Genomic DNA, 47,265 nt, shown 5'->3' with positions numbered 1-47,265 from the left:
TTCAGGGGCGCGGGGAACTGCGCGAACAACCCCGACGCACCCCCAGCCGCCACGACAGGGCACAGCCCTATGGCGCGGGGGCGAAATCCAACAGCACCTTGCACGACCGACTCCGATCAGCGGCCAGGGCAAAAGCAGACTCGGCATCCGCCACAGGCACCACCGCACTGACGAGCCCGTCGAACGCCGCTTCCCCCGCAAGCAACTCAAGCGCCTGCTCGAACTCCCCGTCGAAGCGAAACGCCCCCCGCAGCTCGATCTCCCGGCTCACCACAAGGTTCCCCGCAAACGCACTGTGCCCCGCCGGCAGCATCCCCAACTGCACGACGACCCCACCCCGCCGCACCCGCCGCAGACACGCGTCCAGCCCCGCGGCCACCCCGGACGCCTCGATCGCGACGTCCACCTCGGCGGGCCACGCCGGGTCGTCGGGATCATCGGCCCGTACGAGAGTCCCGGCCCCGGCGACCCGCGCGTACTCCAGCGCCTCGGGCAGCAGATCCGTGACGGTCACCCGCGAAGCCCCCGCCGCCTTCGCCGCGGCGACCACGAGACAGCCGATGGGCCCGGCACCGGTCACCAGGACGTGCCGCCCCGCCACCTCCCCGGCCCGTCGCACCGCGTGCAGTGCGACGGACAGCGGTTCGGCGAGAGCGGCCCGGCGCAGTCCCAGACCGTCCGGCAAGGCCCGCACCTGCTCGCAGGGCACGACGACCTGCGCCGCGAATCCCCCCTGCACATGCGGAAAACGCGCCGCACTGCCCAGGTACCGCGTGTCCCGGCAGACGTTCCGCCGCCCGTCCGAGCACTCCGGGCACACCCCGCACGGGGTCGCCGGATGCACGGCGACCGCGGCACCCGGTACGGGCCCCGACGCGCCGGCACCGTACTCGACCACCGTGCCGACGACCTCGTGCCCGAGCACCATCGGCTCCCGGAGCCGGAAGTCGCCGACCCCGCCGTGCCGCCAGTAGTGCAGATCGGACCCGCACACCCCGCCGTAGCGGACGGCGACCAGCGCCTGCCCCGGCCCGGGCACCGGAACCGGCAACTCCGCGACCCGGAGGTCACCTTGGCCGTGGATCACACAACCCAGCATCACAGCCTCCCGGTTGGTCACAGCACGCTCGTCATGCCGCCGTCGACATACAGCACCTGCCCGCTGACGAAGTCGGCCGCGGGGGAGGCGAGGAACAGCACGCCGCCCACCAGGTCCTGGGTGCGGCCCCAGCGGCCGGCCGGGGTGCGCCGCCGCACCCAGGCACTGAACTCCTCGTCCTCGACCAGCGGCCGCGTCAGCTCGGTCTCGATGTAGCCCGGGCCGAGCCCGTTGACCTGCACACCGCTCGGACCCCAGTCCGCGCACATGCCCTTGGTGAGCATCTTCAGCGCACCCTTGGTGGCGGCGTACGGCGCGATCCCGGGCCGTGCCACCTCGCTCTGCAGGGAGCAGATGTTGATGATCTTGCCGTGGCCGCGTTCCGTCATCCGCCGCGCCGCCTCCCGGCCGACCAGGAAGGCACTGGTCAGGTTGGTGTCCAGGATCCGGTGCCAGTCGGAGTCGGTGAACTCCAGCAGCGGGGCGCGCAGTTGCATGCCCGCGTTGTTGACGAGGATGTCGAGCGGGCCCACCCGCTCCTCGACGTCCGCGATCCCGTCCGCCACGGACGATCCGTCGGTCACGTCGAACGCCGCCGTGTGCACCCGGCCGCCGGGCAGCCCGGCGGCGGCCTCGGCGAGCCGGTCCTTGTCGCGTCCGTTCAGGACGACCGTGCAGCCGGCCTCCGCCAGACCACGGGCGAGCGCCAGTCCGATGCCCCGGCTGGAGCCGGTCACCAGCGCCGTACGGCCGCTGATGTCGAAGAGGGGGTGAGCCGTCATGGCCGCGGCACTCCTAGATCACGAGGGACAACAACAGGACGATGCCGCCGGCGACCACCGAGATGATCGTCTCCATGACGGACCAGGTCTTGATGTTCTGACCGACACTCAGCCCGAAGTACTCCTTCACCATCCAGAACCCGGCGTCGTTGACGTGGCTGAAGAACAGCGAGCCGGCGCCGATGGCGAGGACCAGCAGGGCCGCGTGCGTGGTCGACATGTCGGCGGCGAGCGGGGCGACCAGACCGGCGGCCGAGACCGTCGCCACCGTCGCCGAACCGGTCGCCAGCCGGATCACCACCGCGATCAGCCAGGCCAGCAGCAGCGCGGGAATCGACCAGTCCTTGGAGATGTCCAGGACCATCTGGCCCACCCCCGTGTCGATCAGGGTCTGCTTGAAGCCGCCGCCCGCGCCGACGATCAGCAGGATGCCCGCGATCGGCGCGAGGCTCTTCTCGACGAGCGGCGAGATCCGCTCCTTGGAGAACCCGGCGGGCCGCAGCAGCGTGAAGATGCCGACCAGCACCGAGGCGAGCAGGGCGATCATCGGGGCGCCGATGACGTCGAAGACACGCTGGACCAGGTTCTCCGGGTCGTCCACGACGATGTCGACCAGCGCCTTGGCGAGCATCAGGATCACCGGCAGCAGGATCGTGAACAGCGTGGCGCCGAAGCCGGGGCGCTTGTCCAGGTCCTCGGCGGCGCGCTGCGGAATCATGCGGTCCGGGGCGGGGACGTCCACCCAGCGGGCCGCGTACCGCGAGAACAGCGGACCGGCGATGATCACCGTGGGTATGGCGACGAGGACACCGAGCGCCAGCGTCACCCCTAGGTCGGCCTTGACCGCGTCGATCGCCACCAGCGGACCCGGGTGCGGCGGCACCAGGCCGTGCATCACGGACAGGCCCGCGAGCGCCGGGATGCCGATCCGCATCACCGAGTAGTTGCCGCGCTTGGCGACCATCAGCACCACCGGGATCAGCAGCACGATGCCGACCTCGAAGAACAGCGGCAGTCCGATCACGGAGGCGATGAGCACCATCGCCCACGGCATCGACCGCCCGCCGGCCTTCGCGAGGATGGTGTCGACGATCTGGTCGGCGCCCCCGGAGTCGGCGAGCATCTTGCCGAGGACGGCACCGAGGGCGATCAGCACGCCGACGCCCGCGACCGTGGTGCCGAGGCCGGTGCTGAAGCTGGTGAGGACCTTGTCCAGCGGCGCCCCGGCGATCGCGCCGAGCGCCAGCGACCCGATGGTCAGCGCCAGGAAGGCGTGCAGCTTGGACTTGGTGATGAGCAGGACGATGACGGCGATGCCCGCCAGGACGGCGATGCCCAGCTGAGCGTGGCCGGCCGAGGTGATCGGCTCGGGTGCGTCCGCTGCCAGCATCTCGACGCTGAGTCTGGTCACGGGGAGGGTTCCCTTGCGTTGGAGGGGACTGGGGGAGAGGGCCGTCAGGGGCTACTGGACGGGCTCGGGGAGGTCTTCCAGGGCGAGCGCCGCCCGCTCGGTGATCTCCTCCGGGCTGCCCGAGACGTCCACGTCGACCCCGGCCTCGTCCGCCTGGAGCGGCTGGAGCGTGGCGAACTGGGAGTCGAGCAGCGCCGTGGGCATGAAGTGCCCCTGCCGGTGCGACATCCGGTCCTCGATGAGCGCGCGGTCACCCGTGAGGTGCACGAAGACCACGCCGGGCGCGGCGGCCCGCAACCGGTCGCGGTACGACCGCTTCAGCGCCGAGCAGCTGACCACCCCGCCGAGCCCGGCCCGCCCGTGCGCCCACGCGCCGATGGCGTCCAGCCAGGGCCGGCGGTCCTCGTCGGTGAGCGGCGTTCCGGCCGACATCTTGGCGATGTTGGCCTGCGGGTGGAAGTCGTCGCCCTCGGCGTACGGAACGCCGAGCCGGGCCGCGAGCAGGGGACCGATGGTGGTCTTGCCGGTGCCGGCGACGCCCATGACCACGACGACGTGGGGGGTGTTCATCGCTGCCTCACTGTCTGCTGTCTCCGTCGACACGTGATGTCGACGCAACTGAAACCCATTAGGTACGACGAATTCAAGAGGCCGTGACAAATAAGTCTGACTTTATGGCTCCGTGATCTACCACGTACGCTGAGTGCATGAGCACACCGGGCCGGGGGCTGCACGGCCATGTACTGGACACCCTCGGCCCCGAGATCACAGCGGGTGAGTACCCGCCGGGCAGTGTCCTGCGCACGGACGAGCTCGCCCAGCGTTTCGACGTGTCACGCTCCGTGATGCGCGAAGCGGTCCGCGTCCTGGAGTCCATGCACCTGGTCGAGTCCCGCCGCCGCGTGGGTGTGACCGTGCGCCCGAAGTCCGAGTGGAACGTCTACGACCCGCAGGTCATCCGCTGGCGCCTGGCCGGCAAGGACCGCGCTCCCCAGCTGCGCTCCCTCACGGTGCTGCGCTCGGCGATCGAACCGGTCGCCGCGGGCCTCGCCGCCCGGCACGCCACGTCGGAGCAGTGCGCCGAACTCACCCAGTGCGCCCTCGGCATGGTCGCCAATTCACGTGGTCACAAGCTGGAGGAGTACCTCGTCCACGACATGGCCTTCCACCGCGTCATCCTGGACGCCTCCGGCAACGAGATGTTCGCCCGCCTCGGCGATGTCGTCGCCGAGGTCCTGGCCGGCCGTACCCACCACGACGTGATGTTCGAGGACCCCGACCCCGCCGCCGTCACCCTGCACGTCCAGGTCGCCGAGGCGGTCCGCGCCGGCGACGCGGCCCGCGCGGAGGAGCTGACCCGCGAGATCACGGTGGGCGCCCTCCAGGAACTGGACATCCTGGCGCCGTAGCGGTCCCGCTACTGCACGAAATCCCCGTCGACGTACACCCAGGCCCCGTCGACGCGCTCGAAACGGCTCCGCTCGTGCAGCGCCCCGCCCCGGTACGAGGCCCGGAACTCCACGGCGCCGCCGGAGTGGAAGGCCGAGCCGTCACTCGTGCCCAGGATCTCCAGCCCGGTCCACCGCATCCGCGGATCCAGTTCCAGCGTGCCGGGCCGCGTCCGCGGATGCCATGTCCGCAGCAGATACCCGGCGTCCCCCTTCACGAAGGCGCTGTACCGGGACCGCATCAGTGCCTCGGCGGTCGGCGCGGCGGCGGCACCGGAGTGGTAGCGGCCGCAGCACGCCTCGTAGGCCTGGGGCAGCCCGCACGGGCAGGAACGGCTGGTCATGGTCACCCTTCCGCGACAACGCCTGAGGGCCGTGACCTCGCGGTCACGGCCCTCAGCTTCGTGTGTCCGAGGGGGGACTTGAACCCCCACGCCCGATAAAGGGCACTAGCACCTCAAGCTAGCGCGTCTGCCATTCCGCCACCCGGACAAGGTGTCTGTCGCGCGGGTTCTCCCCGCGGCGACGACGTAAACATTACCAGGCTCTCGGGGGTGGCCGATCACACCCCGCCCGCACCCGGCCGGGCGTGAACGGCGTGTGACGGGCCGGGAGCGGTCTTGGGGTGCGGGCCGGGGCGAGGGAGGATGAGGGGGACCCACCAGCAGTGACAGCGGGAGGAAGCACGTGAGCGAGACGGACACGGCCAGGAGCGTCACCGGCGAGGACGAGGTCGTGGACCTCTGCCGCGAGCTGATCCAGATCGACACCAGCAACTACGGCGACCACTCGGGTCCGGGCGAGCGCAAGGCGGCGGAGTACGTCGCCGAGAAGCTCGCCGAGGTGGGGCTCGAACCGCAGATCTTCGAGTCGCACCCGGGCCGCGCCTCCACGGTGGCCCGGATCGAGGGCGAGGACCCGTCCCGGCCCGCGCTCCTCATCCACGGGCACACCGACGTCGTACCGGCCAACGCGGACGACTGGACCCACCACCCCTTCTCCGGCGAGATCGCCGACGGCTGCGTGTGGGGCCGCGGTGCCGTCGACATGAAGGACATGGACGCGATGACCCTCGCGGTCGTCCGGGACCGACTGCGCAGCGGGCGCAAGCCCCCGCGCGACATCGTGCTCGCGTTCCTCGCGGACGAGGAGGCGGGCGGCACCTACGGCGCCAAGCACCTCGTGCGCAAGCACCCCGAGCTGTTCGAGGGCGTCACCGAGGCGATCAGTGAGGTGGGCGGGTTCTCGTTCACCGTGAGCGAGGAGCGCCGGCTGTACCTGATCCAGACGGCCGAGAAGGGCATGCACTGGATGAAGCTCACCGTGGCCGGCACGGCCGGGCACGGGTCGATGATCCACCGGGACAACGCGATCACCGAGCTGTCGGAGGCCGTCGCGCGGCTGGGGCGGCACAAGTTCCCGGTGCGGGTGACCAAGACCACCCGCGCCTTCCTCGACGAGCTCGGTGACGCGCTCGGCACCGAACTCGACCCCGAGGACATGGAGTCGACCCTGGCGAAACTCGGGGGCATCGCCAAGCTCATCGGCGCGACCCTGAGCAACACGGCCAATCCCACCCAGCTCGGTGCCGGCTACAAGGTCAACGTCATCCCGGGCGAGGCGACGGCGCACGTCGACGGACGGTTCCTGCCCGGATACGAGGAGGAGTTCCTCGCCGACCTCGACCGGATCCTCGGCCCGAAGGTTCGGCGTGAGGACGTCCACGCCGACAAGGCAGTCGAGACCACCTTCGACGGGGCGCTCGTGGGGGCGATGCAGTCCGCGCTGCTGGCCGAGGACCCGACCGCCAAGGCGATCCCCTACATGCTCTCCGGCGGGACGGACGCGAAGTCCTTCGACGACCTCGGCATCCGCGGCTTCGGCTTCGTGCCGCTGAAGCTGCCGCCGGAGCTGGACTTCGCCGGCATGTTCCACGGCGTGGACGAGCGGGTGCCGGTGGAGGGCCTGAAGTTCGGCGCGCGGGTGCTCGACCGGTTCATCGACGCGTCCTGAAACAGTCATCCGAAACGGCCACATGAAACAGCCACACGAAACAGCGCTATTCGGTCGGGTGTGCGAGATCGACTGGGAAGGGTGAATGCGACCATAAGCTCGTAGCCTCATTACTCCCTCCTCGTTACAGGTAATGCGATCGCAAGATGGGTCGCTTTGCCAACTAGGAGGAATAATGATCAAGAAGGTCGTCGCTGCTGCGGCTGCCACCGGTGGGCTGGTTCTCGCGGGCGCGGGCCTGGCCGTCGCCGACTCGGGTGCCCAGGGTGCCGCTGTGCACTCCCCGGGTGTCGTGTCCGGCAACGTCGTTCAGGTGCCCGTTCACGTCCCGGTGAACGTCTGCGGCAACACGGTCTCCGTGATCGGGCTGCTGAACCCCGCCTTCGGCAACACCTGCGTCAACAAGTGACGCTCCCCCCTCTTTGAGGGGAGTTCAAAAGCCATCGGTCCCGGAGCGCATGCCATGCGCTCCGGGACCGAACGCTTCTTTCGAGGAATTCGAGAAGAATTCGAGACAGGGTCGAAGGCAGGTATTCAGCAATGCGACAGGCTACCCGCAAGGGTCTGATGACCGTGGCGGCCGCGACCGGCGTGATCGCCGCCGCGGGCGGCTCCGCGCACGCCGCCGCGGGCGCACAGGGTTCCAGCTCGGGCTCGCCCGGCGTGCTGTCCGGGAACACGGTGCAGGCGCCGGTGCACGCGCCGGTCAATGTGTGCGGGAACACGGTCAACGTGATCGGCGTCCTCAACCCGTCGGTGGGCAACTCGTGCGCCAACCAGGGCGGTGGATCGTCGTCGGGGGGACACGGCGATTCGGGTGGCCACGGCGGCTCGCACGCCGGCGGCCATGCCAGTGACTCGCCCGGCGTCGGCTCGGGCAACCACGTCCAGGCGCCGATCCACGTGCCGGTGAACGTCTGCGGCAACAGCGTCGACGTCATCGGCGTCGGCAACTCCAGCACGGGCAACGACTGCGCGAACGGCGGCTCCGGCGGACACCACACCCCGCCCGGCGGCGGCCACGAGAACCCGGGCCAGCCGGGCGACCCCGGTCACCCGGGCGACCCCGGAAACCCGGGCGACCCCGGAAACCCGGGCAACCCGGGCGACCCAGGGAACCCGGGCAAGCCCGGTGACCCGGGCGATCCCGGAAAGCCCGGCGAGCCCGGTGACCCCGGCACCCCCGGAAAGCCGGGCGACCCCGGCACCCCGCCCGGCGCGGACGGCGAGACGCCGGGCGGCTCCTCGCGCGGCAACGAGCCGGGCGGCCAGTTCGTCACCCAGCCCAAGGGCGACTCCCAGCTCGCCAGCACCGGCAGCGACCTGCCGCTCGGCCTCGCTCTGCCGGCCGGGGCGGGCGCGCTGCTCGCGGGCTCGATCCTCTACCGCAAGGCGCGCACCTCGGCCTGACAGCCCCGGAAACGCCTGACACCTGCGGAAAACGGAGCGGGCCCCGCCGATGCGGGGCCCGCTCCCGTGTGTGCCTTCTCCCCGTGCCCGTCTCAGCTCACCACGTGGCCCGCACCTGACGGATGATCCGCCGGCGCAACCGCACCTTGCGGCTGCCGTCGCGCAGCAGGCTCAGACGGTGCAACTCCCAGTGTCCGTACTCGGCATGGTCCGTCAGCAGACGCGCCGTTTCCTTGCGGGAGACCCCGCGAGGCACGTACACGTCGACAAATTCGTATTCCGGCATCGCATCTATTGTGCGGGCTGGGGCCTGGTACGGATAGCGTCTGCACTATGTCTGATGCTGCGCAGCCCACCGCTGCCGAGGTACGCGCCGCCGCCGAGGCGGTCAAGACCGCGCTCGACCGCCACCTGGCCGCGGTCGAACGCAGGTCGGGGGAGGACGACCCGGCCGTCTACGAGGCGTTCAACCAGCTGGCCGCGGCCGCAGAGGTGTACGACGAACTGCTCTACGACCGTTACGACGAGGTCACACCCTTCGAGATCCCCGGTACGGAGGACGCGCTGCCCCCGTACACCGGGCCCGAGGAACCGAACGCGCTGAGCGTACTGATCCGCCGCGACTACGCGGTCGCGGAGCCGCAGCGGCTGCTCGCGCATGCGCAGCGGATCGAGGCCGCGGAGGGCGAGGACGGCCCGGCCGCCTCCGGGACGATCCACGGTGCGCTCGGCCTCCTCTTCGGCGAGTTCGAACCCGACGAGATCGCCTCCCGGCACAAGGAGTTCGGACTGGAGGAGGGCGACTCCACGCTCTGGGTGACGGCGGCGGAGGAACCGGCCGACCCCGGCGAGTGGCTGGAGGCACCGTTCGAGCAGGTCGATCCGCAGAGTGTCGTCTGCCGCTTCGACGTCAGCGCCGTGTTCGACGACGAGATCGACGACGTCGACGACGATGACGACGAGGCGGAGGAGCTGGAGGACGACCTCGACACCGACCTGGACGAGGACGAGGACCTGGAGCCGCTCGACGCGGACCGCCGCTGAGCGCACACATCAGCCACCCGACGGCGGTGGTCACGGATCCTGCCCGTGACCACCGCCGTCGTCAGCTGCTGATCTGCGGGGCGAGCAGCACCGGAAGCCGGGTCGTCCGGGGCTTCGCCGGCACCTCCGCCACGGCCCTCGGCAACGCCTGTTCCACCCCGTGCACGACGGACAGATGGCGGTCGGCCCGCCCGAACGCCGTGTACACCCACGGCCGGCTGAGGGCCTGAGCGGCATCGCCGGGCAGCACCACGACCACCGCGGGCCACCGGCTCCCCACCGCCTGGTGAGCGGTGAGCGCCCAGCCGTGCCGCACGGACTGCTCCACCCGCTCCTTCGGTACGACCAGGTCCTCGCCCTCGCACGACAGGTGCAGCCCCTCGGCATCCGCCGTGACCACGCGGCCCGGCAGCGCACGGCCCGGCACGGGCGAGTAGACGATCCGGTCACCGGGATCGAAGCCGCCGAAGCGGCCCGGGCCCGGATTGAGCCGCTCCTTCAACGCCGCGTTGAGCACCCGCGTGCCGACGGCACCGCCGTGCCCCGGTGTGATCACCTGCGTCTGTTCGGCCGGTACGCCGATCGCCCGCGGCACCGAGTCCACGACGAGCTGCACCGTCCGGTGCACGGCCTCGCCCGCGTCCCGCACCGGCACGATCACGACCTCCTTGCCGGGGGCCTCGACCTGGTTCAGCTCGCCGATGCCGATACCGGAGACCAGCTCGCCCAGCGGCCCGGGATCCGGCTGCCGCGAGGCGACCTGCGGGCAGATCCGCGCCGCGAGCAGATCCGCGAACACCCGTCCCGGACCCACGGACCACAGCACCGCCGGATCCCCGGCGAGCACCAGCCGCGCCCCGTCCGGCAGCGACTCCGTCAGCAGCGCGGCCGTCTCGACATCCAGCTGCGGCGCGTCGAGCACGACGAGCAGATCGAGGTCCAGCGTCCCGTCGGCATCCCGGCCCGGTCCTTCGGCACCGGAGAGCAGACCGGCCACGGTGGCCACGGGGGAGGGGGCACCGGGGGGCCGGCGCAGCAGGGCCGCGAAGCGGGTGCGGCCGATCGGGCCGTGGGTGGCGGCCCAGGCGCGCAGGCCGAGGGTGTGCGCGGCGGCCAGCAGTGCCGCGGGCTCGGTCAGGGAGGACTCGCCGCCGGTGTGCAGGACCAGGCCGTGCGTGGCGACCGCGCGGAGCAGCTCAGCCGTCGAACCCCGGGCCGCGGCGGCGACCCGCTCCCAGTCCTCGGCCGAACCGTCCTGCTTGGGCACCGAGTTCACCAGCCGGGCCAGACCGTCGGCCAGGCTCTCCTCCGCGAGCGCGTAGCGTTCGAGCCCGACCAGGACCCGGACCGGACGCTCCTCGTCCTCCTCCGCGCCCTCCTCCTCGGTCCGGGCCGGCGCGCCGCCGGTCTCCTCCAGGGCGTCTTGGAAGACCAGCGCCTCACCCTCCGCGATCGCGTCCTGCACGGCACCGTCCGGGTCCGGCACGCCCCGTTGGGCCAGGGCCGCGAGGAGCGCCGGCATCTCCAGGGCGGTGTGCCCGGCCAGCGCGGCCTGCTCCAGGAGCCAGCCGGTGACGGCCCGGCCCCTTCGCCCGTCGTCCGGGCCGCACTCGGCGCCGAGCAGGGCGCGGGCGAACCCGTCGGCCTGCTCGGGCCGCACGCCGGCGACCCGCAGCAACTGCCAGGGATCAGCCCGCAGCAGCTCGTCCGCGCCCTCGCCGAGTGCCGCCGCCACCTGCGGGGCGAGGACCTCGGGGGCACCGCCCTCGCCGAGCACCTGCCGTACGGCCCGCACCGTCGCAGGCTGGGGAGCCGCGGGCGCGGCGACGGCCTCGGCCGCCACCGATTGCGGCCGTCGTACGGGCTCCGGGGCGGAGCGGCGGGGGGCGGGCTCGGGCTCTGCGAACACCGTGGCGACCGGCTTCTCGCCGCTCTCCACGGCCCGGACGGCCGCGAGCAGATCGGCGGCCTTGCCGCTCAGCTTGGTGCCGGCCTCGATCGGCGCCTTCTTCCCGGCCTTCCGCTGCTCGATACGCTCCCGCTCCGCGCGCTGGGCCCGCAGCTCGGCCTCGGCCTCGGACACGTCACCGGCATCAGCTGTGTCCCCGTCGGTTCCCCCGGCTTCGGACACCTCACCGGAACCGGCTGCTGCCCCCTCGGTCCCCTCGACCCCCTCGGTCTCCGCACCACCGGTCGGCGTCCCCGGCTCGGCGTCCTCCGTGGTCTCCGGCTCCGTGCTCACAGCGTGCTCCAGTCGTGATCGGGATAGCGGTGCACAGGCGCCGACACGTCGTCGAGCGCCCGGCAGATCTCGTCAGGAAGACTAAGGGTCTCCACTGACAATGCCGCCGTGAGCTGCTGCGCGTTGCGCGCGCCGACGATGGGCGCGGCCACCCCCGGGCGGTCGCGGACCCAGGCCAGGGCCACCTGGAGCGGCGTCACCGCGAGACCGTCGGCCGCGGTCGTGACGGCGTCCACGATGCGTCCCGCCGTGTCGTCCAGATACGGCGCGACGAACGGCGCGAGGTGCTCCGAGGCACCGCGCGAGTCCGGCGGCGTCGTGTCGCCCCGGTACTTGCCCGTCAGCACCCCGCGCCCCAGGGGCGAGGAGGGCAGCAGCCCGATGCCCAGGTCCAGCGCGGCCGGCAGCACCTCGCGCTCGACGCCCCGCTGGAGCAGCGAGTACTCCAGCTGCGTGGCCGCCAGCCGGGTCCGCGTGCCGGGGGCCGCCAGTTGCCAGGTCGCGGCCTTGGCCAGCTGCCAGCCGCAGAAGTTGGAGACGGCGGCGTAGCGGGCCCGGCCGCTGGCGACCGCGAGATCGAGGGCCTGGAGGGTCTCCTCCAGCGGGGTGTCCGGGTCGAAGGCGTGCACGTGCCACAGGTCGACGTAGTCGGTGCCGAGCCGGGAGAGCGAGGCGTCCAGCGCGGAGAGCAGGTGGCCGCGGGAGGTGTCGAAGCGGCGGTCGGGATCCGGCACGCTGCCGGCCTTGGTCGAGATGACCAGGTCCCGGCGGGCCACCAGGCCGTCCATGAGCCGGCCGAGCAGGTACTCGGCCTCTCCGTCGCCGTAGACGTCCGCGGTGTCGACGAGGGTCCCGCCCGCTTCCCAGAACGTCTTCATCAGGTCCGCGGCGTCGTGCTCGTCGGTGTCCCGTCCCCAGGTCAGGGTGCCGAGCCCGATCCGGGACACACGCAGGCCGGTGCGGCCGAGATGCCTCTGCTCCATGAACGCCGAGATTACTGGCCAGAACCTTCCCTGTGGTGGGCTGTGGACAGCCGATTTCCCGGTCCTGGCCACGAGTTGTCCGCACCACTGCCCGCCGCTGGGCCCGCGCCGAGCCGCGCGCTAAGGTCTCCCCACGTGCACGTTACTGATCGGTAAGGGGATGCGGCATGCAGCTCGGTATCAACCTCGGCTACTGGGGTGCCGGAATGGACGCGGACAATCTGGCCGTCGCCCAGGAGGCCGACCGGCTCGGATACGCCGTCTGCTGGGCCGCCGAGGCCTACGGGTCCGACGCCGCCACCGTACTGACCTGGGTCGCCGCCCAGACCGAACGGATCGACGTCGGCTCGGCCATCTTCCAGATCCCGGCCCGCCAGCCCGCGATGACCGCCATGACGGCGGCCACCCTCGACTCCCTCTCCGGCGGTCGCTTCCGCCTCGGCCTCGGCGTCTCCGGCCCGCAGGTCTCCGAAGGCTGGTACGGCGTCAAGTTCGACAAGCCGCTGGCACGCACGCGTGAATACGTCGAGATCGTCCGCAAGGCCATGACGCGCGAGCGCCTGTCCTACGAGGGCGAGCACTGGACGCTGCCCCTGCCCGGCGGCCCGGGCAAGCCCATCAAGCTCACCGTGCACCCGCAGCGCGAGCACATCCCGCTGTACATCGCCGCGATCGGCCCCAAGAACCTGGAGCAGACCGGCGAGATCGCCGACGGCGCCCTGCTGATCTTCCCCTCCGCCGACCACCTGGAGGAGACGACGATCAAGTACCTGCGCGCCGGCCGCGAGAAGGCCGGCGAGACGCTCGACGGCTTCGACGTCTGCCCGACCCTCCCGCTCGCCGTCGGCGACGACAAGGACGTCGCCGCGCTCGCCGACACCTTCCGCCCCTACACGGCGCTGTACGTCGGGGGCATGGGCAGCCCCAAGCAGAACTTCTACAACCAGCTCGCCCAGCGCATGGGCTACGAGAAGGAGGCCGCCGAGATCCAGGGCAAGTACCTGTCCGGCGACAAGCAGGGCGCCGCGGCCGCCGTTCCGCACGAGCTGATCGACAAGACCACGCTGCTGGGGTCCGTCGACCGGATCGCGGACCGGATGAAGGCCTACGCGGCGGCCGGCGTCACCACCCTGAGCCTCGCCCCGGCGGGCTTCACCCTCGACGAGCGGCTCGCGTCCCTCCGCGCCGGCACCGAGGCCCTGGAGCGCGCCGGGCTCGCCTGACACGGCGGAACGCGTCGGAGTTGTCTGCGGCCGTGGTGGGGGCTCGGGGGTCTTCCCCGCCACGGCCGTCACGCAGAACAACGCCCCGCGCCTCCCGCGGTTACGCCGGGATCTCCCCGCCGCGGGCGGGCCGGCCCGTAGTCGTGCCGGTCTCCCGTGTCCTCCGTTCGGCGGAGTTGTCCGACGTACCTGTTGCAGCGCCTGCGGTCCCGCACTTGACTCGTTCTTTGCGACGAACCTGCGGAATCACGCAGCACGCGCACGTGCGCGGGAGAGGTGCTCACGATGCTTTCGGCCAAGAGTGTGTTCCAGGAGATCCTCGCCAACGACGAGTCCTTCGCCCTGTTCTGCTCCATCGCCGCGAGCGGCGAGTCCCAGGGCGGCTGGGAGAACGCCCGTATCGCCGCGCTCGTCCCCGACAGCGAGCGAGGACTCGCGCCCAAGATCACCCGGCACGGCGCCGACGAGGACAAGCACGGCCGGATCTTCAACGCCCTGATGAAGAAGCGCGGCCTCGACCCCGTCCCGGTCCCGCCCGAGACCGACTACACCATGCTCCTGGAGAAGAACGGCATCGGCCTCGCGCACGAGCAGCTGAGGCGCGACGAGCCGCTCACGGTCCAGGACATCGTCACCTACCTCTCGCACAGCAGGGTCACCGAACAGCGCGCCTCCGAGCAGATGGAACTGCTCCGCAAGCACTTCGCCGACGACCCGGACATCGGCCGCGCGGTCAGGCAGATCTCCAACGACGAGGACAACCACCTCGCCTACTGCCACGAGGAACTGCTGCGTTTCGCCTACGCGGGCCACGGCCGGGCCATCCAGCGGACCCTGCGCGCGTGCGCGCTCGCCGAGATCCGGATCTACCGGGACGTCAGCCTCGCCGTCATGGCGAACATGGGCCGCATCCTCGGCTGGTCCAGGGCGAAGTCGGCGGTGCTCGCGGCGGGCATCCACGCGATGTACGCGTACGAACGGCTGGGCGGCTGGCGCCGGATGGTGTCGCTGAAGATGCCCGAGCGCCGCGACGCCCTCGGCGGGCCCGCCTCCGCGGCACCCGAGTTCGCCTGAGCCCGCCCGCTCCACCACCGGCCCCGGCCCGCTCTACAACCAGCCCCGGCGCTTGAACAGCCGGAACACCAGCACCTCGAGAACGGCCATCACCGCGATCAGCGCCGGATAGGACCACTCCCAGTGCAGCTCGGGCATGTGCTCGAAGTTCATGCCGTAGATCCCCGCGACCATCGTGGGGATCGCGGCCATGGCCGCCCACGCGGAGATCTTCCGCATGTCGTCGTTCTGCCGGACGCTCATCTGCGCCAGATGCGCGGAGAGGATGTCCGACACCAGCCGGTCCAGGTTCTCCACGGACTCGTTCACGCGCGTCAGGTGATCGCTGACGTCGCGGAGGAACGGCCGGGCCCGGTCGTCCACGAACGGCACCGTCACGCCGGACGGCGCCGTGCCCGCCAGCCGGCTCATCGGCAGGGCCAGCGGCCCGGTCGCCCGGCGGAACTCCAGGACCTGCCGTTTGAAGTTGTAGATCCGGGACGCGGTGTGCCGCGAGCCCCCGTCGTCCGGGGAGAAGACCTCCGCTTCCAGCCCCTCCAGGTCGGCCTGCAACTCGGTCGCGACGTCCAGGTAGTGGTCGACGGCGGCGTCGGCGACCGCGTACAGCACGGAGGTGGGGCCGTTGCCCAGCAGCTCCGGCTCCTGCTCCAGCCGGTGCCGTACGGCCTTCAGGGGGGCGCCCTCGCCGTGCCGGACGGTCACGACGAACGAGTCGCCCAGGAAGATCATGATCTCGCCGGTGGAGACGGTGTCGCTCTGCGGCTCGTACGCCACGGGCTTGAGCACCACGAAGAGCGAGTCGTCGTACACCTCCAGCTTGGGCCGCTGGTGGGCCTTGAGGGCGTCCTCGACGGCCAGTGGATGCAGCCCGAACTCCTGCGTCACGAGATCGAATTCGCGCTCCGTCGGCTCATGCAGCCCGATCCACACGAAACCCCCCGCCGCACGGGCCTCACCCAGGGCGTCGGAGAAGTCCTCCGGCCCTTCCGACCGGTGTCCCTCGCGGTAGATGGCACAGTCGACGATCACGAAGCGAGTCTCCCGTCATTCGAACGACACCGTACGCGCGCGTGCGCCTACGCTGGACCGCATGCCCACGTTGATCCTGGTCCGGCACGGACGTTCCACCGCCAACACCGAGGGACTGCTCGCCGGCTGGACGCCGGGTGTCGCGCTCGACGAACGCGGCGCCGCGCAGGCCGCCGCGCTGCCCGGGCGGCTCGCCGAACTGCCCCTCGCCGAGATCGTCACCAGCCCGCTCCAGCGCTGCCAGGAGACGATCCGGCCCCTGCTCCGGGCCCGGCCGGACCTCAGCCCGCACACCGACGAGCGCATCGGCGAGTGCCACTACGGCGACTGGTCGGGGCGCAAGCTCGACGAGCTCAAGGACGAGCCCCTGATGGAGGTCGTGCAGGCGCACCCGTCCGCTGCGGCGTTCCCCGGCGGGGAGTCGATGCGGGCCATGCAGACCCGTGCCGCCGAGGCCGTACGCGAGTGGAACGCGCGCGTGGAGCGCGACCACGGAGCCGACGCCGTCTACCTCATGTGCTCGCACGGCGACATCATCAAGTCGCTCGTCGCGGACGCGCTCGGACTTCATCTGGACCTCTTCCAGCGGATTTCCGTTGAACCGTGTTCCATCACCGCGATCCGCTACACCCGACTGCGCCCGTTTCTCGTCCGCCTCGGCGACACCGGCGACTTCACGTCCCTGGTGCCGCGTGAGGAACCGCCGGGCGACGAGGCCCCCGTCGGGGGTGGTGCGGGCGCACCGTGATCGTCGGCCGCAGTAGGGTGAAGCGGTCGCAGCAGTGCCGTAGTCACACGGTTCCCACGATTCCAATGGAGACAGGACGTGTCCCGTCAGGTGTTCCTCTACGACCATCCGGAGCGTTTCGTGGCCGGTACGGTCGGACTGCCCGGGCGCCGTTCGTTCTTCCTCCAGGCCTCCGCCGGCTCCCGGGTGACCAGCGTGGCCCTGGAGAAGACCCAGGTCGCCGCGCTCGCCGAGCGCATGGACGAACTGCTCGACGAGGTCGTACGCCGTAGCGGAGGCAGCGCCTCCGTCCCTGCCGTCGCACCGTCGGACATCACCGACACCGCCCCGCTGGACACTCCCATCGAGGAGGAGTTCCGCGTCGGCACGATGGCGCTCGCCTGGGACGGCGACGAGCAGCTGATGATCGTCGAGGCGCAGGCGCTCGTGGAGCTCGACGCCGACTCCGAGGAGGACCTCGCCGAGGCCGAGGAGCGGCTGCTCCAGGACGAGGAGAACGGGCCCCCGATGCTGCGGGTCCGGCTCACCGGCGCGCAGGCGAGGGCCTTCGCCAAACGCGCCCTCGACATCGTCAACGCCGGGCGGCCGCCGTGCCCGCTGTGCAGCCTCCCGCTCGACCCGGAAGGACACGTATGTCCGCGCCAGAACGGATACCGCCGCGGAGCGTGACACCTCCTCCGGACGCCGCCGACCTGCTCGCCCGGGGCGAACTCACCGTGCGCGGACGCATCCGTGAGGCGTCCAACGCGGCCCTGTACTGCACGGTGTCCCACGACGGCCGGGACGCGGCGTGCATCTACAAGCCGGTCGCCGGGGAGCGGCCCCTGTGGGACTTCCCCGACGGGACGCTGGCCCAGCGCGAGGTCGCCGCGTACGAGGTCTCCGAGGCGACCGGCTGGGGCCTCGTCCCGCCCACCGTGCTGCGGGACGGCCCCTACGGCGAGGGCATGTGCCAGCTGTGGGTGGAGGCGGCGCCGGAGGCGGAGCTGCTCGCCCTGGTCGACGGGGAGGAACCGGAGCCGGGCTGGAAGGCCATCGGCTTCGCCGAGGTCGGCGAGGGCCGCACCGCGCTCCTCGTGCACGCCGACGACGAGCGGCTGCGGCGGCTCGCGGTGCTGGACGCCGTGCTCAACAACGCCGACCGCAAGGGCGGGCACCTGCTGCCGACCGGCGAGGGGCGGCTGTACGGGATCGACCACGGGGTCACCTTCAACGTCGAGAACAAGTTGCGGACCCTGCTGTGGGGGTGGGCGGGGGAGCCCCTCACCCGGGAGGCCGTCGACGTCCTCGAGGGCCTCAGGAAGGCCCTGGCGGACGGCGGTCCCCTCACCGCCCGGCTGCAGCCGCTGATCACCGGCGCGGAGATCGACGCCACACGCGCGCGGGTCGGCGCCCTGCTCGCCTCGGGGAAGCATCCCGAGCCGAGCGGGGAATGGCCGGCGATCCCCTGGCCACCCGTGTAGCAGCACATACGCCGAGCTCCCGCAAGAGTGCCTTCTCGGTCGTCCGGCCCGCTCCCATTCGTATATGGAACTTCAGTCCGGTTAGGCTCATGGCATGCATGCCTGGCCCGCTTCCGAGGTCCCCGCCCTGCCTGGTCAGGGCCGCGACCTGAGGATCCACGACACCGCGACCGGCGGCCTCGTCACCCTCGACCCCGGTCCCGTCGCCCGTATCTATGTCTGTGGCATCACCCCGTACGACGCCACGCACATAGGACACGCGGCGACCTACAACGCGTTCGACCTCGTGCAGCGCGTGTGGCTCGACACCAAGCGGCAGGTTCACTACGTCCAGAACGTCACCGACGTCGACGACCCGCTCCTGGAACGCGCCCAGCGCGACGGCCTCGACTGGGCCGCGCTCGCCGAGCGGGAGACGGCCCTCTTCCGCGAGGACATGACGGCGCTGCGGATGCTGCCGCCGCGACAGTACATAGGTGCCGTCGAGGCGATACCCGGGATCGTCCCGCTCGTCGAGCGGCTGCGCGACATGGGCGCGGCCTACGAACTCGACGGCGACGTCTACTTCTCCGTCGAAGCCGACCCGCACTTCGGCAAGGTGTCCGGGCTGGACGCCGCGGCGATGCGGCTGCTGTCCGCCGAGCGCGGCGGTGACCCGGAGCGGCCGGGCAAGAAGAACCCGCTCGACCCGATGCTGTGGATGGCGGCCCGGGAGGGCGAGCCGAGCTGGGACGGCGGATCGCTCGGACGCGGACGGCCCGGCTGGCACATCGAGTGCGTGGCCATCGCCCTCGACCACCTCGGCATGGGCTTCGACATCCAGGGCGGAGGCTCCGACCTGGCCTTCCCGCACCACGAGATGGGCGCCTCGCACGCCCAGGCCCTCACCGGCGAGTTCCCCATGGCCAAGGCGTACGTACACGCCGGCATGGTCGCCCTCGACGGCGAGAAGATGTCCAAGTCCAAGGGCAACCTGGTCTTCGTCTCCACGCTCCGGCGCGACGGCGTCGACCCGGCCGCCATCCGGCTGGCGCTGCTCGCCCACCACTACCGCGCCGACTGGGAGTGGACCGACCAGGTCCTCCGGGACGCCGTCGCACGGCTCGGCCGCTGGCGGGCCGCCGTCTCCCGGCCCGACGGGCCGCCGGCTCAGGCGCTCGTGGAGGAGATCCGCGAGGCCCTCGCGAACGACCTGGACGCCCCGGCCGCGCTCACCGCGGTCGACCGCTGGGCCGCGCTCCAGGAGCAGAGCGGCGGCACCGACGAGGGCGCCCCCGGGGTGGTCTCCCGGGCGGTGGACGCGCTGCTGGGCGTGGCGCTGTAGCCCCACGGCACGCGAAGGGGCGCCTCCCGGCCGGGAGGCGCCCCTTCTGCTGTCCTTCTGCCGTGCTCGGCCCCGCTCAGTCCTCCGACGACTCCTCGTCGTCCGTACCCGGCTTGGGCGGCTTCGGCGGGCGCGTACGGCCGCCGGGGTTGTCCCGCAGGTACGACGTGCTGTCGCTGCCGTCCGCCGTGGCGTGCCCGCCGGAGGCGGTCGGTCCGCCGCCGTCCCGGCGCCGCAGATAGCGCTCGAACTCGCGGGCGATCGCCTCGCCGGACGCCTCCGGCAGCTCGGCGGTGTCCCGGGCCTCCTCCAGCGACTGGACGTACTCGGCGACCTCGCTGTCCTCGGCGGCCAGCTGGTCCACGCCGACCTGCCAGGCGCGCGCGTCCTCGGGCAGCTCGCCCAGCGGGATGCGCACGTCGATCAGGTCCTCCAGCCGGTTCAGGAGAGCCAGCGTGGCCTTCGGGTTCGGCGGCTGCGACACGTAGTGCGGCACCGCCGCCCACAGCGAGACGGCCGGCACGCCCGCGTGCGTGCAGGCCTCCTGGAGGACGCCGACGATGCCCGTGGGCCCCTCGTACTTGGTCTCCTCCAGGTCCATGCGGCGGGCCAGGTCCGGGTCGGACGTCGTCCCGCTGATCGGCACCGGGCGGGTGTGCGGGGTGTCACCGAGCAGGGCGCCCAGGACGACCACCAGTTCCACGCCGAGTTCGTGTGCGAAGCCGAGCAGTTCGTTGCAGAACGAACGCCACCGCATGGACGGTTCGATACCCCGGACGAGGACGAGATCGCGTGGCTTGTCCCCGCCGACCCGGACCACCGACAGCCGCGTGGTCGGCCACGTGATCTTGCGGACGCCCGCTTCCATGAACACCGTGGGGCGGTTGACCTGGAAGTCGTAGTAGTCCTCGGCGTCCAGCGCCGCGAAGACCTCGCCCTTCCATTCCCTGTCCAGATGCGCGACCGCGGTGGAGGCGGCGTCGCCGGCATCGTTCCAGCCCTCGAACGCGGCCACCATGACCGGGTCGATCAGCTCGGGAACCCCCTCGAGCTCGATCACCCAGCGCCTCCTTCCGACGTGCCCTCGCGTACCCCCCAACCTTACGGCGTGCCAAGGGGGCGCCCGCAGCCCCCTCGCAGGGGGAGTGACCCCATCACTGCCCCGCGAACCACCCCTGAACACCCCGGATTCGTCCGAGCTGTCCGTGAGACCCTGGTCACAGCGTGGAGCGCAGCCACTGCTCCACGCTCGCGATGTGCACCGTCGCCCAGGAGCGCGCCGCCTCGGCGTCCCGGTCCCGCAGGGCCGCGAGGATCGCCCGGTGCTCGCGCAGGGTGCGGCCGACCGCGTCCTCCTGGGTCAGGCCGCGCCAGATCCGGGCCCGGGTGGTGGGACCCGACAGCCCGTCGAGCAGGGAGCACAGCACGGAGTTGCCCGAGCTCTGCACGATGCCCCGGTGGAACTCCAGGTCGCAGGCGACGAGGTCCTCGACGGACGGGTCGTCGCCGAGCTTGTCCAGCTGGGCCGTGAGCGCGTCGAGCTGCTGTTCGCTGATCCGCAGGGCCGCCATGGCCGTCGCGGCCGGCTCCAGGATGCGGCGGACGGCCAGGAACTCCAGGACCGTGTCGTCGCGGTGGAAGTCCACGACGAAGCTCAGCGCCTCCAGCAGGAGTTGCGGGTCGAGGCTGGTGACGTAGGTGCCGTCGCCCTGCCGGACGTCCAGGATCCGGATGAGGGAGAGGGCGCGTACGGCCTCCCGCAGGGAGTTGCGGGACAGGCCGAGGTCGGCCGCGAGTTCGCTCTCCTTGGGCAGCCGGTCGCCCGGCCGCAGCGCGCCGGAGACGATCATGCCCTTGATCTTCTCGATCGCCTCGTCGGTGACTGCCATGGCCGGCCTCCCTGTCGCTCAAGACCTCCGACGTATCAGGTCATTATGGGGGGTCGGGAACGCGGAAGGGGCGGCTCCGTCGGCGTGGAACCGCCCCTCCCGGCCAGGGGATCCCCCCGGTGGTGCCTACTTCTTGTCGAGCAGGTCCTGGACCTTGGCGCGGACGTCGTCCGTGGCCAGGCCGCGGATCGTCAGCGTCGTGCGGCGGCGCAGCACGTCGTCCTGCGTCTCGGCCCACTCGTGGTCCCGGGCCCAGACGACCTGCGCCCAGATCTCCGGGGCGTCCGGGTGGACGCGTTCGGCGAGCTCGGGGCTCTCGTTGGCCAGGCGGGCGATGTCGAACGCGAGCGAGCCGTAGTGCGTGGCCAGGTGCCTGGCGGTGTCGGCCGCCATGCGCGGGCCGGGCGCCGGGCGGTCGGTCAGCAGCCGGTGGGCGACCGCGCGCGGGTTGGCGATGCCGGGCAGCGGCAGCTTCTTCGGCAGGGAGCTGATGGGCTCGAAGTCGTCGCCCAGCGGGTGGCCCGGCAGCGACTCCAGCTTCTTCATGATGGTCCGGCCGATGTGGCGGAACGTGGTCCACTTGCCGCCCGCGACGGACAGCATGCCGCCCTTGCCCTCGGTCACCACCGTCTCGCGCTTGGCCTTCGCGGTGTCGCCGGGGCCGCCCGGCAGCACCCGCAGGCCGGCGAAGGAGTACGTGATGAGGTCCCGGCTGAGCTGCTGGTCGCGGACCGAGAAGGCGGCCTCGTCGAGGATCTGGGTTATGTCCTGCTCGGTGACCGAGACGTCCGCCGGGTCGCCCTCGAAGACCTCGTCGGTGGTGCCGAGCAGCAGCATGTCCTCCCAGGGGAGGGCGAAGGTGATGCGGTACTTGTCGATCGGGGTGGCGAGCGCGGCCTTCCAGGGGGAGGTGCGCTTCAAAACCAGGTGCGCGCCCTTCGACAGGCGGATGGACGGGGCCGCGTTCGGGTTCTCCATCTTGCGCAGGTGGTCGACCCACGGGCCGGTCGCGTTCAGCACCAGCCGGGCGTTGACGCCGAACTCGTCGCCGGACAGCCGGTCCTTGAGCTCGGCGCCGGTGACCCGGCCCTGGGTGAAGCGCAGGCCCGTCACCTCGGCGTGGTTGAGGACGACCGCGCCCGCCTCGACAGCGCCGCGGACCGTCATCAGCGCCATGCGCGCGTCGTTCATCTGGTCGTCGCCGTACACGGCCACGGCCTTGAGGTTCTCGGTGCGCAGCTCGGGCACGTCCTGTGCGGCCTTGGCCGGCGAGAGCAGGTGCCCGACGCCGTCACCGAAGGCCGACAGCGCGGAGTAGGCGAAGACGCCCGCCCCGAGCTTCGCCGCGCCGTGCGGCCCGCCCTTGTACACGGGGAGGTAGAACGTGAGCGGGTTCGCCAGGTGGGGAGCCACCTGCCGGGAGACCGCACGGCGCTCGAAGTGGTTCTCCGCCACCAGCTTCACCGCGCCGGTCTGCAGGTAGCGCAGACCGCCGTGGAGCAGCTTGGAGGAGGCGGAGGAGGTGGCACCGGCGAAGTCGCCGGCGTCGACCAGAGCCACCCTGAGGCCGGACTGCGCGGCGTGCCAGGCGGTGGAGATGCCCAGGATGCCGCCGCCGATCACGAGAAGGTCGTACGACGCCTTGGCGAGCTGCTCCCTGGTCTCGGCTCGGCTCGGGTTCGAGCCGGAGGACGGGTGCGTCCCCAGGGCAGGCACGGACTTCAGGGTGGACTGAGTGGTCATGCTGTTTCTTACTCCTCGTCCTCGAGCCAGCCCATGGTCCGCTCGACGGCCTTGAGCCAGTTCTTGTACTCACGGGCGCGGGTCTCCGCGTCCATGCGGGGGGTCCACTCGGCGGCCCGGCGCCAGTTGGCGCGCAGGTCGTCGGTGCTGTTCCAGAAGCCGACGGCGAGGCCGGCGGCGTAGGCGGCGCCGAGGCAGGTGGTCTCGGCGACCATCGGGCGCACCACGGGGGCGTCCACGAAGTCGGCGAGGGTCTGCATCAGCAGGTTGTTGGAGGTCATGCCGCCGTCGACCTTCAGGGCGGCCAGCTCCACGCCGGAGTCCTTGGTCATGGCGTCGGCGATCTCCCGCGTCTGCCAGGCGGTCGCCTCCAGGACGGCACGCGCCAGGTGCGCCTTGGTGACGTACCGGGTCAGGCCGGCGATCACCCCGCGGGCGTCGGAGCGCCAGTACGGGGCGAACAGGCCGGAGAAGGCCGGCACGAAGTAGGCACCGCCGTTGTCCTCCACCGACAGCGCGAGCGTCTCGATCTCGGCGGCCGTGGAGATCAGGCCCATCTGGTCGCGCATCCACTGCACCAGCGAACCGGTGACGGCGATCGAGCCCTCCAGGGCGTAGACCGTGTCCTGGTCGCCGATCTTGTAGCCGACGGTGGTCAGCAGGCCGCTGTACGAGTTGATGATCTTGTCACCGGTGTTCATCACCATGAAGGTGCCGGTGCCGTACGTCGACTTGGTCTCGCCCTCGGAGAAACAGGTCTGGCCGAACAGGGCCGCCTGCTGGTCGCCGAGTGCGGAGGCGACCGGGATGCCGCCGAGCAGGTCGCCCAGCTTGCCGCCCGTGATCTCGCCGTAGACCTCGGCGGAGGAGCGGATCTCGGGCAGGACCTGCTTCGGCACGCCGATGGACTCGCAGATCTTGTCGTCCCACTGCATGGTGTGCAGGTTCATCAGCATCGTGCGGGAGGCGTTGGTGACGTCCGTGACGTGCTTGCCGCCGTCGACACCGCCGGTCAGGTTCCAGATGACCCAGGTGTCCATGGTGCCGAAGAGGATGTCGCCCGCCTCGGCGCGCTCCTTCAGCCCGTCGACGTTGTCGAGCAGCCAGCGGGCCTTCGGGCCGGCGAAGTAGGAGGCGAGGGGGAGGCCCGTCTCGCGGCGGAAGCGGTCCTGGCCGACGTTGCGGCCGAGCTCGCGGCAGAGGGCGTCGGTGCGGGTGTCCTGCCAGACGATGGCGTTGTGGACCGGCTCACCGGTGTTCTTGTCCCACAGCACGGTCGTCTCGCGCTGGTTGGTGATGCCGATGGCCTTGATGTCGTCGCGGGTGATGCCGGCCTTCTCGATGGCCCCGGCGACGACCTCCTGGACGTTGGTCCAGATCTCGGTGGCGTTGTGCTCGACCCAGCCCGGCTTCGGGAAGATCTGCTCGTGCTCCTTCTGGTCGACCGACACGATCCGGCCGTCGCGGTCGAAGACGATGCAGCGGGAAGAGGTGGTGCCCTGGTCGATGGCGGCGATGAAGGGGCCGGCGGTGTGCGCGTCGGTCACTGTGTGCTCCTGGTAATTCCGGGTTTAAGGGGCTTTACGTACGGCGCGTGCTGGAAGTTTCGCGAAGGCGCGGGGGATCGCTCCTAGGCGAATGCGACGTTGTAGATGCCTGCCGCGATGGCGCCGCCGATCAGCGGACCGACCACCGGGACCCAGGCGTAGCCCCAGTCGGAGCCGCCCTTGTTGGGCAGGGGCAGCAGGGCGTGCACGATACGCGGACCGAGGTCACGGGCCGGGTTGATCGCGTAACCCGTCGGGCCGCCGAGGGAGAGGCCGATGGACACCACCACGAGCGCGGTGATCAGCGCGCCCAGCGTGCCCAGGCCGTTGCCCTTGTCGTTCAGGCCCTGGGTGAGCACGGCCAGCACCAGCACGATGGTGCCGATGATCTCCGTGGCGAGGTTCTGCCAGGCGACCCGGACCTCGGGCCCGGTGGAGAAGATGCCCAGCACGGGGCCGGCGCCCTTCTCCTGGGCCTCGACGGCCTTGGCCGTGGTGTCCTGCGCGCCCGGACCGCCGACGATCTCCCGGTCGGTGAGGTGGGCCTGGAACTGGCCGTAGTAGGCGATCCAGACCAGGGCGGCACCGATCATGGCGCCGAGGAGCTGTCCGGCCCAGTAGACCGGGACGTTCTTCCAGTCGCCGTCCTTGATCGCGATCGCCAGGGTCACGGCCGGGTTCAGATGGGCGCCGGACAGCGGCGCCGACGTGTAGACCGCCGTGAGCACCGCGAAGCCCCACCCGAAGGTGATGGCGAGCCAGCCGGCGTTGCGGGCCTTGGAAGCCTTCAGCGTGACGGCGGCGCAGACTCCGCCGCCGAGGAGGATGAGTATGGCGGTACCGATGGTCTCGCCGATGAAGATGTCGGAGCTGGACACCCGCGACTCCTTTGTCCTTCGTCCAGGGGTGAAGTTCTATACCGGCCTGGCGTTGTCACACTCTAGCGCGTATTGCCGGTAGCTGTTCGACAATGTCGACCGATGGACGGGAGTCTTGCTTCGGCGTTACGAGCACGTCAAGGGCTGTGTTGTCGAAAACACGATCGTTACTGATCGTCGCGGTCGCGCGGCCCTCCAGCGGGGGCCGCCGGCGGCCGGTGGGCACGGGCGTGCCGACGACCGGAACGCCCTGCGGCGCCCCGGTCCTCCCGTGTCCTCTCAGAACCGCCCGGCGCCCAGGTCCCGCGACACCGCGCGGGCGCAGTCCCGGACCGCCGCGATCAGCTCGGGGCGCAGCGCGCCCTCCTCGTCGGGCCGGCACAGCCGCTCCACGGCGCCCGTGATGCCGACCGCGCCGACCGGCATGCGCCGCCGGTCGTGGATGGGCGCGGCGAGGGAGGCCACGCCCTCCCAGGTCTCCTCGACGTCCGCCGCGTAACCGCGCGCGCGGGTGAGGTCGAGGAGGTGCTCGAAGTCCTCCGGCTCGCACACGGTCCGGTCGGTGAACGCCTTGCGGTCGGCCTCCAGGGCCTCGCTGTGCGCCACCGGGTCGTAGGCCGAGAGCACCTTGCCCAGCGCCGTCGAGTGCAGCGGCTGCATGGCGCCGATCTCCAGGACCTGCCGGCTGTCGTCGGGCCGGAAGACGTGGTGCACGATCAGCACGCCCTGCTGGTGCAGGACGCCCAGGTACACGCTCTCGCCGCTGGACCGGGCCAGGTCGTCGGTCCACACCAGGGCGCGCGCCCGCAGCTCGTGCACATCGAGGTAGGTGGTGCCCAGGCGCAGCAGCTCCGCGCCGAGCTGGTAGCGCCCGGAGGTGTCGTCCTGCTCCACGAAGCCCTCCTGCTGGAGGGTGCGCAGGATGCCGTGGGCGGTGCCCTTGGCCAGGCCCAGCGACGAGGCGATGTCCGACAGGCCGAGCCGCCGCTCGCCGCCCGCGAGCAGCCGCAGCATCGCGGCCGCCCGTTCGAGCGACTGGATGTTCCGTGCCATCGCCGTACTGCCTCCGTCCCCTTCGACCGCCGACAGGCGTCACCGCAGCCCTCGTTCGGCAATGTCGAACACTACCGGTCGATGCCGACCTCTCGCTAATGGCGGGTCACCATTTGTTGCGCCGGCGGGTCGCCCTGTGCCGCACGGGCGCCGCGCCGAGGTGCGTCACAGCCGGCTCCTCAGTGGCTCATAGGTGACACACGACCGTCCCGGACGCCATGCGCGTCCGTCCCGTGGACGCCCTGCCCATCCCGGCCCGCTCCCGGTTAGGCTGGCGCCGTGCGCCCATCCCCGGATGCCCTCCGTGTGTCCGGGAAGCCGCATAGCCGACAGCCGTCGCACCCGAGGGAGCCCTTTACATGGCCTCGTTGCCACCGACCCCTTCCGACAGCCGGACCCGTGTGTCCGCCCTCCGAGAGGCCCTGGCCAGCCGTGTGGTCGTGGCCGACGGGGCCATGGGCACCATGCTCCAGGCGCAGGACCCGACGCTCGAGGACTTCGAGAATCTCGAAGGCTGTAACGAGATCCTCAACCTGACCCGGCCGGACATCGTCCGTTCCGTCCACGAGGCGTACTTCGCGGTCGGCGTCGACTGCGTCGAGACCAACACCTTCGGCGCCAACCACACGGCCGCGGCGGAGTACGAGATCTCCGACCGGGTGCACGAGCTGTCCGAGGCGGGTGCCCGGATCGCCCGCGAGGTGGCCGACGAGTACGCCGCCCGGGACGGCCGGCCGCGCTGGGTGCTCGGCTCGGTCGGCCCGGGGACCAAGCTGCCCACGCTCGGCCACGTCACCTACGGCACCATCCGCGACGGCTACCAGGCCAACGCCGAGGGCCTGCTCGCCGGCGGCGCGGACGCGCTGCTGGTGGAGACCACCCAGGACCTGCTCCAGACGAAGGCCTCCGTCCTCGGCGCCCGCCGTGCCATGGAGGCCACCGGCGTCGAGGTGCCCCTGCTGTGCTCGATGGCCTTCGAGACCACGGGCACCATGCTGCTCGGCTCCGAGATCGGCGCGGCGCTGACCGCGCTGGAGCCCCTCGGCATCGACATGATCGGCCTGAACTGCTCCACCGGCCCGGCGGAGATGAGCGAGCACCTGCGCTATCTGACGCGACACTCGCGCATCCCGCTGCTGTGCATGCCGAACGCCGGCCTGCCGATCCTCACCAAGGACGGCGCCCACTTCCCGCTCGACCCCGAGGGCCTGGCCGACGCCCAGCAGAACTTCGTCCGGGACTACGGCCTGTCGCTGGTCGGCGGATGCTGCGGCACCACGCCGGAGCACCTGCGGCAGTTGGTGGAGCGCGTCCGGGACGTCACCCCGAGCGAGCGCAGCCCGCAGCCCGAGCCGGGCGCCGCCTCGCTCTACCAGAGCGTGCCGTTCCGGCAGGACACCTCCTACCTGGCCATCGGTGAGCGCACCAACGCCAACGGCTCGAAGAAGTTCCGCGAGGCCATGCTGGAGGGCCGCTGGGACGACTGCGTGGAGATGGCCCGCGAGCAGATCCGCGAGGGCGCGCACATGCTCGACCTGTGCGTGGACTACGTCGGCCGCGACGGCGTCGCCGACATGGAGGAGCTGGCCGGCCGCTTCGCCACCGCCTCCACGCTGCCGATCGTGCTGGACTCCACCGAGGTCGACGTGATCCGGGCCGGTCTGGAGAAGCTCGGCGGCCGGGCGGTGATCAACTCGGTGAACTACGAGGACGGCGCCGGCCCCGAGTCCCGCTTCGCCAAGGTCACCCAGCTCGCCAAGGAGCACGGCGCCGCCCTCATCGCGCTGACCATCGACGAGGAGGGCCAGGCCCGCACCGCCGAGAAGAAGGTCGAGATCGCCGAACGGCTCATCGACGACCTGACCGGCAACTGGGGCATCCACGAGGAGGACATCCTCGTCGACTGCCTGACCTTCACCATCTGCACCGGTCAGGAGGAGTCCCGCAAGGACGGCATCGCCACCATCGAGGGCATCCGCGAGCTGAAGCGGCGCCACCCGAAGGTGCAGACCACGCTCGGCCTGTCCAACATCTCCTTCGGCCTCAACCCGGCCGCCCGTATCCTGCTCAACTCCGTCTTCCTGGACGAGTGCGTCAAGGCGGGCCTGGACTCGGCGATCGTGCACGCGTCGAAGATCCTTCCGATCGCCCGCTTCAGCGAGGAGGAGGTCCAGACGGCTCTGGACCTCATCTACGACCGCCGCGCCGAGGGCTACGACCCGCTGCAGAAGCTGATGCAGCTGTTCGAGGGCGCCACCGCCAAGTCCCTCAAGGCCGGCAAGGCCGAGGAACTGGCCGCCCTGCCGCTGGACGAGCGCCTCAAGCGGCGCATCATCGACGGCGAGCGCAACGGACTCGAAGCGGACCTGGACGAGGCCCTGCGGGAGCGGCCCGCGCTCGACATCGTCAACGAGACCCTGCTGGAGGGCATGAAGGTCGTCGGCGAGCTGTTCGGCTCCGGGCAGATGCAGCTGCCGTTCGTCCTGCAGTCCGCCGAGGTGATGAAGACGGCCGTCGCCCACCTCGAACCGCACATGGAGAAGACCGACGAGGCCGGCAAGGGCACCATCGTGCTCGCCACCGTGCGCGGCGACGTGCATGACATCGGCAAGAACCTCGTCGACATCATCCTGACCAACAACGGCTACAACGTCGTCAACCTGGGCATCAAGCAGCCGGTCTCCGCGATCCTGGACGCCGCCGAGGAGCACAAGGCCGACGTCATCGGCATGTCCGGCCTCCTGGTCAAGTCCACCGTGATCATGAAGGAGAACCTGGAGGAGCTGAACACCCGCGGCCTCGCCGCCCGCTTCCCGGTCATCCTCGGCGGGGCCGCCCTCACCCGCGCCTACGTCGAGCAGGACCTGCACGAGATCTACGAGGGCGAGGTCCGCTACGCCCGCGACGCCTTCGAGGGCCTGCGCCTGATGGACGCCCTGATCGGCGTCAAGCGGGGCGTGCCGGGCGCGAAGCTGCCCGAGCTGAGGCAGCGCCGCGTGCGGGCCACCGCCCCGGCCGCCGTCGAGGAGCGCCCCGAGGAGGGGCACGTCCGCTCCGACGTCGCCACCGACAACCCCGTCCCCGAGCCGCCTTTCCGCGGCACCCGCGTGATCAAGGGCATCCAGCTCAAGGAGTACGCGAGCTGGCTCGACGAGGGCGCCCTGTTCAAGGGCCAGTGGGGCCTCAAGCAGGCCCGCACCGGCGAGGGCCCCTCCTACGAGGAACTCGTCGAGAGCGAGGGCCGGCCCCGGCTGCGCGGGCTGCTGGACAAGCTCCAGACGGAGAACCTGCTGGAGGCGGCCGTGGTCTACGGCTACTTCCCGTGCGTCTCCAAGGACGACGACCTGATCATCCTGGACGAGCAGGGCAACGAGCGCACCCGCTTCACCTTCCCGCGCCAGCGCCGCGGCCGGCGCCTGTGCCTGGCCGACTTCTTCCGCCCGGAGGAGTCCGGCGAGACGGACGTCGTGGGCCTCCAGGTCGTCACCGTCGGCTCGCGCATCGGCGAGGAGACCGCGCGGCTCTTCGAGGCCAACGCCTACCGCGACTACCTCGAACTGCACGGCCTGTCCGTGCAGCTGGCCGAGGCGCTCGCCGAGTACTGGCACGCGCGCGTGCGCTCCGAACTCGGCTTCGCGGGCGAGGACCCGGACGAGATGCAGGGCATGTTCGAGCTGAAGTACCGGGGCGCCCGCTTCTCCCTCGGCTACGGCGCCTGCCCCAACCTGGAGGACCGCGCGAAGATCGCCGACCTGCTCCAGCCGGAGCGCATCGGCGTCCACCTGTCCGAGGAGTTCCAGCTGCACCCCGAGCAGTCCACGGACGCCATCGTGATCCACCACCCGGAGGCCAAGTACTTCAACGCCCGCTGAGCCCCTCCCGGGCGCCCGGGCCAAAAGAAGCGTTTCGTCCGCGCACGACGTAGACTGGTCGGTCCACCGCAGGCCGGTTCCCTTCCGGGAACCGGCCTGAACGTCCCTCAAGGAGGTACGTGGATGACCAGTACGGTCCCCGCGCTCGGCACCCTTACGGCCGAAGGTTCAGCTCTGCAAGCCGTGCTGCTCGACATGGACGGCACCCTGGTGGACACGGAGGGCTTCTGGTGGGACGTCGAGGTCGAGGTCTTCGCCTCCCTCGGCCACATGCTCGACGAGTCCTGGCGCCATGTCGTGGTCGGCGGCCCCATGACCCGCAGCGCGGGGTTCCTGATCGAGGCCACCGGCGCGGACATCACCCTCGACGAGCTCACCGTGCTCCTCAACGACGGCTTCGAGGACCGCATCGGCCGTGCCCTGCCGCTGATGCCCGGAGCCGGCCGGCTGCTGGCCGAGCTGTACGAGTACGAGATCCCCACGGCCCTGGTCTCCGCCTCGCACCGGCGCATCATCGACCGGGTGCTGACCTCCCTGGGCGCCCACCACTTCAGCCTCACGGTGGCCGGTGACGAGGTGCCGCGCACCAAGCCCCATCCCGACCCGTACCTGGCGGCCGCCGCCGGACTCGGCGTCGACCCCGCCCGGTGCGCCGTCATCGAGGACACCGCGACCGGAGTCGCCGCCGCCGAGGCCGCGGGCTGCCGGGTCGTGGCGGTGCCCTCCGTGGCCCCCATCGCACCGGCCTTGAGGCGCACGGTCGTCACGTCTCTCGAAGAGGTCGACCTGACATTTCTGCACGGCCTGATGACGGAAATGCGCTAGGTGTTCACCCAGCGTGCAGCGGTGTTAGGGCGGTAATTCCGAAGGTGAATTCGAAGTCCTCCGGATGACCGAATTCCCCTACCTTCGCACCCGTTTACGGGTGTGACGTTCCCCACGCGGTCCGGGGTCGACAGCAGGGCAGACGTGTGCTGTGCACCCCCTCCGGGGAGCCGTCGGCGTGCCTTTGTGTCCCGATTGGTGGGACGCTGCACCAAAGCTTCCACCATCGGGTTTTCGGTCTGTCCACGCCCGGTTCCGCAGCGTGATGGGCCCTCAACTCCGGTGGCTGCGAACCCTCCTGCCGGCCGCGACTAATCTCATTGCGAGAACATCGCCCCACCCCCGTGATCCGCTGCGCCACCCCTGCATGCCGGGTACACGGAGTCGACAGCTCTGGAGAAACTCGAGCATGAACCGCAAGACTTTGGTGCTGCCGGCCGTGATCGGCCTGCTCGCGCCGGTGCTCGCCGCCTGCGGCGGGTCCGACAGCGGGAGCGACAACGGCGACGCGATCGTCGTCGGCACCACGGACCGGTTCACCGCCTCGAAGGACGCCCCCGCGCCCCTCGACCCGGCGTACGCCTACGACGTCGGCACCTGGAACATCCTGCGCCAGACCGTGCAGACCCTGATGATCCAGCCGCGCGGTGAGGGCGAGCCGGTACCCGAGGCCGCCGAACGGTGCGGCTTCACCGACACCGGCAACGAGCGCTACGCCTGCACCCTGCGCGACGGCCTGAAGTTCGCGAACGGCGACCCCGTCACCGCGGCCGACGTCAAGTACTCCATCGACCGCGCCCGTTCCCTCAAGGCCGACAGCGGCGTGTTCGCGCTGCTGTCCACCATCGACACCGTCGAGACGCAGGGCGACCGCGAGGTCGTCTTCCACCTCAAGACCGCCGACGCGACCTTCCCGTACAAGCTGTCGACCCCGGTCGCCGGCATCGTCGACCCCGACGACTACCCGAAGAACAAGCTGCGCGACGGCTTCGACATCCAGGGCTCCGGCCCGTACACCATGAAAGCCGACGTCGAGAACGGCCAGCTGGTCAAGGCCGAGTTCACCCGGAACTCCCGCTACAAGGGGAGCCTGAAGGTGAACAACGGCAAGGTCGAGATGGTCTCCTTCAAGGACGCCGACTCCATGGGCGAGGCCCTGAACAAGGGCGACATCGACCTGATGACCCGTGCCATGTCGCCGGAGCAGATCCGCAAGCTCTCCGGTGACGCGGACACCGACATCGACCTCGTCGAGATGCCCGGCCTGGAGATCCGGTACCTGGGCTTCAACACCGACGCCCCGACCGTGAAGTCCAAGGCCGTACGCCAGGCGATGGCCCAGGTCGTCAACCGCAGCGAACTGGTCTCCAAGGTCTACGGCTCCCAGGCCGAGCCGCTGTACTCGCTCGTCCCCGCCAGCATCACCGGCCACTCCAACTCGTTCTTCAACAGGTACGGCGACCCGAACGTCACCAAGGCCCGCGCCCTGCTGAACCAGGCGAACGTCACCACCCCGGTGAAGCTCACGCTGCACTACACGACCGACCACTACGGTCCGGCCACCAAGCAGGAGTTCGAGGTCCTCCGCGACCAGCTGAACTCCAGCGGCCTGTTCGACGTCAGCATCAAGGGCACGCCGTGGGACGCCTTCCGCCCGGCCGAGAAGAAGGGCGAGTACGACGTCTACGGCATGGGCTGGTTCCCGGACTTCCCGGACGCCGACAACTTCCTCGCGCCGTTCCTGGACAAGGACAACACCCTCGGCTCGCCGTACGACAACAGGCGGATCCGCAACACCCTGATCCCGGAGTCCCGCCGGGAGGCGGACCGGCTGTCCGCCTCCACCAGCCTGACGGACATTCAGGACATCGTCGCCTCCGACGTGCCGGTGCTGCCGCTGTGGCAGGGCAAGCAGTACGTCGCCGCGCGCGACGACATCACGGGTACCGCGTACGCCCTCAACTCCTCGTCGACGCTCCAGCTGTGGGAGCTCGGCCGGGGCGTGAGTGGCTGACGGACCCAATGGAACCCCGGGGGCCGGTGACCGCGGCCCCCGGGGAACCGTGCCCCGGAGCCAGGGACATGCTCCGGGCGTTCTCGAGAACCGACGACAGGGCACACACGTGAACATTCGCAACCAGTGGCCGGTCCTGCCCATCGTGGCGGGGCTCGCCTCCGGCCTGCTGACCGGCTGTGGCACGGAGACCGGAGACTCCGCGGGGGACGGCTCCAACGTCGTGGTGGGGATGTCCGACGACGTCCTGGCCACGGACCCGGCCTCCGGCTACGACCCCGGCTCCTGGCTGTTGTTCAACAACGTCTTCCAGTCGCTGCTCAGCTTCCCCAAGGGCGCCACGGAACCCCAGCCGGAGGCCGCCGAGAGCTGCGCCTTCAGCGACACGCAGACCACGGTCTACAAGTGCACGCTGAAGGACGGCCTCAAGTTCAGCAACGGTGACGAGCTCACCTCCGAGGACGTCAAGTTCTCCTTCGACCGCATGCTGAAGATCAACGACCCCGACGGGCCCGCGATCATGTTCCCCACGCTGGAGAAGGTCGAGACGCCGGACGAGAAGACGGTCGTCTTCCGGCTCAACACGGCCGACGCCACCTTCCCGAGCAAGATCGCCTCCGGCGCCGGCTCCATCGTCGACCACCGCGAGTACGACGCGGACGGGCTGCGCGAGGACGGCAAGGCCGTCGGCTCCGGCCCCTACCAGCTCGACTCGATCGACGACGAGCAGGCCGTCTTCTCCGTCAACGAGAACTACAAGGGCACCGCCGAGGTGAAGAACACCGGCGTGACGCTCAAGTTCTTCGACGGCGACCAGACCGCCCTGAAGCAGGCGATCCAGGCCGGGGACGTCGACATCGCCTACCGCGGCCTGACCGCCGGCGACATCGCGGACATGGAGAAGGCCGACAACGGCACCGGCGTGGAGGTCGTTGAGGGCAGCAGCGCCGAGGTCCAGCACCTGGTGTTCAACATGAACGACCCGGTCGCCGGAAAGACCGGCGTGCGCAAGGCCATCGCCCACCTGCTCGACCGCGAAGCCCTCATCAAGGACGTCTACCAGGGCACCGCGACCCCGCTGTACTCGATCATCCCGGCGGGGATCGCCGGCCACAACACGGCCTTCTTCGACACCTACGGCGCCCGCCCCTCCAAGTCCAAGGCGGCCGAGGCGCTGCGCGCCGACGGCATCACCGGCAAGGTGAAGCTGACCCTGTGGTCGACGCCGTCCCGCTACGGCCCCGCCACCGACCAGGAGCTGAACGCCATCGCCGGCCAGCTCAACGCCAGCGGCCTGTTCGACGCCGACGTCAAGTCCGTCCCCTTCGGCCAGTACGAGAAGGACATCGCCGCCGGCAAGTACGGCGTCTACGTGAAGGGCTGGGTGCCCGACTACCCGGACGCCGACAACTTCACGGCCCCGTTCTTCGGCAAGGGCAACGTGCTGGGCAACAACTACGACAACAGCACCATCACCGGCACGCTCATCCCGCGCACGGCCGCCCTGACCAACCGCGCCGGCACCGACAAGGAGTTCGGCGAGCTCCAGGACATCGTCGCCGACGAACTGCCGGTCCTGCCCGTGTGGCAGGCCAAGCAGTACGCGGTCGTCCGTGACGGCGTCTACGGACTGGAGTACTGCCTCGACGCGTCCACCGTGTTCCGCTTCTGGGAGCTGAGCAAGGACGTCTGACCCACCCGCGGGAAAGAGGGCGCCCCCTGCCGAGCAGGGGGCGCCCTCTTCGTGTTCCGGGTGGTGGGGAGAGGCCTACTGCGCGCCGGGGCGCACCAGCCCGCTCTCGTACGCGTACACCGCGGCCTGCACGCGGTCGCGCAGGCCCAGCTTGGTGAGCACGTGCCCGACGTGCGTCTTGACGGTGGTCTCGCTGACGAACAGGTCCGCGGCGATCTCGGCGTTGGACAGCCCGCGCGCCACCAGCTTCAGCACCTCGACCTCGCGGTCGGTGAGCGTGTGCAGCGTGTCCGGCACCGGCTCCTCGCCCGACGGCAGATGCGTGGCGTACTTGTCGAGCAGCCGCCTGGTGATGCTCGGCGCGAGCATCGCCTCGCCCGCGGCCACGACCCGGATCGCCTGCACCAGCTCGTTGGCCGGAGCGTCCTTCAGCAGGAAGCCGCTGGCACCGGCCCGCAGCGCCTCCACCACGTACTCGTCGAGGTCGAAGGTGGTCAGCACCAGGACCTTCGCCGGGCCGTCCCGCCCGGGACCGGTGATCTGCCGGGTCGCCTCCACACCGTCCATCCGCGGCATGCGGATGTCCATCAGGACCACATCGGGCTGCAGCGCCCGCACCTGGTCGAGCGCCTGGAGGCCGTCTCCGGCCTCGCCGACGACCGCGAGGTCCTGCTCGGCCTCCAGGATCATCCGGAAGCCCGTGCGGAGCAGCGGCTGGTCGTCGACCAGTAGGACGCGGATGGCCACGTAAGTCTCCTTCGCTAGTCCGGCCCCATTCTGCCCTGCGCGAGGCCGCCGGACTCAGCCGCCCTGGCCGGTCACCCGCAGCGGCAGCGGGTACGGCGGGGGAGTGCCGCCGAACTCCGGGCAGTGGGCCTGGTGGTCGCACCAGCCGCACAACTTCGTGGGACGCGGCCGCCAGTCGCCCGTCTCGGTCGCCAGCCGGATCGCCTCCCACAGCGCGAGCAGCTTGCGCTCGACCCGCTCCAGGTCGGCGAGGACCGGGTCGTACGTCAGCACCTGGCCGCTGCCGAGATAGACCAGCTGGAGCCGCCTCGGGACCACGTTCTTCAGCCGCCAGACGACGAGGGCGTAGAACTTCATCTGGAACAGGGCGCCCTCGGAGTACTCGGGCCTGGGCGCCTTGCCCGTCTTGTAGTCGACGATCCGGACCTCGCCCGTGGGCGCCACGTCGACCCGGTCGATGATGCCGCGCAGCCGCAGCCCGGACTCCAGCTCGGCCTCGACGAACAGCTCCCGCTCGGCCGGCTCCAGCCGGCTGGGGTCCTCCAGGGTGAACCAGCGCTCGACGAGCTGCTCGGCCTCGCCCAGCCAGCGCGCCAGCCGCTCGCCCTCGGGGTCGTCGGCGAAGAGCTCCACGACCTCCGGCCGCGTCTGACGCAACCGGTCCCATTGCCCCGGGATCAGCGACTTCGCCCGGGGCGCCGTGCGCTCGGCCGCCGGGGCGTCGAAGAGGCGCTCCAGCACCGCGTGCACCAGCGTGCCCCTGGTCGCCGCCTCGCTCGGCTTCTCCGGCAGCCGGTCGATGACCCGGAAGCGGTAGAGCAGCGGGCACTGCATGAAGTCACTGGCACGCGAGGGGGACAGCGAGGCGGGCGGTACGGCCGGTCGCGCGGTCTCGCCCGCCGTCTCCACCGCCGTCTCGATGACCGCCTCCACGGGCCCGGCCGGGACCGGCGGGTCCTCCGCCGCGGCAGGGCTGCTGTCGGGCTGCGCCGCGCCCTCGGTGCTCGTCTCCATGCCCCAGACCATACGGGCCGCCACTGACAGTGACCCAGCCGCGGTCTCGCCGTGGGCAGGAGTGAGGAGGCGGGACGGAGGGAAACTCAGGGGTGCCGGGGCGGAAGGCACCTCGACGGACGCATACCATCGACTCGAGACCCTCCCGTCCGGCAGGCGCGGGAGACGATTCGAACGAGGGGACACCGGTGGACGAGAGCGGCGGGCGCGGGCAGCCGCGGTCCGGCAACGAGGAGTCGGCCGAGCGCCACGCGGGGTCTCCGGCCCGGGCCACCGACCCGACCCCCGCCGACGAACAGTCCACGGACGTACGGCGGTTCACCTCCACGAGCGACGACGACGCCCCTGCCGCGCCGCCGCCGGCCCGGCCGGAGGACCGCCCGTCCCCACAGACGCCGGAACCGGCGGCCGACCCGGCAGCGGCCGAGGCCCCCGACGCCGCACCGGGAGACCCGGAACCCGGCCAGGACCCAGCCGCCGCCACCACCGACGGCCCCCCGGACCGACAGCCGACGCAAGCCTCCCCCCAGGGGCACCCGGACCGCCCGGAGGCCTCCGCGCACGGCGAGGACGACGGCAGCGGCCGTCCGGAGGGCGACGCGCACGCGGACCGCCCCGAGCCCGATGCCCTGCGCAAGGCCCCCGCCCGCGGCGACCACGACGGCGGCAGCCGTCCGTCGGGGGCCGACGCGCACCCCGACCGTGCCTACGCCACCGGTCCGCACACCGGCTCCGCCGCGGGCAAGCCCGATGCGCACGGCCGGCACGTCGCCCCCGGCACCGGTGACCGCCCGCTCGCGCACTCGGCCGACGGCAAGGGCCCCGCGCCCCAGCGCCCGGAGCCGCGAGGCGGACTGCTGATGGGGCGACCGTTCGGCGTTCCCGTCTACGTCGCGCCCAGCTGGTTCCTCGTCGCCGCGTTGATCACCTGGGTGTTCGGCGGACAGCTGGAGCGCGTGCTGCCCGAACTCGGCGCCGCCCGCTACCTGGTCTCCCTGTTCTTCGCCGTCGCCTTCTACGCGTCCGTGCTGGTGCACGAACTGGCCCACACGGTCGCCGCGCTCCGCTTCAAGCTCCCGGTCCGCCGCATCCAGCTCCAGTTCTTCGGCGGCGTCTCGGAGATCGAGAAGGAGGCCGAGACCCCCGGACGGGAGTTCGTGCTCGCCTTCGTCGGACCGCTGCTCTCCCTCGTCCTGGCCGGTGTCTTCTACGCCGCCATGCAGACCGTGGAGCCCGGCACGGTTCCGGGCGTCCTGCTGGCCGGCCTGATGATCTCCAACCTCATCGTGGCCGCCTTCAACCTCCTGCCCGGCCTGCCCCTGGACGGCGGCCGCATGCTCCGCGCGGTCGTCTGGAAGATCACCGGCAAGCCGATGAGCGGCACCGTCGCCGCCGCCTGGGTCGGCCGCGCCCTCGCCGTCTCCGTCCTGATCGGCCTGCCCCTGCTGACCCAGTCCGGCGCCCTCGGCACCGACGCCGTGGACAACGTCGGCATGGACACGGTCCTGGACGCCCTGCTCGCCGCCATCCTCGCCGCGATCATCTGGACCGGCGCCGGCAACAGCCTGCGCATGGCCCGCCTGCGCGAGCACCTCCCCGAACTGCGCGCCCGCGCGCTCACCCGCCGTGCCGTCCCGGTCGAGACCGACACCCCGCTCTCGGAGGCCCTGCGACGCGCCAACGCCGCCGGCGCCCGCGCCCTGGTCGTCGTCGACGCCCACGGCAACCCCGTCTCCCTCGTCCGCGAGGCCGCCATCGTCGGCGTACCCGAACACCGCCGCCCCTGGGTCGCGGTCAGCGGCCTGGCCCAGGACCTGACCGACGGCATGCGCGTCTCGGCGGAACTGTCCGGCGAGGAGCTCCTGGACGCCCTCCGGGCGACCCCCGCGACCGAGTACCTGGTGGTGGAGGAGACCGGCGAGATCTACGGCGTCCTGTCCGCGGCCGACGTGGAACGAGCCTTCGTGAAGGCCATGGCCCGTCCCTCCTAGTGGCCGGACCGTGGTCGGAGGCCCTCCCAGGTGCCGGTAGGCTGGTCACATGTCCGAACCGACCGGTGCCGCCCGCAGGCGCGGGCCCTTCAAGGTCGGGGACCAGGTACAGCTGACCGACCCCAAGGGCCGCCACTACACGTTCACGCTCGAGGCCGGGAAGAACTTCCACACCCACAAGGGTTCCTTCCCGCACGACGAACTGATCGGCGCTCCCGAGGGCAGCGTTGTCCGCACCACGGGAAACGTCGCCTACCTCGCGCTGCGCCCCCTGCTCCCCGACTACGTCCTGTCCATGCCCCGCGGGGCAGCCGTCGTCTACCCGAAGGACGCGGGGCAGATCCTCGCCTTCGCCGACATCTTCCCCGGCGCCCGCGTCGTGGAGGCCGGCGTCGGCTCCGGCTCGCTCAGCAGCTTCCTGCTGCGCGCCATCGGCGACCAGGGCATGCTGCACAGCTACGAGCGCCGCGCGGACTTCGCCGAGATCGCCCAGGCGAACGTAGAGCGCTACTTCGGCGGCCCGCACCCCGCCTGGCAGCTCACCGTCGGCGACCTCCAGGACAACCTGTCCGACACCGACGTCGACCGCGTCATCCTCGACATGCTCGCCCCCTGGGAGTGCCTGGAGGCCGTCTCCAAGGCGCTGGTCCCCGGCGGCATCCTGTGCTGCTACGTGGCGACCACCACCCAGCTCGCCCGGACCGTCGAGTCCATCCGTGAGATCGGCTGCTTCAACGAGCCGACCTCCTGGGAGACGATGATCCGCAACTGGCACATCGAGGGCCTGGCCGTCCGCCCGGACCACCGGATGATCGGCCACACGGGCTTCCTGCTCACGGCCCGCCGCCTCGCCGACGGCGTCGAGCCGCCCATGCGCCGCCGCCGCCCCGCCAAGGGCGCCTACGGCGAGGACTACGCCGGCCCGAACGCCGACGGCGGCACCGGCCGCTGAGACGGCCCGCCGCCCCGCACAACGCACAGGCGCCGTGGCGGAGTTCCCGGACCCACTCCGGAACTCCGCCACGGCGCCTCACTGTTGCCCCCCGGGGTGCCGCCGCGGGTGAACCGGCGCATGTCCCCCTTGACCTGAAACAGGCCCCCGGCGGCCCGCCTTGCCGACGTGGCGCGGGGCCGGCGGCGGCCCGCGCCGGCACGTGCTCGCTGACACAGCGGCAGGGACCGTAACCCTTCTGACTTCCCCGGCGCGGGACGTGCACACCCCGCCGTTCCCTCGCGGTGTGACGTGTGGCACCATGCTGGCCACCCCACCACCGGCACAGCCCTCAGGAGACACTCCTAGTGCAGCCTTCCGCCGTCCCGGAGCTCGCCCACACCCACACCCGTCCCATCCACTGGCTCGCCACCGCGACGGCCGTCGCCGGCGTCGTGGCCCTCTCCTCGTTCCTCCAGCCGGGCGCGGCCACAGCGGCCCAGGCGGCCGGCCCCGAGACCAGAAGCGCTCCGGCGCACCTCGCGCCGCCCGACCCGGCCGCGGTGACGTTCCCGATCGAGTGCGGCCCGGTGAAGGCCGTGGTGCAGAAGCGGGCTTCCGGCGATCTCGACGGCGACGGCAACCCCGAGACGGTGGCCGTGGTCCACTGCGACTCCCCGATGGGCACCCCGCCGGACGGCGTGTACGTCCTCACCCGGGGCGGGGACGGCGGTCAACCGCGCGTGGTGGCGACCCTGCTCGACCCCGAGGACGGCACCACCGTCAGTGACTTCGCCGTACGCGACGGCGCCGTCACGGCCACGCTCCTCGGCTACTCGTCGTCCGATGTGCCGCGTTGCTGCCCCGATGTGCACAGCGACGCGAAATGGCGTTGGCAGAACGGCGCGTTCGTGCGCTCGACACCGGCCGGTGCCCGCAGCGTGTGAGGTCCCTGCGCCCCCACGTGTGAGATATCAGACAGTAGTCACGGAACGTAGAGAAGTGGTCACTCCGCGTCTGGGCCGTAGACCTCGGCCCTGTCCGAAACTCGACGTACGTGGATGCACTCGCCCGGACACTCCTTCGCCGAGTCGATCACGTCCGTGAGGAGCGGCAGCGGCACGGGCGTTGTCGCGCCCTTGTCCTGGAGCAACTCGTCGTCGGCGCTCTTCACATAGGCCAGACCGTCGATGTCCAGCTCGAACACCTCGGGCGCGTACTGGGCGCAGATGCCGTCGCCGGTACACAGGTCCTGGTCGATCCAGACCTCCAGCGCCTCGCCGTCGACCCCCGCCTCCTGCTGCACGCTCATGTCTCCTGCCGTTTCATACGTCGAGCCGTGCCGGGAATCCGGCCAGCTCTGACGGGTGTTGAACGCTTCGACCGTACCTGAGGCTGGGTTCCAATCATGTTCGCTGGGTATCCCCCTGGCGTGAGGGAGAGCGCAAGGGTGAAGATCGGACACACCCCGACCGTCTTTGTGATCTAGGGGTTTCAATCGACACCCGCCCAGGTAGGGTCTGGAAGCGTCCAGCTCCCCTTGGAGGAGGTGAGGACCGTGGCAGCCCACGACGACGACATGAACCGCGGCATCCGCCCGGGACGCGGGTCCGACGACCCGGCCGGGCAGATCGCCTACCTTGAGCAGGAGATCGCCGTCCTGCGACGTAAGCTCGCCGACTCTCCGCGACACACGAGGATTCTCGAAGAGCGGATCGTCGAGCTGCAGACCAATCTGGCCGGCGTGTCCGCGCAGAACGAGCGGCTCGCCAACACGCTCCGTGAGGCCCGTGACCAGATCGTGGCCCTCAAGGAGGAGGTCGACCGGCTCGCGCAGCCGCCGGCCGGCTTCGGTGTCTTCCTGACGGCGAACGAGGACGGCACCGCCGACATCTTCACCGGCGGCCGCAAGCTCAGGGTGAACGTCAGCCCCAGCGTCGAGCTCGACGAGCTCCGGCGCGGCCAGGAAGTGATGCTCAACGAAGCGCTCAACGTGGTCGACGCCATGGAGTTCGAGCGCGTCGGCGACATCGTCACACTCAAGGAGATCCTCGAGGACGGCGAGCGGGCCCTGGTGCTCGGGCACACCGACGAGGAGCGGGTGGTACGGCTCGCCGAGCCGCTGCTGGACGTCACCATCCGCCCCGGCGACGCCCTGCTCCTGGAGCCCCGCTCCGGCTACGTCTACGAGGTCGTGCCGAAGAGCGAGGTCGAGGAGCTCGTCCTCGAAGAGGTCCCCGACATCGGCTACGAGCAGATCGGCGGCCTCGGCGGCCAGATCGAGGCCATCCGCGACGCGGTCGAGCTCCCGTACCTCTACCCGGACCTGTTCAAGGAGCACGAACTGCGGCCGCCGAAGGGTGTCCTGCTGTACGGGCCTCCCGGATGCGGTAAGACCCTGATCGCCAAGGCCGTGGCCAACTCGCTGGCCAAGAAGGTCGCCGAGGTGACCGGCCAGGCCGCCGGCAAGAGCTTCTTCCTCAACATCAAGGGCCCCGAGCTCCTGAACAAGTACGTCGGTGAGACGGAGCGGCAGATCCGCCTCGTCTTCCAGCGGGCCCGTGAGAAGGCCAGCGAGGGCACCCCCGTCATCGTCTTCTTCGACGAGATGGAGTCCCTCTTCCGCACCCGTGGCTCCGGTGTCAGCTCGGACGTGGAGAACACCATCGTCCCGCAGCTGCTGGCCGAGATCGACGGTGTGGAGGGCCTGCAGAACGTGGTCGTGATCGGTGCCTCCAACCGTGAGGACATGATCGACCCGGCCATCCTGCGGCCCGGCCGGCTGGACGTGAAGATCAAGATCGAGCGTCCGGACGCCGAGGCGGCCAAGGACATCTTCGGCAAGTACCTCACCGAGCGCCTCCCGCTGCACAGCGACGACCTCGCCGAGCACGGCGGCTCCAAGGCCTCCACGGTCCAGAGCATGATCCAGACGGCCGTCGAACAGATGTACGCCGAATCCGAGGAGAACCGCTTCCTGGAGGTCACCTACGCCAACGGCGACAAGGAAGTCCTCTACTTCAAGGACTTCAACTCCGGCGCCATGATCGAGAACATCGTCGGCCGCGCCAAGAAGATGGCGATCAAGGACTTCCTCGAGAAGAACCAGAAGGGCCTCCGGGTCTCCCACCTCCTCCAGGCCTGCGTGGACGAGTTCAAGGAGAACGAGGACCTGCCGAACACCACCAACCCGGACGACTGGGCCCGAATCTCCGGAAAGAAGGGCGAACGGATCGTGTACATCCGTACGCTCATCACCGGAAAGCAGGGCGCGGACACCGGACGCTCCATCGACACGGTGGCGAACACCGGTCAGTACCTGTAAAAGACAGGGCGGCTGCGGGTGCCCTCGGCGGGTACCCGCAGCCGCCTGTTTTTCAGGCCACGGCTGGAGCAACGCAATGACGCAAATGATCTCCCCACCAGCGCAAAGGCGTTCTAGGCTCTTGCGTACCGCCAAGTCGCGCAGTGCGGGGACGGGCACCGCACACGCAACCGAGCGCCAGCGGTATCTGAGTGGCGCCCACGACCGAGGGCGCCGCCGGGCAAGGAGGGCCGCATGACCGTACGGCGAGTAATGGGCATCGAGACGGAGTACGGAATCTCCGTCCCCGGCCACCCCAACGCCAATGCCATGCTCACCTCGTCCCAGATCGTGAACGCCTACGCGGCGGCGATGCACCGGGCCCGCCGGGCCCGCTGGGACTTCGAGGAGGAGAACCCGCTGCGGGACGCCCGAGGCTTCGACCTCGCCCGCGAGGCCGCCGACTCCAGCCAGCTCACCGACGAGGACATCGGCCTGGCCAACGTGATCCTCACCAACGGCGCACGGCTCTACGTCGACCACGCACACCCCGAGTACAGCGCCCCTGAGGTGACGAATCCGCGGGACGCCGTCCTCTGGGACAAGGCCGGCGAGAGGATCATGGCGGAGGCCGCGGAACGGGCCGCCCAGCTGCCCGGTGCCCAGCCGATCCACCTGTACAAGAACAACACCGACAACAAGGGCGCGTCCTACGGCACGCACGAGAACTACCTGATGAAGCGGGAGACCCCCTTCTCGGACATCGTGCGCCACCTCACGCCGTTCTTCGTCTCCCGCCAGGTCTTCACCGGCGCGGGCCGTGTCGGCATCGGCCAGGACGGGCACGAGCACGGCTTCCAGCTCAGCCAGCGGGCCGACTACTTCGAGGTCGAGGTCGGCCTCGAGACGACGCTCAAGCGCCCGATCATCAACACCCGCGACGAGCCGCACGCGGACGCCGAGAAGTACCGCCGGCTGCACGTGATCATCGGGGACGCGAACCTGTCGGAGATCTCGACGTACCTCAAGCTGGGGACGACCTCCCTGGTCCTGTCGATGATCGAGGACGGTTTCATCGCCGTCGACCTCGCCGTCGACCAGCCCGTGCGCACGCTCCACCAGGTCTCGCACGACCCGTCCCTGAAGCGCCTGGTCACGCTGCGCAGCGGCCGGACGCTCACGGCGGTCCAGCTGCAGATGGAGTACTACGAGCTGGCGCGCAAGTACGTGGAGGAGCGGTTCGGCGCGGACGCCGACGACCAGACCAAGGACGTCCTGTCCCGCTGGGAGGACACCCTCACCCGCCTGGAGCACGACCCGATGAGCCTGGCCGGCGAGCTGGACTGGGTCGCCAAGCGGGAGCTCATGGAGGGCTACCGGCGCCGGGACAACCTCGACTGGGACGCGGCGCGGCTGCACCTGGTCGACCTCCAGTACGCCGACGTACGCCCCGAGAAGGGCCTGTACAACCGTCTGGTGGCCCGCGGGCGCATGAAGCGGCTGCTGGACGAGGCGGACGTCGAGCGGGCCCGTACGGCGCCGCCTGAGGACACGCGCGCGTACTTCCGCGGCCGCTGCCTGGAGCAGTACGCGGACGACGTGGCGGCGGCGTCCTGGGACTCGGTGATCTTCGACCTGCCGGGCCGGGACTCCCTCCAGCGCGTTCCAACCCTCGAACCGCTTCGCGGAACGCGTAATCACGTCAAGGAGCTCCTGGACCGCTGCCGCACCGCGGAAGACCTGGTCAGGGTCCTTTCGGGCGGGTGAGCGCGTTCAGCGGGTACTCGGGTGGGGCCCGCCGGACAGGGTGGAAAATCCCAGGTCCGGGAATCATCGAGGTGGTCCCCGTACGTTGGAGCAACAGCGGGGCCATTGTCAGACCCGGCGAGTAGGGTCTGATCTTGACCGAGCAACTGTGTCGGGCGAACCGAGCGGGGTGAGGGATATGGCGACCAAGGACACCGGCGGCGGACAGCAGAAGGCCACCCGGTCCACCGAGGAGGTCGAGGAGCAGGCGGCAGAGGCGCAGGCTTCGGAGGACGTCAAGGAGCGTCACGAGAAGCTGAGCGACGACGTGGACTCGGTTCTGGACGAGATCGACGACGTCCTCGAGGAGAACGCCGAGGACTTCGTGCGGTCCTTCGTTCAAAAGGGTGGACAGTAAGGCGCCTGAGCCTTCGTTCCGAAGGTGAGCGGGGTGTCGTGGGTGACGGACGAGCCGAGCGCGGAGCGCTGCGCGCGGGGCAGTGCATGACGTGATGCCCTCGTGTGTGGCGCTCCGGGCGTCGGTGGCGTCCGGAGCCCGGTGGCCCGCCGGGCAGGAGGGGCGGGCAAGTGCGGCGTGGCTCCCGCGCAGTTGGTGTCGCCGGGCATGTGGATCACCGCCGAAGGGCGGGTAGGGTCCGTGGCATACCGAGCCCTCGGTCGCAACCGGACCGGGGTTGTTCCAAGGATCGGCCCGACGTCACAGGGCGGGCTGTCGCATACGTGGAAGGAATCGCGTGGAAGCCAACACTCGTAGCACCGGGCGTCTACCAGCTGCCTTCCTGACGCCAGGGTCTTCCTCCTTCATGGATTTTCTCTCCGATCACCAGCCCGAACTGCTGCCGGGCAACAAGAAGTTGCCGCCGGTGCAGGGCGCGATCGAGGCGCCGCACGGCACGACGATCGTGGCCGTGACGTTCCCCGGCGGCGTCGTCCTCGCCGGTGACCGACGGGCCACCATGGGCAACGTCATCGCGCAGCGGGACATCGAGAAGGTGTTCCCCGCCGACGAGTACTCGGCCGTGGGCATCGCCGGCACGGCGGGTCTGGCCGTGGAGATGGTGAAGCTGTTCCAGCTGGAGCTGGAGCACTTCGAGAAGGTCGAGGGCGCGCAGCTGTCGCTGGAGGGCAAGGCGAACCGGCTGTCGACGATGATCCGCTCGAACCTCGGCATGGCCATGCAGGGGCTGGCCGTCGTCCCGCTGTTCGCCGGGTACGACGTGGACCGGGAGAAGGGGCGGATCTTCTCCTACGACGTCACGGGCGGGCGCTCAGAGGAGCAGGGCTACGCGGCCACGGGTTCCGGTTCGATCTTCGCCCGCGGCGCGATGAAGAAGCTCTTCCGGGAGGACCTGAGCGAGGACGAGGCCACGACGCTCGTGGTCCAGGCGCTCTACGACGCGGCAGACGACGACTCGGCGACCGGCGGTCCCGATGTCGCCCGCCGGATCTATCCCATCGTCACCGTGATCACCGAGGACGGCTTCCGCCGGCTCTCCGAGAACGAGTCGTCCGAGATCGCGCGCTCGATTCTGGAGCGGCGTCTGGAGCAGCCCGACGGTCCGCGGGCCGCGCTGCTGTGAGCAGCGGGCTGTCTTCATGAGGGTGGTCCAGTGAACCGACGGAATCTTCAAGAGAGGGACGGATAACCGGTGACGACGCCGTTCTATGTCTCCCCCCAGCAGGCGATGGCCGACCGGGCGGAGCTCGCCCGCAAGGGCATCGCCCGTGGCCGCAGCCTGGTCGTGCTGCAGTACGCCGACGGCATCGTGTTCGTCGGCGAGAACCCGTCCCGCACGCTGCACAAGTTCAGCGAGATCTACGACCGGATCGGCTTCGCGGCCGCCGGCAAGTACAACGAGTACGAGAACCTGCGGATCGGCGGTGTGCGCTACGCCGACCTGCGGGGTTACACCTACGACCGGGACGATGTGACGGCCCGGGGCCTGGCGAACGTGTATGCCCAGACGCTGGGCACGATCTTCTCCAGCGCGGCCGAGAAGCCGTACGAGGTGGAGCTGGTCGTCGCGGAGGTCGGGGAGACCCCCGAGGGCGACCAGATCTACCGGCTGCCGCACGACGGTTCCATCGTGGACGAGCACGGCTCGGTCGCGGTGGGGGGCAACGCGGAGCAGATCAGCAGCTATCTGGACCAGCGTCACCGGGACGGTATGACGCTGGCCGAGGCGCTGAAGCTGGCGGTGCAGGCGCTGTCCCGCGACACCAACGGCAGCGAGCGGGAGATCCCCGCGGAGCGGCTGGAAGTGGCGGTGCTGGACCGTACGCGGCCGCAGAAGCGGAAGTTCAAGCGGATCAGCGGGCGCCAGCTGGGCCGGCTGCTGGAGGCCGACGGAGCGACCACGGCGTCGGAGGCCGAGGCGGACGCGGAGGCCGAGGCGGAGGCGTCCGGGGACGGGGAGTAGTCGAGTAGTCGTCCCCTGCCGCGCGCCCAGGCCGTTCTGCGGTCTGGGCGCGCGGCCTGTGCGCGTGGGGTGGGGGCGCGCCGCTGGCGCCTACCGGGGTGCGGTGGGTCGGGGCCGCGTCGGGGGGTGTCCGTCCTCGGAACGGCGCGGTGGGGTTGGACGCCGACTGACTGTCCGGTGACGCGCCAACCGCTGCGGGCCGCCTAGCTGCGGGCAATCGTGCCGCTGGGGGCGGCACGGGTGGGCGCAGCGGCACCCCGCTCCGCCGGGTTGCGGACCCACCC

Annotated in this window: 41 protein-coding genes and 1 tRNA gene; 23 read left to right on the top strand and 19 right to left on the bottom strand. The window is 70.8% G+C overall.

Annotated elements, in window-relative coordinates:
• Positions 1 to 67: 67 nt before the first annotated feature.
• Genes GTY47_RS27955 through GTY47_RS27940 form a run of 4 tightly spaced genes read right to left on the bottom strand, consistent with a single transcriptional unit; the run spans position 68 to position 3,862 of the window.
• Entirely contained in the window at positions 68 to 1,099 is a 1,032-nt protein-coding gene (locus GTY47_RS27955; RefSeq protein WP_029181549.1) for an L-idonate 5-dehydrogenase, read from the bottom strand.
• A 17-nt stretch (positions 1,100 to 1,116) separates the two neighbouring features.
• Complete coding sequence (locus GTY47_RS27950) at positions 1,117 to 1,881, bottom strand: SDR family oxidoreductase (protein WP_010045425.1); 765 nt, start codon at positions 1,879 to 1,881, stop codon at positions 1,117 to 1,119.
• Positions 1,882 to 1,894: 13 nt separating this feature from the next.
• Positions 1,895 to 3,292 carry a gluconate:H+ symporter gene (locus tag GTY47_RS27945; protein ID WP_010045424.1) on the bottom strand — a complete coding sequence of 466 codons (1,398 nt, stop codon included), beginning with the start codon at positions 3,290 to 3,292 and terminating at the stop codon, positions 1,895 to 1,897.
• A gap of 51 nt (positions 3,293 to 3,343) precedes the next feature.
• Complete coding sequence (locus GTY47_RS27940; protein ID WP_010045423.1) at positions 3,344 to 3,862, bottom strand: gluconokinase; 519 nt, start codon at positions 3,860 to 3,862, stop codon at positions 3,344 to 3,346.
• Positions 3,863 to 3,999: 137 nt separating this feature from the next.
• Between GTY47_RS27940 and GTY47_RS27935 the strand changes: the two genes are divergently transcribed.
• A complete protein-coding gene (locus GTY47_RS27935) occupies positions 4,000 to 4,701 on the top strand; it encodes a FadR/GntR family transcriptional regulator (RefSeq protein WP_010045420.1) in 702 nt (233 codons plus the stop codon).
• 8 nt (positions 4,702 to 4,709) lie between these two features.
• Here the strand turns inward: GTY47_RS27935 and GTY47_RS27930 are convergent, their stop codons facing one another.
• Both GTY47_RS27930 and GTY47_RS27925 read right to left on the bottom strand, forming a co-directional pair.
• On the bottom strand, positions 4,710 to 5,084 hold the full coding sequence (locus GTY47_RS27930; RefSeq protein WP_010045418.1) for a YchJ family metal-binding protein: 375 nt from the start codon (positions 5,082 to 5,084) through the stop codon (positions 4,710 to 4,712).
• A 63-nt stretch (positions 5,085 to 5,147) separates the two neighbouring features.
• A tRNA-Leu gene (locus tag GTY47_RS27925) sits at positions 5,148 to 5,232 on the bottom strand.
• Between the two features lie 195 nt (positions 5,233 to 5,427).
• On the opposite strand from GTY47_RS27925, the gene GTY47_RS27920 reads away from it, so the two are divergent.
• The 3 genes from GTY47_RS27920 to GTY47_RS40455 all read left to right on the top strand — a co-directional run bounded on the left by GTY47_RS27920 (position 5,428) and on the right by GTY47_RS40455 (position 8,163).
• Positions 5,428 to 6,753 (top strand): M20/M25/M40 family metallo-hydrolase, encoded by a 1,326-nt coding sequence (locus GTY47_RS27920; RefSeq protein ID WP_010045416.1) that lies wholly within the window; start codon positions 5,428 to 5,430, stop codon positions 6,751 to 6,753.
• 175 nt (positions 6,754 to 6,928) lie between these two features.
• Positions 6,929 to 7,162, top strand: a complete 234-nt coding sequence (gene chpH, locus GTY47_RS27915) for a chaplin ChpH (protein WP_010045414.1) — start codon at positions 6,929 to 6,931, stop codon at positions 7,160 to 7,162.
• A 131-nt stretch (positions 7,163 to 7,293) separates the two neighbouring features.
• Positions 7,294 to 8,163, top strand: a complete 870-nt coding sequence (locus GTY47_RS40455; protein ID WP_010045412.1) for a chaplin family protein — start codon at positions 7,294 to 7,296, stop codon at positions 8,161 to 8,163.
• 97 nt (positions 8,164 to 8,260) lie between these two features.
• On the opposite strand, the gene GTY47_RS27905 is transcribed toward GTY47_RS40455, so the two are convergent.
• Entirely contained in the window at positions 8,261 to 8,449 is a 189-nt protein-coding gene (locus GTY47_RS27905) for a DUF5703 family protein (RefSeq protein WP_010045410.1), read from the bottom strand.
• Between the two features lie 47 nt (positions 8,450 to 8,496).
• On the opposite strand from GTY47_RS27905, the gene GTY47_RS27900 reads away from it, so the two are divergent.
• Positions 8,497 to 9,207 carry a hypothetical protein gene (locus tag GTY47_RS27900; RefSeq protein ID WP_010045408.1) on the top strand — a complete coding sequence of 237 codons (711 nt, stop codon included), beginning with the start codon at positions 8,497 to 8,499 and terminating at the stop codon, positions 9,205 to 9,207.
• Positions 9,208 to 9,268: 61 nt separating this feature from the next.
• On the opposite strand, the gene GTY47_RS27895 is transcribed toward GTY47_RS27900, so the two are convergent.
• Positions 9,269 to 11,449 (bottom strand): helix-hairpin-helix domain-containing protein, encoded by a 2,181-nt coding sequence (locus GTY47_RS27895; protein WP_010045405.1) that lies wholly within the window; start codon positions 11,447 to 11,449, stop codon positions 9,269 to 9,271.
• Positions 11,446 to 12,432 carry an aldo/keto reductase gene (locus tag GTY47_RS27890; RefSeq protein WP_010045401.1) on the bottom strand — a complete coding sequence of 329 codons (987 nt, stop codon included), beginning with the start codon at positions 12,430 to 12,432 and terminating at the stop codon, positions 11,446 to 11,448. The genes GTY47_RS27895 and GTY47_RS27890 overlap by 4 nt, the downstream gene beginning before the upstream one ends.
• Before the next feature lie 167 nt (positions 12,433 to 12,599).
• On the opposite strand from GTY47_RS27890, the gene GTY47_RS27885 reads away from it, so the two are divergent.
• A complete protein-coding gene (locus tag GTY47_RS27885; RefSeq protein WP_010045399.1) occupies positions 12,600 to 13,655 on the top strand; it encodes an LLM class F420-dependent oxidoreductase in 1,056 nt (351 codons plus the stop codon).
• Positions 13,656 to 13,940: 285 nt separating this feature from the next.
• Positions 13,941 to 14,729 (top strand): ferritin-like domain-containing protein, encoded by a 789-nt coding sequence (locus GTY47_RS27880; protein ID WP_010045397.1) that lies wholly within the window; start codon positions 13,941 to 13,943, stop codon positions 14,727 to 14,729.
• Positions 14,730 to 14,762: 33 nt separating this feature from the next.
• Here GTY47_RS27880 and corA read toward each other — a convergent pair whose 3' ends face one another.
• Entirely contained in the window at positions 14,763 to 15,758 is a 996-nt protein-coding gene (corA, locus tag GTY47_RS27875) for a magnesium/cobalt transporter CorA (RefSeq protein WP_010045395.1), read from the bottom strand.
• Positions 15,759 to 15,819: 61 nt separating this feature from the next.
• On the opposite strand from corA, the gene GTY47_RS27870 reads away from it, so the two are divergent.
• The 4 genes from GTY47_RS27870 (at position 15,820) to mshC (ending at position 19,293) form a co-directional block, all read left to right on the top strand.
• On the top strand, positions 15,820 to 16,506 hold the full coding sequence (locus tag GTY47_RS27870; protein ID WP_010045393.1) for a histidine phosphatase family protein: 687 nt from the start codon (positions 15,820 to 15,822) through the stop codon (positions 16,504 to 16,506).
• Between the two features lie 78 nt (positions 16,507 to 16,584).
• Positions 16,585 to 17,175 (top strand): DUF3090 domain-containing protein, encoded by a 591-nt coding sequence (locus tag GTY47_RS27865; protein ID WP_010045390.1) that lies wholly within the window; start codon positions 16,585 to 16,587, stop codon positions 17,173 to 17,175.
• The gene (locus tag GTY47_RS27860; protein WP_050810312.1) at positions 17,139 to 17,969 is read left to right on the top strand and encodes an SCO1664 family protein; all 831 of its coding nucleotides are present in this window, start codon (positions 17,139 to 17,141) and stop codon (positions 17,967 to 17,969) included. Before GTY47_RS27865 ends, GTY47_RS27860 begins: the two co-directional genes overlap by 37 nt.
• 94 nt (positions 17,970 to 18,063) lie before the next feature.
• On the top strand, positions 18,064 to 19,293 hold the full coding sequence (gene mshC, locus GTY47_RS27855) for a cysteine--1-D-myo-inosityl 2-amino-2-deoxy-alpha-D-glucopyranoside ligase (RefSeq protein ID WP_010045386.1): 1,230 nt from the start codon (positions 18,064 to 18,066) through the stop codon (positions 19,291 to 19,293).
• 76 nt (positions 19,294 to 19,369) lie between these two features.
• On the opposite strand, the gene GTY47_RS27850 is transcribed toward mshC, so the two are convergent.
• The 6 genes from GTY47_RS27850 to GTY47_RS27825 form a co-directional block, all read right to left on the bottom strand.
• Positions 19,370 to 20,353, bottom strand: coding sequence for a PAC2 family protein (locus GTY47_RS27850; protein WP_010045384.1), 984 nt, complete (start codon positions 20,351 to 20,353; stop codon positions 19,370 to 19,372).
• Positions 20,354 to 20,510: 157 nt separating this feature from the next.
• The gene (locus GTY47_RS27845) at positions 20,511 to 21,182 is read right to left on the bottom strand and encodes a FadR/GntR family transcriptional regulator (protein WP_010045382.1); all 672 of its coding nucleotides are present in this window, start codon (positions 21,180 to 21,182) and stop codon (positions 20,511 to 20,513) included.
• A gap of 126 nt (positions 21,183 to 21,308) precedes the next feature.
• Positions 21,309 to 22,925, bottom strand: coding sequence for a glycerol-3-phosphate dehydrogenase/oxidase (locus tag GTY47_RS27840; protein ID WP_010045380.1), 1,617 nt, complete (start codon positions 22,923 to 22,925; stop codon positions 21,309 to 21,311).
• Positions 22,926 to 22,933: 8 nt separating this feature from the next.
• Positions 22,934 to 24,472 carry a glycerol kinase GlpK gene (glpK, locus tag GTY47_RS27835; RefSeq protein WP_010045379.1) on the bottom strand — a complete coding sequence of 513 codons (1,539 nt, stop codon included), beginning with the start codon at positions 24,470 to 24,472 and terminating at the stop codon, positions 22,934 to 22,936.
• A gap of 83 nt (positions 24,473 to 24,555) precedes the next feature.
• Positions 24,556 to 25,350 carry an MIP/aquaporin family protein gene (locus GTY47_RS27830; protein ID WP_010045378.1) on the bottom strand — a complete coding sequence of 265 codons (795 nt, stop codon included), beginning with the start codon at positions 25,348 to 25,350 and terminating at the stop codon, positions 24,556 to 24,558.
• A 279-nt stretch (positions 25,351 to 25,629) separates the two neighbouring features.
• Positions 25,630 to 26,403: an IclR family transcriptional regulator gene (locus GTY47_RS27825; RefSeq protein WP_010045377.1), complete on the bottom strand. Its 774-nt coding sequence runs from the start codon at positions 26,401 to 26,403 to the stop codon at positions 25,630 to 25,632.
• Positions 26,404 to 26,762: 359 nt separating this feature from the next.
• Between GTY47_RS27825 and metH the strand changes: the two genes are divergently transcribed.
• The 4 genes from metH to GTY47_RS27805 all read left to right on the top strand — a co-directional run bounded on the left by metH (position 26,763) and on the right by GTY47_RS27805 (position 34,807).
• Positions 26,763 to 30,275, top strand: a complete 3,513-nt coding sequence (metH, locus tag GTY47_RS27820; protein WP_010045376.1) for a methionine synthase — start codon at positions 26,763 to 26,765, stop codon at positions 30,273 to 30,275.
• Positions 30,276 to 30,398: 123 nt separating this feature from the next.
• On the top strand, positions 30,399 to 31,100 hold the full coding sequence (locus GTY47_RS27815) for an HAD family phosphatase (RefSeq protein WP_010045375.1): 702 nt from the start codon (positions 30,399 to 30,401) through the stop codon (positions 31,098 to 31,100).
• A 409-nt stretch (positions 31,101 to 31,509) separates the two neighbouring features.
• Positions 31,510 to 33,114: an ABC transporter substrate-binding protein gene (locus GTY47_RS27810; RefSeq protein WP_010045373.1), complete on the top strand. Its 1,605-nt coding sequence runs from the start codon at positions 31,510 to 31,512 to the stop codon at positions 33,112 to 33,114.
• 109 nt (positions 33,115 to 33,223) lie between these two features.
• Positions 33,224 to 34,807, top strand: a complete 1,584-nt coding sequence (locus GTY47_RS27805) for an ABC transporter substrate-binding protein (RefSeq protein ID WP_010045371.1) — start codon at positions 33,224 to 33,226, stop codon at positions 34,805 to 34,807.
• Between the two features lie 75 nt (positions 34,808 to 34,882).
• Here GTY47_RS27805 and GTY47_RS27800 read toward each other — a convergent pair whose 3' ends face one another.
• Positions 34,883 to 35,554, bottom strand: a complete 672-nt coding sequence (locus GTY47_RS27800; RefSeq protein WP_010045368.1) for a response regulator transcription factor — start codon at positions 35,552 to 35,554, stop codon at positions 34,883 to 34,885.
• A gap of 54 nt (positions 35,555 to 35,608) precedes the next feature.
• Positions 35,609 to 36,568 carry a RecB family exonuclease gene (locus GTY47_RS27795; RefSeq protein WP_324604465.1) on the bottom strand — a complete coding sequence of 320 codons (960 nt, stop codon included), beginning with the start codon at positions 36,566 to 36,568 and terminating at the stop codon, positions 35,609 to 35,611.
• Between the two features lie 188 nt (positions 36,569 to 36,756).
• Between GTY47_RS27795 and GTY47_RS27790 the strand changes: the two genes are divergently transcribed.
• From GTY47_RS27790 to GTY47_RS27780, 3 genes are all read left to right on the top strand, one after another.
• Entirely contained in the window at positions 36,757 to 38,559 is a 1,803-nt protein-coding gene (locus GTY47_RS27790) for a site-2 protease family protein (protein ID WP_010045363.1), read from the top strand.
• Between the two features lie 49 nt (positions 38,560 to 38,608).
• A complete protein-coding gene (locus GTY47_RS27785) occupies positions 38,609 to 39,511 on the top strand; it encodes a tRNA (adenine-N1)-methyltransferase (RefSeq protein ID WP_010045361.1) in 903 nt (300 codons plus the stop codon).
• Between the two features lie 347 nt (positions 39,512 to 39,858).
• Positions 39,859 to 40,437 carry a hypothetical protein gene (locus tag GTY47_RS27780; protein ID WP_010045359.1) on the top strand — a complete coding sequence of 193 codons (579 nt, stop codon included), beginning with the start codon at positions 39,859 to 39,861 and terminating at the stop codon, positions 40,435 to 40,437.
• Between the two features lie 59 nt (positions 40,438 to 40,496).
• Here GTY47_RS27780 and GTY47_RS27775 read toward each other — a convergent pair whose 3' ends face one another.
• Positions 40,497 to 40,802 carry a ferredoxin gene (locus GTY47_RS27775; RefSeq protein WP_010045357.1) on the bottom strand — a complete coding sequence of 102 codons (306 nt, stop codon included), beginning with the start codon at positions 40,800 to 40,802 and terminating at the stop codon, positions 40,497 to 40,499.
• Positions 40,803 to 41,048: 246 nt separating this feature from the next.
• On the opposite strand from GTY47_RS27775, the gene arc reads away from it, so the two are divergent.
• The 5 genes from arc (at position 41,049) to prcA (ending at position 46,981) form a co-directional block, all read left to right on the top strand.
• Positions 41,049 to 42,815 carry a proteasome ATPase gene (arc, locus tag GTY47_RS27770; protein ID WP_010045354.1) on the top strand — a complete coding sequence of 589 codons (1,767 nt, stop codon included), beginning with the start codon at positions 41,049 to 41,051 and terminating at the stop codon, positions 42,813 to 42,815.
• 234 nt (positions 42,816 to 43,049) lie between these two features.
• The gene (gene dop / locus GTY47_RS27765; RefSeq protein WP_010045351.1) at positions 43,050 to 44,561 is read left to right on the top strand and encodes a depupylase/deamidase Dop; all 1,512 of its coding nucleotides are present in this window, start codon (positions 43,050 to 43,052) and stop codon (positions 44,559 to 44,561) included.
• Positions 44,562 to 44,739: 178 nt separating this feature from the next.
• Complete coding sequence (locus GTY47_RS27760) at positions 44,740 to 44,958, top strand: ubiquitin-like protein Pup (protein ID WP_010045349.1); 219 nt, start codon at positions 44,740 to 44,742, stop codon at positions 44,956 to 44,958.
• Between the two features lie 337 nt (positions 44,959 to 45,295).
• A complete protein-coding gene (gene prcB / locus GTY47_RS27755; protein ID WP_010045347.1) occupies positions 45,296 to 46,141 on the top strand; it encodes a proteasome subunit beta in 846 nt (281 codons plus the stop codon).
• A gap of 69 nt (positions 46,142 to 46,210) precedes the next feature.
• Positions 46,211 to 46,981 carry a proteasome subunit alpha gene (gene prcA, locus GTY47_RS27750; RefSeq protein WP_010045345.1) on the top strand — a complete coding sequence of 257 codons (771 nt, stop codon included), beginning with the start codon at positions 46,211 to 46,213 and terminating at the stop codon, positions 46,979 to 46,981.
• Positions 46,982 to 47,265 lie beyond the last annotated feature (284 nt).

The sequence above is a fragment of the Streptomyces sp. SID5464 genome, from assembly GCF_009862985.1.
GTDB classification, from domain to species: Bacteria; Actinomycetota; Actinomycetes; order Streptomycetales; family Streptomycetaceae; genus Streptomyces; species Streptomyces chartreusis_D.
Note: the sequence above shows the minus strand (reverse complement) of the source record. Positions and strands in the feature narration are given on the sequence as shown.

Excerpts from the sequence above, each read along its gene's own strand:
- GTY47_RS27955 (WP_029181549.1), bottom strand. The coding sequence starts at position 1,099 with ATGCTGGGTTGTGTGATCCACGGCCAAGGTGACCTCCGGGTCGCGGAG.
- GTY47_RS27950 (WP_010045425.1), bottom strand. The coding sequence starts at position 1,881 with ATGACGGCTCACCCCCTCTTCGACATCAGCGGCCGTACGGCGCTGGTG.
- GTY47_RS27940 (WP_010045423.1), bottom strand. The coding sequence starts at position 3,862 with ATGAACACCCCCCACGTCGTCGTGGTCATGGGCGTCGCCGGCACCGGC.
- GTY47_RS27935 (WP_010045420.1), top strand. The coding sequence starts at position 4,000 with ATGAGCACACCGGGCCGGGGGCTGCACGGCCATGTACTGGACACCCTC.
- GTY47_RS27930 (WP_010045418.1), bottom strand. The coding sequence starts at position 5,084 with ATGACCAGCCGTTCCTGCCCGTGCGGGCTGCCCCAGGCCTACGAGGCG.
- chpH (WP_010045414.1), top strand. The coding sequence starts at position 6,929 with ATGATCAAGAAGGTCGTCGCTGCTGCGGCTGCCACCGGTGGGCTGGTT.
- GTY47_RS40455 (WP_010045412.1), top strand. The coding sequence starts at position 7,294 with ATGCGACAGGCTACCCGCAAGGGTCTGATGACCGTGGCGGCCGCGACC.
- GTY47_RS27905 (WP_010045410.1), bottom strand. The coding sequence starts at position 8,449 with ATGCCGGAATACGAATTTGTCGACGTGTACGTGCCTCGCGGGGTCTCC.
- GTY47_RS27900 (WP_010045408.1), top strand. The coding sequence starts at position 8,497 with ATGTCTGATGCTGCGCAGCCCACCGCTGCCGAGGTACGCGCCGCCGCC.
- GTY47_RS27890 (WP_010045401.1), bottom strand. The coding sequence starts at position 12,432 with ATGGAGCAGAGGCATCTCGGCCGCACCGGCCTGCGTGTGTCCCGGATC.
- GTY47_RS27885 (WP_010045399.1), top strand. The coding sequence starts at position 12,600 with ATGCAGCTCGGTATCAACCTCGGCTACTGGGGTGCCGGAATGGACGCG.
- GTY47_RS27880 (WP_010045397.1), top strand. The coding sequence starts at position 13,941 with ATGCTTTCGGCCAAGAGTGTGTTCCAGGAGATCCTCGCCAACGACGAG.
- GTY47_RS27870 (WP_010045393.1), top strand. The coding sequence starts at position 15,820 with ATGCCCACGTTGATCCTGGTCCGGCACGGACGTTCCACCGCCAACACC.
- GTY47_RS27860 (WP_050810312.1), top strand. The coding sequence starts at position 17,139 with ATGTCCGCGCCAGAACGGATACCGCCGCGGAGCGTGACACCTCCTCCG.
- mshC (WP_010045386.1), top strand. The coding sequence starts at position 18,064 with ATGCATGCCTGGCCCGCTTCCGAGGTCCCCGCCCTGCCTGGTCAGGGC.
- GTY47_RS27845 (WP_010045382.1), bottom strand. The coding sequence starts at position 21,182 with ATGGCAGTCACCGACGAGGCGATCGAGAAGATCAAGGGCATGATCGTC.
- GTY47_RS27840 (WP_010045380.1), bottom strand. The coding sequence starts at position 22,925 with ATGACCACTCAGTCCACCCTGAAGTCCGTGCCTGCCCTGGGGACGCAC.
- GTY47_RS27825 (WP_010045377.1), bottom strand. The coding sequence starts at position 26,403 with ATGGCACGGAACATCCAGTCGCTCGAACGGGCGGCCGCGATGCTGCGG.
- metH (WP_010045376.1), top strand. The coding sequence starts at position 26,763 with ATGGCCTCGTTGCCACCGACCCCTTCCGACAGCCGGACCCGTGTGTCC.
- GTY47_RS27815 (WP_010045375.1), top strand. The coding sequence starts at position 30,399 with ATGACCAGTACGGTCCCCGCGCTCGGCACCCTTACGGCCGAAGGTTCA.
- GTY47_RS27810 (WP_010045373.1), top strand. The coding sequence starts at position 31,510 with ATGAACCGCAAGACTTTGGTGCTGCCGGCCGTGATCGGCCTGCTCGCG.
- GTY47_RS27795 (WP_324604465.1), bottom strand. The coding sequence starts at position 36,568 with ATGGAGACGAGCACCGAGGGCGCGGCGCAGCCCGACAGCAGCCCTGCC.
- GTY47_RS27785 (WP_010045361.1), top strand. The coding sequence starts at position 38,609 with ATGTCCGAACCGACCGGTGCCGCCCGCAGGCGCGGGCCCTTCAAGGTC.
- GTY47_RS27775 (WP_010045357.1), bottom strand. The coding sequence starts at position 40,802 with ATGAGCGTGCAGCAGGAGGCGGGGGTCGACGGCGAGGCGCTGGAGGTC.
- dop (WP_010045351.1), top strand. The coding sequence starts at position 43,050 with ATGACCGTACGGCGAGTAATGGGCATCGAGACGGAGTACGGAATCTCC.
- GTY47_RS27760 (WP_010045349.1), top strand. The coding sequence starts at position 44,740 with ATGGCGACCAAGGACACCGGCGGCGGACAGCAGAAGGCCACCCGGTCC.